The sequence below is a fragment of the Acidovorax sp. FW305-C-20-28 genome, from assembly GCF_058783375.1.
The window spans coordinates 56,058-110,860 of the sequence record NZ_JBYSYM010000010.1 but is presented as its reverse complement, the minus strand read 5'-3'; the positions used below and the strand labels follow the sequence as shown (position 1 = coordinate 110,860).

Genomic DNA, 54,803 nt, shown 5'->3' with positions numbered 1-54,803 from the left:
GGACCCCACCCTGGGGTTCATTCCTGAAATCAGCGGCAACCGCCTGATCGTCTCAGTGCGGCTCATGCGCCAGGAGGCCGATGGCCGGCTGCACTCCTGCACGGAGGATGCCGCGTTCGAACTGACCCTGTGCGCCTGAAGGAGACACCTGCCATGGCCCCCGCCACCAAGCCTGAAGGCCACCGGACCGTCGTCTGCCCCACCTGCGGCGGCGACAGCATCTACAGCCCGGCCAATCCCTACCGCCCCTTCTGCAGCGAGCGTTGCAAGCAGGTGGACCTGGGTGCCTGGGCGAGCGAAGACTTCCGCATGCCCGCCGAAGCCCCTCCCGCCGACGCCCAGTACGGCGACCCCAAACTGCAGCACTGATTCAGGAATTCGACTCCGGGGGTACAAAGGCGATGCCCCGCTCCTCGGACAGCCACTGCAGCACCGGGTACGCGCCCGGCAGCACCGGGCTCACATCCAGGGGCAATTGTTGCCAGGCCATGGCCTGGCCCTCGCGCATCTCGAACTCTCCCGTCCACGCGTGGACCTTGCACCAGTGCAGGCGCACCAGCGCGTGCGGGTAGTCGTGCTCGGTGACCTTCCAGACCTCGGCAGGTCCGATGGTCACCCCCAGCTCTTCGACCAGCTCACGCCGCAGCGCCTGCTCCACGGTCTCGCCCACTTCGAGCTTGCCGCCGGGAAACTCCCAGTAGCCCGCGTAGGGCTTGCCTGGCGGGCGGGTGGACAACAACAGCGCGCCATCGTGGCGCACCAGAATGCCGACGGCCACCTCGGTGTGCTTGCGCGCTGCAGCCACTTCACTTGCTACCGCTTCAACCACCGTTGCGCCCCGCATAGTCACGCGCAAACTGGTAGGCCACACGGCCGCTGCGCGAGCCCCGCTCCAGTGCCCAGATCAGGGCCTGGGGTCGGGCCGCCACGACGTCGTCCGCGGCGACGCCCAGCGAGGCCAACCACTGCGCCACGATGGCCAGGTACTCATCCTGGCTGAACGGATAGAAGCTGACCCACAGGCCAAAGCGCTCCGACAGCGAGATTTTCTCTTCCACCACCTCCCCTGGATGCACCTCGCCGTCCTCGCTGTGCGTGTAGGTCAGGTTCTCGGACATGTACTCGGGCAGCAGATGGCGGCGGTTGCTGGTCGCGTAGATCAGCACATTGGGCGTGGCGGCCGCCACCGATCCATCGAGGATGGACTTGAGCGCCTTGTAGCCCGGTTCGCCCTCTTCGAAGCTCAGGTCGTCGCAGAACACAATGAACTTCTCGGGTCGGCCCGAGACCACGTCCACGATGTCCGGCAGGTCGGTCAGGTCGGCCTTGTCCACCTCGATCAGTCGCAGGCCCTTGGGCGCATAGGCATTGAGGCAGGCCTTGATCAGCGAGGATTTGCCGGTACCGCGTGCACCCGTGAGCAGCACATTGTTGGCAGGCTTGCCTTCCACGAACTGGCGTGTATTGCGCTCGATCTTTTCCTTTTGCCCATCGATCTCCTTGAGTTCGGTGAGGGCCATGGTGGCGACATGGCGCACGGGCTCCAGCGTGCCGTGCCCGCTGCTGCGCTTGCGGTAGCGCCAGGCGATCGAGGCCGTCCAGTCGGGGGCCGAGAGCGGCTGCGGCAGGGCCGCCTCGATGCGGGTGATCAATTGCTCCGCGCGCGCGATCAGGTGTTCCAGTGCTTGGTTCATGGGTCGGTGGCTCGCGATATCAGGAACGGTAGTCCGCGTTGATGGTCACGTATTCGTGGCTGAAGTCGCAGGTCCACACGGTGTCGGCCGCGTTGCCACGGCCCAGCACCACGCGCACGGTGATTTCGCTTTGCTTCATCACGCGCTGGCCATCCTCCTCGCGGTAGGCCGGGTTGCGCCCTCCCTTCACGGCCACGTGCACATCGTCCAGGTACAGGTCGATGCCGGTCTGGTCCAGGTCGTCGATGCCGGCGTAACCGACGGCAGCGAGGATGCGGCCGAGGTTCGGGTCGCTGGCGAAAAAGGCTGTCTTGACCAGGGGCGAATGCGCGATGGCATAGGCCACCTTGCGGCACTCCTCGCCCGTCTTGCCGCCTTCCACGCGCACCGTGATGAACTTGGTGGCGCCTTCGCCATCGCGCACGATGGCCTGGGCCAGCTTCTGCGCCACCTGCATCATGGCGGCCTGCAGCGCCTGGCCTTCCGGGCTCGCCAGGTCGGTGATGGGCGCATGGCCGGCCTTGTTGGTGGCCACGAGCACGAAGGAATCGTTGGTGGAGGTGTCACCGTCGATGGTCACGCGGTTGAACGAACCATCGGCCAGCACGCGCACCAGTTGCTGCACCACCGCGGGCGCCACGCAGGCATCCGTGGCCAGAAAGCCCAGCATGGTCGCCATGTTGGGGCGGATCATGCCCGCCCCCTTGCTGATGCCGGTGATGGACACCGTGGCGCCAGCCACCTGCGCCTGGGCGGAGAAGGCCTTGGGGAGCGTATCGGTGGTCATGATGCCTTCGGCAGCGCGGGCCCAGTGGTCGGCTTTCGCATCGGCAATGGCCGCAGGCAGGCCAGCCTCGATGCGGTCCAGCGGCAGCGGCTCCATGATCACACCGGTGGAAAACGGCAACACCTGCTCGGGCGCCACGTTCAGCAGGCTGGCCAGCGCCGTGCAGGTCGCACGCGCACGCGCCAGGCCGTCGGCGCCGGTGCCGGCATTGGCGTTGCCGGTGTTGATCACCATGGCGCGGATGGCCTGCCCACCCGCCAGATGCTCGCGGCCCACCTGCACGGGCGCGGCGCAAAAGCGGTTCTGCGTGAACACGCCGGCCACGCTGGCGCCTTCGTCCAGCAGAAACACCGTGAGGTCCTTGCGGTTGGCCTTGCGGACACCGGCTTCGGCAACACCAATGCGGACACCGGCAATCGCATGCAGATCGGCGGCAACGGGGGCAAGAAGATGAACGGGCATGGGATAAGTCTCTTTCGGGATAACTGGGCCCGATTATGCGAAAAACCGTGGCGCACCAATGAAACATGGCCCCCACGCTCCACCGCTGCGCGGGTCGCTGCCCCCCAAAGGGGGCCATTTTCATCTTGGGGCGGCCCGGCAATGAAAACACGGGCCGAAGCCCGTGTCTGGATGTAGATCAGCAGCTCAAGCTCAAGCCAGCTTGCCGTGGCATGCCTTGTACTTCTTGCCACTGCCGCAAGGGCAGGGGTCGTTGCGAGCCACCCGCACGCCTTCGGGCAAAGCAGCAGCCTGGGCGCCGCCTTGCTGCTGCAGGCCGGGGGTGGTCTCCGCTTCACCCGTCTCGGTAGGGGCGGTGTAGGTCACGTTGGAGATGGCTTCGGCGCGGCTTTCCATGTCCTGGGCGGCCTGGTCGAGCTGCGCCTGCGACTGGATCTGCACCGTCATCAGCACCTTGGTGACTTCGTTCTTGACTTGGTCGATCAGCTGACGGAACAGCTCGAAGGCTTCGCGCTTGTATTCCTGCTTCGGCTGCTTCTGGGCGTAGCCGCGCAGGTGGATACCCTGGCGCAGATAGTCCAGCGAGCTCAGATGGTCGCGCCAGTTCGAGTCGAAGTTCTGCAGCAGCACCACACGCTCGAACTGCGTGAAGTTCTCGCGGCCCACCTGCTCGACCTTGGCATCGAAGGCTTCCTTGGCGGCTTGCACCACCTTCTCGAGAATTTCATCGTCGGTGATCGCGCTGGAACCTTCCACGATTGACTTCAGGTCGATCTGCACCTGCCACTCGTCGGCCAGCGCCTTCTGCAGTGCGGGAATGTCCCACTGCTCTTCGACCGACTCGGGCGGCACATACTGGTGCACCAGGTCGGTCATGCAGTCGTCGCGCATCGCGGCGATCATGTCCGACAGGTCGGCCGAGTCCAGGATCTCATTGCGCTGCTGGTAGATCACCTTGCGCTGGTCATTGGCCACGTCGTCGTATTCCAGCAATTGCTTGCGGATGTCGAAGTTGCGGGCCTCGACCTTGCGCTGCGCCGATTCGATGCTGCGCGTCACGATGCCGGCCTCGATGGCCTCGCCATCGGGCATCTTCAGGCGGTCCATGATCGCCTTGACGCGGTCACCCGCGAAGATGCGCATCAGCGAGTCGTCCAGGCCCAGGTAGAAGCGCGAGGAGCCTGGGTCACCCTGGCGGCCCGAACGGCCACGCAGCTGGTTGTCGATGCGGCGGGACTCATGCCGCTCGGTGGCGATGATGCGCAGGCCGCCCAGGGCCTTGATCTTCTCGTGGTCCGCAGACCAATCGGCACGCAGTTGGGCGATCTGGGCCGCACGGCCGGCCTCGTCCAGCGACTCGTCGGCCTCGGCGGCCGCGATCAGTTTTTCGATGTTGCCGCCCAGCACGATGTCGGTACCGCGACCGGCCATGTTGGTGGCGATGGTGATCATGCCGGCGCGACCGGCCTGGGCCACGATATCGGCCTCACGGGCGTGCTGCTTGGCGTTGAGCACCTGGTGCGGCAGGCCTTCCTTGTTGAGCAACTGGTCGATGATCTCGGAGTTTTCGATCGAGGTCGTCCCCACCAGCACCGGCTGGCCGCGCTCGTGGCATTCGCGGATGTCCTTGATGGCCGCCTCGTACTTCTCGCGCGTAGTCTTGTACACGCGGTCGAGCTGGTCGTCGCGGCGGCTGGGGCGGTTCGGCGGGATCACCACGGTTTCCAGGCCGTAGATTTCCTGGAATTCGTAGGCTTCGGTATCGGCCGTGCCGGTCATACCGGCCAGCTTGCTGTACAGGCGGAAGTAGTTCTGGAAAGTGATCGAAGCCAGCGTCTGGTTTTCGGCCTGGATGTTCACGCCTTCCTTGGCTTCGACAGCCTGGTGCAGGCCTTCGCTCCAGCGGCGGCCCGACATCAGGCGGCCGGTGAACTCGTCCACGATCACGATCTCGCCGTTCTGCACCACATAGTGCTGGTCGCGGTGGTACAGGTGGTTGGCCCGCAGTGCCGCATACAGGTGGTGCATCAGCGTGATGTTGGCCGGGTCGTAGACCGAGGCCCCCTCGGCGATCAGGCCGTGACTGGCCAGGATGCGTTCCGCGCTTTCATGGCCCTGCTCCGTCAGGAACACCTGGTGGGTCTTCTCGTCGAGCGTGAAGTCGCCGGGCTTGGTCACGCCCTCGCCGGTGCGTGGGTCGGCTTCACCTTCCTGGCGCACCAGCAGCGGCACCACCTTGTTCATGGCGATGTACATGGCCGTGTGGTCTTCGGCCTGGCCGCTGATGATCAGGGGCGTGCGTGCCTCATCGATCAGGATCGAGTCCACCTCGTCGACGATGGCGAAGTTCAGGCCCTGCTGCACGCGGTCCGCGGCCTCGTAGACCATGTTGTCGCGCAGGTAGTCGAAGCCGTATTCGTTGTTCGTACCGTAGGTGATGTCGGCACGGTAGGCGGCCTGCTTTTCCTCGCGCGGCATGTTGGGCAGGTTGATGCCCACGGTCAGGCCCAGGAAGTTGTACAGGCGGCCCATCCAGGTCGCATCGCGGTTGGCCAGGTAGTCGTTCACGGTCACCACGTGCACGCCCTTGTCGGACAGGGCGTTCAGGTACACCGGCAGCGTGGCGGTCAGGGTCTTGCCCTCACCCGTGCGCATTTCGGCAATCTTGCCGTAGTGCAGCGCCATGCCGCCCAGCAGCTGCACGTCGAAGTGGCGCATCTTCATGATGCGCTTGGAGCCCTCGCGCACCACCGCAAACGCTTCGGGCAGGATGTCGTCCAGCGACTCCCCCTTGGCCACCCGGTCCTTGAACTCCTGCGTCTTGGCGCGCAGCGCCTCGTCCGTCAGCTTCTCGTAGTCGGGCTCCATCGCGTTGATGCGGGAGACCGTCTTGCGGTACTGCTTGAGAAGCCGGTCATTGCGGCTGCCGAATAGTTTGGTAAGGAAGTTGGTGGCCATGCGAACAGGACCGCCCCAGCGCTGCAATCAGCGCGCGAGGCGACCGAAACCCCTAAGATGAATTGAGAGATCAGGTGGGTGCGCTGCCCGGGTTTGCAAGGACTGCACGACCCCGGGCGGCGAACGCCGGACCTGCGATTTTACCTGCCTGCCGCAGGCCCGCCGGAAGCCACCACGGCCCCAGCCTTCTGCGGGGCCCCGGCCACCGCGCTGCCTGCGCTGAGAAACTTCTGCGGATCCTGGAAAACCCCTTGCACCAGCACCTCGAAGTGCAGGTGCGGACCGGTGGATCGGCCGGTGGTGCCGACTTCGGCGATCTTCTGCCCGCGCTTGACGATGTCCCCTTGCTTCACCAGGGTACGCGAGGCGTGCGCATAGCGCGTCACCAGTTGGTTGCCATGGTCCACCTCGATCATGTTGCCGTAGGCCGGGTGGTACTCCTGTGTCACGACCACGCCGCCAGCGGCAGCCAGGATGGCGGTGCCGGTATCGGCCTGGAAATCGAGCCCGGTGTGCAGGGCCGACTGCCCCGTGATCGGGTCGATGCGCCAGCCGAACGATGAGCCAGGCAGCTTGCCTGCCACGGGCGCATGCGTGGGCACCATCTTCTTGCGGATATGCTGGTCGAACAGGCGCGACTCCATCACCGTCATCAGGTCCACGCGCTGGTTGGTCAGACGCTCCAGATCATCCAGGGTGGCCTGCAGCTCTTCCATGCTCAGGTTGTGGGCGCTCACCAGCGCGCCGCCACGCCCGTCGCTGCGCAGTTCCGTGGCGGGCATGCCCGCCAGGCCCAGCACACGCTCACCCAGCGATTCGAGCTGCACCATGCGCGCCTGCATCTCGCCCACCCGCTTGGCCATGGCATCGAGGTTGGCCCGCATGAAACGGTCGCGCTCGGCGAATTCGTCCTTCACCACCAGGCGCACCAGGGCGCCGAACACCGGCCAACCCTCGCGTGCACCCTTGAGAAAGACCCAGTGGTACAGGCCGGCGGCCGTGACCATGAGTCCGAGGGAAAGAAGCAGGCCCGCCAATACAAGGCGAACTCCTGACAAGTGAATGGCGCGGCTGCGCGCCAAACGGGCGTCCGTGATAATCAGGTGCACTACGACATCTCCACGCCCACCGGCGCATCCCCATGACCCGCCGCCACTACGCCGTCACCCTGCAGCAAGCCAGCGCGGAATCTCCCACGCTGCACATGCTCACCGCAATGACACGCGACTCCAGCGATCGGCTCAAGGCCATTGAATTGTTGTTACCTGCCGGCCTGCGCCAATCAGTCCAGGCAGGCCCCATCGATGGGAATACCTGGTGCCTGCTGGTCAAGAGCAATGCCGCCGCGGCCAAGATCCGTCAACTGCTGCCTGCATTGCAGGCGCACTTGCGCAGCCGGGGGTGGGAGGTTAACTCCATTCGGCTGAAAGTTCAAACCTGAAAAACAGGCCCAACGACAGTTACTTGCTTGTCAAAAAGCTGCCAAATGGGTATGGCAGAGGGCCCACCGGAGGCCTTCGCAGCGCTATACCCCACACAATGCGCGGATGATTCCATGGTCGGTGGAGACCGAAGGACGAGGGGGGTGGGGATGAAAAGATGGTGCCGGTTGTCGGAATCGAACTGACGACCTACCGCTTACAAGGCGGGTGCTCTACCAACTGAGCTAAACCGGCGAAGGCTGGATTTTATCCTGCAAAAACAGCCCTAAAAATGAACCGAGGGGGTGCGTCCGCCCTATTTCACCCGCTTGAGCGCTGGGCGACTGCCACCACCGGAAGGCGAAGGGCGCGGGGGATTGCCATCTCCACCTTCGGCCCCAGGGGATTCCCCGGGCACCAGATGGACCACGCGGTCATCCGCGGGCGTGGCCGATACCGGCGTGGCCGCGGGCACCTGGGCGAGTTCGGCAGGCACGGAGGCCGGAGGCGGCAGTCCCTGCGGCGAGGCACCCGCAGTCAGGTTGTCCACCGGCGGGGGGAACGCCATGCCCTGGCCGTTCTCCCGTGCATAGATGGCGATCACCCGGCCCACAGGCACCAGGATCTCGCGCGGCTTGCCGCCGAAGCGGGCCTTGAACTCGATGAAATCATTGCCCAGTTGCAGCGCGCTGGTGGCGTCGTAGCTGATGTTGAGCACGATCTCGCCATCGTTCACGTACTCGCGCGGCACCTGCACGGAATCGTCCACCCGCACCGCCACATAGGGGGTGAGCCCGTTGTCCGTGCACCACTCGTAAAGAGCGCGGATCAGGTAGGGGCGTGTGGACGTGGATTCCGTGGCATTCATGGGCTAGGTGCAGGCAGTCAGGGACGGACGATGGCGCAGGCGCATTACTTGCGCATGACCTTTTCGGAAGGCGTCAGCGCTTCGATGTAGGCAGGGCGCGAAAAGATGCGCTCGGCGTACTTGAGCAGCGGGGCTGCATTCTTGCTCAGGTCGATGCCATAGTAGTCCAGGCGCCACAGCAGTGGGGCAATGGCCACATCGAGCATGGAGAAGTTGTCGCCCAGCATGTACTTGTTCTTGAGGAACACGGGGGCCAGCTGCGTCAGGCGGTCACGGATGTGGGCACGCGCCTTTTCCAGCGCCTTCTCGTTGCCCTTGGTCGCGCGCGACTCCAGGATGTTCACGTGCACGAACAGTTCCTTCTCGAAATTGAGCAGGAACAGGCGCACACGGGCACGGTCCACCGGGTCGCCGGGCATCAGCTGCGGGTGCGGGAAGCGCTCGTCAATGTACTCGTTGATGATGTTCGACTCGTACAGGATCAGGTCGCGCTCGACCAGAATGGGCACCTGGCCGTAGGGGTTCATCACGCTGATGTCTTCGGGCTTGTTGTACAGGTCCACATCGCGGATCTCGAAGTCCATGCCTTTTTCGAACAGGACAAAGCGGCAGCGGTGGGAAAAGGGACAGGTCGTTCCCGAGTAAAGCACCATCATGGTGTGAGGCTCCTAAAAATCAAAAGAGTGGGGGCCCGAAGCACCCACTCTGAAAAGACTCAGCCGCACCCCCGCAAAGGGGTGCGGCATATGAATCCGGCGTGTTGGTTACTTGACGTCTTTCCAGAACGCTGCGTTCAGCCTCCAGGCGATCACCGTGAAGACACCCAGGAAGATCAGCACCCAGACACCGACGCGGATGCGGGTGTTCTGTGCAGGCTCGGCCATCCACTGCAGGTAATTCACGAGATCGCCGACATTCTGGTCGAATTGCAGGGGCGACATGGTACCTGGGGTTACTTGCTGCCAGCCCTTGAAGACCTGGGTCTTGTGGCCATGGCTCTCGTGCTCTTCGAAGACCGGGCGGCGGTCGCCCTGCATCTGCCACAGCGCATGCGGCATGCCCACGCTCGGGAAAGCCAGGTTGTTCCAGCCCGTCGCCTTGGTCTCGTCGCGGTAGAAGGTGCGCAGGAAGGTGTACAGGTAATCCGGGCCCGTGCCGCCATGGCCGGCGCGCGAGCGCGCGATCACGGTCAGGTCGGGCGGGTTGGCGCCGAACCATTCCTTGGCCTGCTTGGGATCGATGGACGCCTTCATGGTCTCGCCGACCTTGTCGGTCGCGAACAGCAGGTTGTCCTTGATCTCCTGCTCGCTCAGGCCGATGTCCTTCAGGCGGTTGTAGCGCAAGAACGCCGCCGAATGGCAGCTCAAGCAGTAGTTGACGAAGATCTTGGCGCCATTTTGCAGCGAGGCCAGGTCATTGGTCTTGTTGGGTGCCTTGTCCCAGGCGATGCCACCTTCGGCGGCCTGCGCGCCCGAAACAATGCCCAGGGCTGCGATCAGCGTGAGGATGAGTTTCTTCATTGTTCTTGTCTCCCGCTCAGTGCGCGGCAAAGGTCACACGGTCAGGCACCGGCTTGGGCGTGCCCAGGCGGCTCCACCAGGGCATCAGGATGAAGAAGCCGAAGTAGAACAGGGTACCCACCTGCGAGACGCGCTCGCCGATCGGCGAGGGTGGCTGCACACCCAGGTAACCCAGGATCAGGAAGTTGATCACGAACACGCCATACAGGTACTTGTGCCAGTCGGGACGGTAGCGGATCGACTTGACCGGGCTGTAATCCAGCCAGGGCAGGAAGAACAGGATGATCACGGCACCGCCCATCACCACCACGCCCCAGAACTTGGCGTCGATGGCCAGCATCAGTGCGGCCACCACCAGGGAGGCGACCACGGCACCGGCCTTGATGAAGCTGGGCAGCTTGAGCTTGACCGAAGCCAGCACGGCGCCACCCACCACGCACACGATCAGCACGTACATCATCTCGGTGGTGATGGCGCGCAGCATCGAGTAAAACGGCGTGAAGTACCAGACCGGCGCGATGTGCGCAGGCGTCTTCAGCGGGTCGGCCGGGATGAAGTTGTTGTATTCCAGGAAGTAGCCGCCAAACTCGGGGGCGAAGAACACCACCGCCGTGAAGGCCATCAGGAACACGCAGACACCGAAGATGTCGTGCACCGTGTAGTAGGGGTGGAAGGGCACGCCATCCAGCGGCTTGCCGTTGGCATCCTTGGGCGCCTTGGGGCCCTTGATCTCCACACCATCGGGGTTGTTCGAGCCCACATCGTGCAGCGCCAGCAAGTGCGCCACCACCAGGCCCAGCAGCACCAGCGGCACGGCGATCACGTGGAAGCTGAAGAAGCGGTTCAGCGTGGCGTCGCCCACCACGTAGTCGCCGCGGATCAAGAGGGCCAGGTCCGGGCCGATGAAGGGGATCGCGGCGAACAGGTTCACGATCACCTGGGCACCCCAGTAGGACATCTGGCCCCAGGGCAGCAGGTAGCCCATGAAGGCCTCGGCCATCAGGCACAGGAAGATCGCACAGCCGAACACCCAGACCAGCTCGCGCGGCTTGCGGTAGCTGCCGTACATGAGGCCGCGGAACATGTGCAGGTAGACCACCACGAAGAAGGCCGAGGCCCCGGTGGAGTGCATGTAGCGGATCAGCCAGCCCCAGGGCACATCGCGCATGATGTACTCGACCGACTCGAAGGCCTTGGCCGCGTCGGGCTTGTAGTGCATCACCAGGAAGATGCCGGTGACGATCTGGATCACCAGCACCAGCAGCGACAGCGAGCCGAAGATGTACCAGAAGTTGAAGTTCTTCGGAGCGTAGTACTCCGACATGTGCACTCGGTAGGCGTCGAAGGCCGTCGGGAACCGGTTCTCGAACCAGTTGGTGGTCTTCGCCGCGATCGAGGCGTTGGGGGAGATTTCCTTGAATTCGTGGGCCATTTTTGTGTCTCCCTCAAGCCTTCTTGTCATCGCCGATCAACAGGCGCGTGTCCGACAGGTACATGTGGGGAGGGACCTCCAGGTTGTCCGGCGCCGGCTTGTTCTTGAACACGCGGCCGGCCATGTCGAACGTGGAGCCGTGGCAAGGGCACAGGAAACCGCCCTTCCAGTCGTCGGGCAGCGAAGGCTGGGCGCCGGTCTGGAACTTGTCCGATGGCGAGCACCCCAGGTGCGAGCAGATGCCCACAGCCACGAGGATCTCGGGCTTGATGGAGCGGGCCTCGTTGCGGGCGTATTCGGGCGTGAGCTCCGAAGGCTTGCGCTCGGACTTCGGATCGGCCAGCTGGCCATCGAGCTTGGACAACTCGGCCAGCTGCTCGGGCGTGCGCTTGACGATCCAGACGGGCTTGCCCCGCCATTCCACGGTGACTTTCTCTCCGGGCTTGAGCGCGGAAATATCCACCTCGACGGCAGCACCGGCTGCCTTGGCCCGCTCGGAGGGCTGAAAAGTACTCACGAAAGGAACGGCGGTCGCCACGCCGCCCACCGCACCAGCGCAGCCGGACGCAATCAGCCACGTCCGTTTGCTGGAGTCGATTGGGGTGTCACTCATGGGGGTCCTCGATGTACATCGCTATTGGGGTCAACCGCGAATTGTAGCGGAGTGAAAAGGGTCATTCCACGCGGGCTGTCCGCCTTGACAGAGGGCCGACCTGGGCAATACTCGCCTTCTTGTCTATTATCAAGAGGGGTTATCCATGGGCATTGCACAAGAGTTTCGGGAATTTGCCGTCAAGGGCAATGTGATCGACCTGGCCGTGGGCGTCATCATCGGTGGCGCCTTCGGCAAGATCGTGGATTCGGTGGTTTCCGACCTGATCCTGCCGGTCGTCGGTCTGGTATTCGGCAAACTCGATTTTTCCAATTTGTTCATCGTGCTGGGCAACGTGCCGGCAGGCACGGCCATGACACTCGACGCCTTGAAGAAGGCGGGGGTGCCGGTATTCGCCTATGGCAACTTCATCACCGTCGCGGTGAACTTCTTCATCCTGGCTTTCATCATTTTCGTGATGATCAAGCAGATCAATCGCCTGAAGCGCGAAACACCCCCCGCACCCGCAGCCCCTGCCGCGCCCCCCGAAGACATCGTGCTGCTGCGCGAGATCCGCGACAGCTTGAAGAAATAGTCCCCCCTGAGTCGCTGCGCGCCTTCCCCCAAAGGGGGACGCCCCCAGTGCGGCGGGGCGGCCCTTGCACGGGGGCACTGGCTTGGGGCGCGCCAGTTTCGTAGGCTGCGCGCCTTTGCTGGCGTGCTACACGGACAGTTGGCGCGCCATGCGCACGGCCTCCACCAGGCTGCTCGCGTCGGCGATGCCCTGCCCTGCAATGTCGAAGGCCGTGCCGTGGTCGGGGCTGGTGCGCGTGAGCGGCAGGCCCAGGGTGACATTCACGCCCTTGTCCACGCCCAGGTACTTCACGGGAATCAGGCCCTGGTCGTGGTACATGGCCACCACCACATCGAACTCGCCCGGATGGCCGGGTGCATGGCGCGCGCGCATGAACACCGTGTCGGGCGCGAACGGACCCTGCACGTCCATGCCCTGCACCCGCGCGGCCGCGATGGCCGGTGCAATGACCTGCAGCTCCTCGCTGCCGAAAAGCCCGCCCTCCCCCGCATGGGGATTGAGCCCCGCCACGCCGATGCGCGGTGCACGGCCCAAGGTGCGCAACAGGGCCGCGTGGGTGATGGCCAGCGTCTGTGCCACATTGGCCGGCGTCACGGCCTCGATGGCGTCGCGCAGCGACACATGGATGCTCACCAGCACCGTGCGCAGTTCATCGTTGGCCAACATCATGCGCACCGGCATGGCCGCCAGAGGCACGCCCTGGTGCCGCGCAGCCTCGGCCTGCAGCAGCTCGGTATGGCCCGGGTAATCGACCCCGGCCGCCGACAGCGCCTCCTTGTGCAAGGGTGCCGTCACCAGCGCCGCCACCTCACCGCGCAGGGCAGCCCGGGCCGCCCACACCACGCACTCGGCAGCGGCGCGGCCGGCCTCGGCAGCGATGCGGCCCCAGGGCTGCGGCCCCAGCAATCCCGGCAGCGCCAGCACGGGCATGCAGCGCGGTGGCAGCTCAAGGGCCTCGGCGGGCGATGCGATCTGCGCCACGGGCAGGGATGGCAGCCCGGGGCGTTCGATGCACTGCGCAGCCCTGCGCAGCGTGGCGACGTCACCCACCACGAAACAGCCGTGCAGTTCATCCGGCGCATCGCGAAAGGCCTTGGCAACGATCTCGGGGCCTATGCCGGCCGGATCGCCCTGGGTGATGGCAATGGGGGCGCTCATGCGGGGTTGTCCACCTCGATGAAAAGGTGCTCCACACCGGCCTGCTGCGCTACATGCGCGGCCACGGCGGGCGCGCCATAGCGCTCCGTCGCATGGTGGCCTGCGGCGATGAAGCACACCCCTGTTTCGCGCGCGAGGTGGGCCTGGGGTTCGGAAATCTCGCCCGTGATGAAAGCATCGGCCCCGGCAGCGATGGCCGGCTCGAAGTAGCCCTGCGCCCCGCCCGTGCACCAGGCCACGCGGCGGATGGGCCGCCGCAAGCCCGCCTCGGGCTGGGCCAGCGTCACGGCCCGGCCCAGCGCCGCGGCCACATGGTCGGCCAGGGCCTGGCCATCGGCAAAATCGGCGGGAGCCACGCAGCCCAGTTCCTGCTCGCCAAAGCGCGCATCGGCCGCCAGGCCGAGCACGCGGCCCAGTTGCGCGTTGTTGCCCAGTTCGGGGTGGGCATCAAGCGGCAGGTGGTAGGCAAACAGGTTGATGTCGTGCGCCAGCAGCAGCTGCAGACGCTGCTTCATCCAGCCCACCACGCGGCCGTCCTGCCCACGCCAGAACAGGCCGTGGTGCACGAAGATGGCGTCCGCGCGCGCCGCGACGGCCGCCTCGATCAGCGCGCGGCTGGCGGTCACGCCACTCACGATGCGGGTGATGGTTTCCTTGCCCTCGACCTGCAGGCCATTGGGCCCGTAGTCCTTGAAGCGCGCGGGCTGCAGCAGCCCGTCAAAAAGGGCCAGGAGTTCTTGTCGCTGAATGCTACTCATGCCCCGATTGTGCCAAGACCCTCAGGTTCTGGACGGCTGCCAGCCCTTGGTGGCCAGCGGCCACAGCAGTCCGATGGCCGCGCCCAGCACGCCCATGGCGGCCACATAATGGGCCGGCGCCAGCGGGTCCACCTGCTGCCAGGTGGAAATCAGCACGGGCGTGAGGCCGCCGAACACGGCGTAGGCCATGTTGTAGGCAAAGGACAGGCCGGTGAAGCGCACGGGCGCCGGGAAGGCACGCACGCCCACCACGGGCAGCAGCGAGATGCTGCCAACGAAGAAGCCCACCAGGGCATACGACCCAACCAGCGAAGTGCCGGTGCCCGGCAGGCCCAGGTAGAACAGGTAGGCGGTGGCGGTCATGCCGCCCCAGCCCAGCACCATGGCCGTGCGGGTGCCGGCCTTGTCGGACAGCCAGCCCCAGAACACGCAGCCAATGGTCAGCGTCACCGTGGCCACAGCATTGGCCTTCATGGCAGCTGCGGGCACGATGTGGAACACCTTCTGCAGGTAGGAGGGGGTGAACAGCACCACCACCACCACGGCCGTGGACAGCACCCAGGTCATCAGCGCCACGAGCACGCAGGCTTCGCGGTGGTCGCGCAGGATGGTCTTGAGCGGCAACTCCCGGTCGGCCGCCTTGCGCGCCTGCATCTCGCGGAAGATGGGGGTCTCCTCCAGGAATTTGCGCAGGTACACCGAGACCAGGCCGAACACGCCACCCAGGATGAAGGGGATGCGCCAGGCCCAGTCATGCACCTCGGCCTGGCTGTAGGTGGTGTTGAGCCACACGCCCATAATGGAGCCCAGGAAGATGCCACCGGTGATGCCCGAGGTCAGCGTGCCGATGGCAAAGCCGTAGTTGCGGGCCGGCGCATGCTCGGCCACGAACACCCAGGCGCCCGGCATTTCGCCACCGATGGCCGCCCCCTGCAGCACGCGCATGGCCAAAAGCAGCAGTGGCGCGGCGATGCCGATGGTGGCATAGGTGGGCAGAATGCCGATGACCAGGGTGGGCACGGACATCAGGAAGATGGACAGCGTGAACATCTTCTTGCGGCCCAGCTTGTCGCCATAGTGGGCGATCACGATGCCGCCCAGCGGGCGCGCCAGGTAGCCGGCGGCAAAGATGCCCAGGGTCTGCAGCTGGCGCATCCATTCGGGCATGTCGGCCGGAAAGAACAGCGAGCCGATGACGTTGGCAAAGAAGACGAAAACGACGAAGTCGTAGAACTCCAGCGTCCCGCCCAGTGCGGACAGGCCCAGGGTCTGGTAGTCGCTGCGGTTCAGGGGACGGTGGGGCGTGCCGGCGGACGCGGACGCGCCATCCACCGCGGTGATCGAGGTCATGGGGAAAAGCTCCAGAAATTGCGTGCACAGGACTGCGGGTGCGGCGGCAGCGGTGGCATGCCGCAGGCCATCGTTCGTCGGCAGTTTCCGGATGGGGGAGATTGTCGCGGGCGGCCAGGCGGGTAGCGGGCCACGGGAGAACACAGGCAGCGGGGCAGTCGTGCCACCATTCTAGGGTTTTCCCTAGGATACTGCCGCCGCCATCCGAGAAGCCCCCAGCCGCCAATGTCGAGGCCAGGGGACTGCGCGGCAGCGCTCCATGGACGATGGCGCACAATGGCGTCCCGATTGTCCCCTTGGCCCCCTCCCCATGAAGCGCATCTGGCTGCTGTTTTCCCAGGCTGTGACCGTGTTCGTTGCCGCCTACTTTGTTGTTGCCACCCTGCAGCCCAGCTGGCTGGGGCGTGGCACCGTGCGCTCGGGTGCAGGCATCGCCTTGATCGAAGCCCCCGCCAACACCGCAGCAGCCAGCCAACAACCGGCCGCAGGCAGCTTCAGCGCTGCCGCGCGCAAGGCAGCGCCTGCCGTGGTGAGCATCAACACCAGCAAGGCCGTGCGGCACCCGCGCAGCAACGACCCATGGTTCCAGTTCTTCTTCGGCGACCAGGGCGGCCAGCAGCAGCAGGCCGGCCTGGGCAGCGGCGTGATCATCAGCCCCGATGGCTACATCCTCACCAACAACCACGTGGTGGAAGGCGCCGACGAGATCGAGGTCACGCTCACCGACAGCCGGCGTGCCCGGGCGCGCGTGATCGGCACCGACCCCGAGACCGACCTGGCCATCCTGCGCATCGAGCTCGACAAGCTGCCCGTGATCGTGCTGGGCAACTCGGACACCCTGGATGTGGGCGACCAGGTGCTGGCCATCGGCAACCCCTTCGGCGTGGGCCAGACGGTGACCAGCGGCATCGTCAGTGCCCTGGGCCGCACCCAGCTCGGCATCAACACCTTCGAGAACTTCATCCAGACCGACGCCGCCATCAACCCCGGCAACTCCGGCGGCGCCCTGGTGGACGTCAATGGCAACCTGCTGGGCATCAACACCGCCATCTACTCGCGCTCGGGCGGCAGCATGGGCATCGGTTTCGCGATCCCGGTGTCCACGGCGCGCCTGGTGCTCGACGGCATCGTCAAGGACGGCCAGGTCACGCGCGGCTGGATCGGCGTGGAGCCCAATGAACTCTCACCCGAACTCGCCGAAACCTTCGGCGTGAAGGCCTCCGAAGGCGTGATCATCACCGGCGTGCTGCAGGACGGCCCCGCCGCCCAGGCCGGCATGCGCCCGGGCGACGTGATCGTGAAGGTGGATGGCAAGAACGTGGGCAATGTCTCCGAGCTGCTCAGCGCCGTGGCGGCCCTCAAGCCCGGCACCGCAGCCCCCTTCAACGTGAAGCGGGCCGATGCCCTGGTGGAGCTGAACATCACCCCCGGTGTGCGCCCCCGCCCCCAGCGCAACGTTCGAAGGTAGGCAAGCAGGCTGGCAGCGCCTGGCTTGCGCTCACAGACCATGAAAAAAGCAACTGGCGCGGCGTGCGGCAGTTGCTTTTTTTTGCGCCGCCTTCCGAGGCGGCAGATCCATCGATTGCGAAGCTCAGGATGACGACGATGACGAAGCCGCTTCGTCGGTCTCTTCAGGCGCCTTGGTGTGCTTGATGAAGATCTGCGCCGCCCAGATACCGATCTCGTAGAGGATGCACATGGGCACAGCCAGCGCGAGCTGCGAGACCACGTCCGGGGGCGTCACGACCGCCGCCACGACGAAGGCCGCCACAACGAAGTAGCCGCGAAAGCTCTTGAGTTTTTCCACACTGACGATGCCCATGCGCGCCAGCACCACCACCGCGATCGGCACTTCGAACGCCAGGCCGAAGGCCAGGAACATCGAGAGCACGAAGCTCAGGTAGGCCTCGATGTCAGGCGCGGCCGTGATGCTCTTGGGCGCAAAGCTCTGGATGAAGGCAAACACCTGGCCGAACACGAAGTAGTAGCAAAACGCCACGCCCACGAAAAACAGCAGGGTGCTGGAGATCACCAGCGGCAGCACCAGCTTCTTCTCGTGCGAATACAGGCCCGGCGCCACGAAGGCCCAGACCTGCCACAGCACAAAGGGCAGCGCCAGCAGGAAGGCCGACATCAGCAGGATCTTGAGCGGCACCATGAAGGGCGAGATCACCGAGGTGGCGATCAGCGTGGCCCCCTTGGGCAGGTGCGCCACCAGCGGGGCGGCCAGAAAATCGTACAGCGCGCCAGGGCCGGGAAAGAAGAACAGGATCGCCGCCGCAATGGCGATGGCGACAATGGCCTTGAGCAGGCGGTCGCGCAGCTCCATCAGGTGCTGCACGAACGGCTGCTCGGTACCGGCCAGCTCGTCTTCTTTGGAGGGAGTTTCGGACATGTTGGATTTTCAGAGGGCGTGGGGCGCGCCCATGCCGCGCGCACGGGAAGTGCGGCGCGGCATCGTCAATGGAATTTCTGGGGCCGGTAGCGGGCAACGCGTGCTGCGCCGGACTGCGCCTTGGTACGCACGCCACTGCGCGACTTGTACCACTGGGGCGTGGCTCCGCGCTTGAGCCGCCAGTTCTTGCCCGGGTGCTTGTACGCCGGCACCACCACCGCCGGCTCGAACGGCTCGGGGGTGCTCATGTCCGTGGCAGCCGCCCAGTCCTTCTCGAACTCGCTGGCGCCGGTCTGGATGGACTGCTGCACATCGCGTGCCGCCCCCTCCACCGTGTCCTTCATCTTGCGCAGCTCATCGAGCTCCATGGACCGGTTGACCTCGGCCTTGACGTCGGACACGTAACGCTGCGCCTTGCCCAGCAGGGTGCCCACCGTGCGGGCCACGCGCGGCAGCTTCTCGGGGCCGATGACGATCAGCGCCACGGCGCCGATCAGCGCCATCTTGGACAGGCCAATATCGATCATGAAGCAGGCGTCCGCTCAGCGATCAGCTCTTTTGCTTGGCTTCGACGTCGATGGTGGTCTTGTCGGCCGCCTGGCTGTTGGCCACCTGGCCTGCCGGGGGGTTGACCGCACCGCTGTCCGCAGTGGAGCCGTCCTTCATGCCGTCCTTGAAGCCCTTGACGGCGCCCCCGAGGTCGGAACCCATGTTCTTGAGCTTCTTGGTGCCGAAGACCATGACGACGATCAGCAGCACGATCAGCCAGTGCCAGATGGAAAAAGAGCCCATGGAATATCTCCTAACGTATTGCAATCATTTTAGACCCCGGCCGTGACCGGAGTTCACACACCCTGCTTCGGTGCAGGGGTCTATCGGCGTGGAGCGTCAGTTCGCGTCAGCCTTTGAGCCACGGGCGGGGGCCGCCCATCACATGGATGTGCAGGTGGTGGATCTCCTGCCCGCCTTCAAGCCCCGTGTTTACCACGATGCGAAAACCGCCTTCCGGATAGGGATTGCAGCCTTGCTCCAGGGCCAGCTTGGGTGCCAGCGCCATCATGCGCCCCAGCACACCGGCATGCGCCTCGGTCACCTGCGCCATGGAAGGGACATGCTCCTTCGGAACCATGAGGAAATGCACAGGAGCCCAGGGGTGGATATCGTGGAAGGCAAAGACCTCCTCGTCCTCATAGACCTTCTTCGAAGGAATCTGGCCTGCGATGATTTTGCAGAAAAGGCAGTTCGGGTCGTGCATGGTGAAAAAAGAGGCGGTGGGGTTGCCTTGCGGCACATTCATTCACGCATTGTCGGTGATCTTGATGCTCGGGCGCACACCCACGTCCTTGCGGTGCGCCTTCATCCAGTTCTTGCCGGCCTTGCGCCCCAGCTCGAACAGCTGGCGCACGAAGGAGGTGTCGGCGCGCACCTTGCTGTCGGCTCCGAAGGGCGCGAGCACCGCGCCCCCGTCGATGCGGTGCATGAGCACGTTCTTGTAGCGCCGCGCATCGAGCCTGCCCTCGGCCAGCAGCCGGCGCACGAACTCGATGGCACGCAGCTCGGCCAGCAGGCTGGCATTGAAGGTCACCTCGTTCATGCGCTCCATGATCTCGTGCGCGTTGTCCGGCACGGAAAGATGCTCGATGGGGTTGATCTGCACCAGCAGGATGTCCGAGGTCTCGGTCTGGTAGATCAGCGGGTGCAGCGCCGGGTTGCCCGAGTAGCCGCCGTCCCAGTAGTGCTCGCCATCGATCTCCACGGCCTTGAACACCATGGGCAGGCAGGCCGAGGCCATCACGGCGTCGGCACTCAGGCGCGGGCCCGAGAAGATCTCGCCGCGCCCCGTGCGCACATTGGTGGCGCACACGAACACCTGGGGCACCACGCTCTCGATGCTGGCACGCGCCGAGCACAGCAGGCCGAAATCGACTTCGCGCTCGAGCAACTGGCGCAGCGGGTTGAAGCCCAGCGGATTGGTCTGGTAGGGCGAGAACCACTGGGCCATCATGCCCATCAGCGGGTTGGCCGCCGACAGGGGCGTGCCCCAGGTCAGGCTGCCCAGCGATCCAACGCCCTCCCACAGCCGCGCAAGGGACTCACGCGCCAGGGCGCAGCCAGCGGCACGGGCCTCCACAGGGTCCTTGTGGGCCTGCGCCGCCTGGGCAAAACCATGCGCCAGGGCCACGGCATTCATGGCCCCTGCGCTGGTGCCGCTGATGCCATCGAGCTGCCACTGCCCGTCTTCGAGCAAGGCATCGAGCACGCCCCAGGTCAGCGCGCCGTGCGAGCCCCCGCCCTGCAGCGCCAGGTTCAGGCGCCGCGGTGCGTGGGATTCAGGCATCCACCGCCTGGTTCTTGCTCATGGCCAGCATGCCGCGCACGATGCGGTACAGGAACCACAGCGAGATGAGGCCCCAGGCGATCCAGCCGGGAATGATGAAGAACAGCCACAGGACCGCGGTCACGGCATACAGCACCCCGGCCCAGATCACCGAGCGGATGCGCCAGGAGAAATGGTTTTCCTGCCAGGTACCCATGGCATCGCCGCGCTTGACCAGGTCGATCACCAGGGCAATGATCAGCAGCAAGGCACTGGCCTGCGTGCCTGGCAGCACGGCGCCCAGGGCCACGATCAGGTGCAGCACATAGCTGACCCAGCCGATGTTCTTGAGGCCCTCGGCCTTCTGGTCATTGGTTCGCACGTCGATGATGTCGCTCATGGAGATCCTTCCTCGTGGGCTGCACGCGCAACGGCCTTGCGCAGGGCTTTCTCCTCGATGCCGCTGGTGCCCTCCCGGCGCTCGAGCTCGGTGACCACGTCGGCGGGCGACAGGCCATAGTGGGCCAGCGCGATCATGGAGTGGAACCACAGGTCGGCCACCTCGTAGACCAGCTTGCTGGCGTCGGCGCCATGGTCCACGTCCTTGGCGGCCATGACCACCTCGGTGGCCTCCTCGCCGATCTTCTTGAGAAAGGCATCGGGCCCCTTGTGCAGCAGGCGCGAGACATAGCTCTTCTCGGGGTCGCCCCCGTTGGCGGGCTTGCGGCTCTCGATGACGGCGGCCAGGCGAGCGAGGGAATCGTTGGAGCTCATGGTCTTATTTGTAGATGGATTCGGGGTCTTTCAAGACCGGATCGACGGGAGTCCACGCCCCGTCCTTGAGCACGCTGAAGAAGCAGCTGTGGCGGCCCGTGTGGCAGGCGATGCCGGGCGCATGGCCCAGCTGGGTCACCTTGAGCAGCACCACGTCGTTGTCGCAGTCCAGGCGGATCTCGTGCACCGTCTGCACATGGCCCGATTCCTCGCCCTTGAACCACAGCTTGCCGCGCGAGCGGCTGAAGTACACGGCCCGGCCGAGTTCGGCGGTCTTTTCCAGCGCCTCGCGGTTCATCCAGGCAAACATCAGCACGTCGCCCGTGCCCTGCTCCTGCGCGATCACGGGCACCAGGCCCTGCGCATCCCATTTCACTTCGTTGAGCCAGTTCATGGCCCGGATTGTCGGCGATTTGAATGACCGACCCCAGGCAGGGCATTGGCGGCCCCGAAATGGCCAAAGGCCCGAGCGCCACCTGCAGGGTGCAGGCGGTGCTCGGGCCGGGCAGCGCGGTAGCGCTCAGCGCAGTGTCAGGACGTTGGAATAGCGCCCCGCACGCAGCATCTCGTAGAGCGCGGCCAGGGAATTGACCCCCAGGCCATAGCCCAGGTAGATGTTGCTGCCCGCCAGGGTGCTCAGGTCCATGCCACGGATGTCGAGCACCGGGGCCGACACCGGCAGCGCCCCGGTGTACAGGGCCGCCATGGCGGGAACGAAGCTGGACGTCGCGCCATCGAGCATGAGCAGGCGCCCATCGGGCAGCAGCAGGGCCAGGAAGATGGCGCCGGGCTGGCCCGCGTGGGAGGCCGGCAGGGTGATGCCGGCCTTGGCCGTGAGGTTGTTCAGCGGGCCGCTCTGGGCCGTGCTGAAGGCCGGCTCGGTGCCCGGTGCCGGCGTGCCGGTGCCCGGATTCGTGCCGCCCGGGTTGCCGACGTTGCCCGGGTTGCCGCTGTTGTCCACCCCTGCATTGAGCGCGATGCGCGTGGGCGTGCTCACGACCCCGTTGGCGGTGGTCACGCCATTGCCCAGCACGCCACCATCGGTACGACCCCAGGTGTAGACCGCGCCATCGGGCATGAGCGCCGCCGCGGCGAAGGCGCCCGTGAAGACGTAGGACACCGGGCCCGGCAGGCCCTGCACCCGCACCGGGCCCGCCTTGGCATTGGCCGGCACCGAATCCCATTTGGTGGACACCGTGGTGCCATCGCCCAAAAGACCTCGATCCCCCTGGCCGCAGGCGAACACGGCGCCGGCGCCGTCCACGAACAGCGCAGCACCACCGCCCGCGGCGATCTGGCGCAGGTTGGACAGGTTCTTGATGGTGTAGGGCTGGGCCGCCGTCAGCGCGCTCTCCTGGCCGCAGGTCAGCATGCCGCTGTTGGTATCTCCCCAGGCCAGCGCCTGGCCGTTCTTGATGCCGTAGTACAGGCCAGCCGCGTTGCCCGTGGCAGTGGCGTCGATGAACGACAGCCCGTTGGGCTTGAGGGCCGTCACCCCCAGCGGGTCGGTGGAGGAAGTGACGGCCTGCAGCGGGTTGTCACGGGCGCTGTTGCTGCCCCAGCCGATCAGGCTGCCGTCCTGGCGGCGGCCGATCATCTGCGTGCCGGTCACGGCCAGTTGCACGATGCCGGTGGCACCCGCCACGGGCAGCGGCTGCCCCCGGTGCTGGGGTGCCCCCGGGCCCAGCCCCAGGTTGCCATAGCCATTGTCGTATCCCCAGGCCCAGATCTGGCCATTGCCGTCGGTGGCATAGAGCGAGTAGCCGTTGGTCGCGGCCAGCACCGAGACCATGCCGGAAAGACCCGGCACCTGCACAGGCTCGTAGCGGAACTGCCCGCCCGAGGTGTTGGAGCCGATCAGGCCGTCGGAGACATTGCCCCAGACCCAGACCGTGCCATCGGACTTCACGGCGGCCGACAGCGCGCCGCCGGCGGTCACGGCCACCACATCGTTGCCCAGTGCCGCGATCTTCGCGGGCGCCGGGTTGTTGCGGTCGGCCTGGCCCCGGCCCAACTGTCCGGAGTCGCCGCGCCCCCAGGACGTGACGCTACCGTCGGCGTTGAGCAGCAGCATGTGGTAGTCGCCGATGACGATGTGCGGAATGGCCGCGGCGGCCGGGTGCGAGAGACCGACCAGAGCGCCCGCCAGCACGATGGTTCGAAGAAAAAGGCCAGACATGGAACAACTCCTGCGGTGGATGGGATGCCCTGGATTCTTCCGGCCGGGACGGCAAGCGTCTGTCCCTCGAACGCGGGACAAAACGGTTCAAGTGCAAGCAGCTGTGACAGCGGGCGCCGCGTATCATGAAATGCACCGCCGCGCTTTTCCGAGGCCCGCCCATCCATGTCCGCTTTGCTCTCTGTGCTTGTGATCGAGGACGACCCGCCCTTCCGGCAGCGCCTGTGCGACAGCATTGCCGCCGCGCCCGACCTGCGCCTGGTGGGCGCCGCCGGTGATGCGGCCTCGGGCCTGGCCTTGTTGGCGCGGCACCAGCCCCAGGTGCTGCTGCTGGACCTGGGGCTGCCCGACCTCAACGGCATCGAGGTGATTGCGCGCAGCGCCGATGTCGCACCCCATTGCGAGGTGGTGGTGGTCACCGTGTTCGGCGACGAGGCCCATGTCATGCAGGCGCTGGCGGCCGGCGCCACGGGCTATGTGCTCAAGGACACGCCGGCCCTGGACCTGGCCGAAATGGTGCGCGCCGTGCATGCCGGCGGCAGCCCCATCAGCCCCGTGATCGCGCGGCGCCTGCTGACCCGGCTCGCCCCTGCGGGCCTGTCGCGCCAGCGCCCGCAGGCCAGTGCGCTCGATCCATCGGCCAGCGAAGCCGACGCGGGCCTGCTCAGCGAGCGCGAATGCGAGATGCTCGGCATGGCCGCCAAGGGCTACAGCTACCGCGAGATCGCGCAGATGATGGGCGTAACCCAGCAAACCGTGCTCACCTATGTCAAGCGCAGCTACCGCAAATTGCAGGTGCATTCCCGCGCGGAGGCGGTCTACGAGGCCCGCAAGCGCGGGCTGATGGGCGACTGAAGGCCGCGGCCCCGTGATGCCCGTGGCCCGCCCTTCACGCCCAAGAGCGGCATGCCGGCAGGGCCTGCGCTGGATCGTGGCCGCCAGCCTGGCCCTGGGGTCTGTGCCGGCCCAGGCCGCCGGCACCGAGGCCGGCGACACCATGGCGGTGACACGCGTGGAGCGCTGGGCGCCGGCACCAGGCGCCGAGCCCTCCATCGGCCCGCCTGCAGACGCTGCACCAGGGGACTGGCTGCCGGTGGAACTGCCGCAGGCGGTACAGCGCGACCCGACCACGCGCGCCGCCGTCAACCTGCCTTGGCCCACGGTCTGGTACCGCACCGCATGCCCTGCGCCCGTCGCACAGGAAACCCTGGCCCTGTACCTGCCGCGCGTCAACGGCGGCCCCCTGCAGGTCTGGCTGCGAACCGCACAGGGCACGCGGCAGTTGCTGGACAACAGCCCGGCCTGGCCTTCGCAGTGGAACCAGCCCATCCTGCTGCGCCTGCCCGGTGCCGCCTCCCAATCCCCGGGCCCTTGCCGCCTGTTCCTCGCGCTGCCACCGCGCGCCGATGGCAGCTATGCCCTGAGCCGCCTGTGGATGGGGCCGGAGCCCGAGGTCCAGGCCCTGTGGTCGGCGCGCCAGCGCTGGGTCGTCACCGTGCCCCTGGCAGCCAGCACCACGCTGGTCATGCTGGGTTTGTTCTCGCTGGCCTTCTGGTGGCGCCGCCGCCAGGACACGGCCTACCTGTACTTCGGTCTCGCCTCGCTGGCCTGGTGGTTTCGCAACCTGCACTACGGTATCGAGCTGCCCCAGAACCTCGATGCCCTGCGCTGGTTCTGGTGGGCCACCGATGCCTCGATGACCTGGGTCATGCTGCTGGTCTACCTGTTCTCGCTGCGCTTCGCGACGCGCAGCTTTCCCTCGGTGGAGCGCCTGCTGCTGGGCTTTGCGCTGCTGGTCTCGGCCGTCTCCATGCCGTTCCTGCCCTGGGCGCTGGACACGCCACTGCTGCTGCATGCCGCCAACACGCTGGTGGCGATGGGCGTGACCCTGCTGATCACCTGGTCGGCCTGGCGCGGCAGCCGCGAGTTGCGGGTGCTGGCCGTGGCGCTGTGCATCTGCCTGGTGCTCGGCGTGCACGACCTGGCGTTGCTGCAGCTGCGCATTTCCCCCGAAAGCCTGTACCTCATGCCCTACGCCATGGTGCTGGTGCTGGGCGCTTTTCTGTATGCCGTGAACCGGCGCTACATCGGTGCGCTGGAGCATGCGGAGGGCGCAGCCCAGGTGCTGCAGGACAAGCTGGCGGAGCAGCAGCGCGCGCTGCAGAGCAACTTCGCCCTGCTGGCCGAAGTGGAGGGCGAGCGCGTGCGCCTGGCCGAGCGCCAGCGGCTCACGCGCGACATGCACGATGGCCTGGGTGCCATGCTGGTGTCGTCCCTGGGCCAGATCGAGCAGGGCCGCCTGTCGCAGAGCGAGATGGCCCAGGTGCTGCGCGAGTGCCTGGAAGACCTGCGCCTGACCATCGATTCAATGGAACCCATCGACCAGGACCTGACCACCCTGCTGGCCACCTTGCGCCAGCGCGTGGGCCACCGCCTCGCCCAGGGCGGCATCACCCTGCACTGGCACATGGACGATCTGCCGCCCCTGCCCTGGCTGGACGCCCCGGCCGCACTGCATGTGCTGCGCATCGTGCAGGAGGCGCTGGCCAACGTGGTCAAGCACTCCGGGGCGGCCCATGTCACGCTGTCGGCCACGCGGGATGCGGGACCGGGGGTGTGCGTGCAGATCGAGGACGATGGGCACGGGCTGCAGGCCCGGCCCGAAGGTCACCAGGGCCGCGGACTGGGCCACATCGAGGAGCGCGCGCGCCAGCTCGGCGGCCGTGCGCGCATCTTTCTGGGTGACCGGGGCGGCACCGTGGTGCAGCTGTGGCTGCCGCTGCAAGGCCCGCCCCCGGCAGCAGAGGGCTTCAGGCCTTCGCGCTGGCCGACCGCGTAGGCGTGGTGGCCCACCGCAGCCCGCTCAAGGCATCAAGGCTGGGCGACCGTCAGGAACACCCATTTGCGGTCCCAGTTCTTGCGCCCCAGGTACTTGATGGCCATGGCGTAGCGGCCCGGGGGCAGGAAGTCCTGCGTCAGCGTTTCCTGCTGTGTGACCACGGGCTGGCCGTTGACCCGCACATCCTGGCGCGCCACCATCTCGGGCTCGCTGTCCAGGTCCTGGCCATCGAGCGCGTAGACCGTGACATCGGGCTCTTCCTTTTCTTCGCCCACATGGGGCAGGCCCATGGCGTTGGGGCGCGTGAGCACATCGAGCGCCACCTTGCCATCCACGGGCTCGCGCACGATCCAGTAGACATCGCGCACGTTGTCGTTCAATTCCTTGAGCAGGGTCTTGAGCTTGTCGAACTCGGCCTTGTCGGCAATGACCTGCACGGCCTTGCCGCCGATGGTCGCGTCAAAGCAGCGGCCGATGCGGTCCACGCAGGGCAGGCGGTCGAAATAGCCGCGGGCATAGGAGGGGGCCGGCACCTGCTGCGCAGCGGCTGGCGCTGCAGCAAAGCCGGCGCCCAGCGCCATGGCGGCCGCCAAGGCCAGCGCGCAAGGCTGCCTCACAGGCGCACAGGGATGCCACGCCCTGCCATGTGCTGCTTGGACTGGCCCACGGTGTACTCGCCGTAGTGGAAGATGCTGGCGGCCAGCACCGCGTCGGCGCCACCGAGCTGGATGCCATCGGCCAGGTGGTCGAGGTTGCCCACGCCGCCTGAGGCGATCACGGGCACGCTGACCGCATCGCTCACGGCGCGCGTGAGCGCCAGGTCGAAGCCGGCCTTGGTGCCATCGCGGTCCATGCTGGTCAGCAGGATCTCGCCCGCACCGCGGCGCGCCATCTCGGTGGCCCAGGCCACAGCGTCCAGGCCGGTGTTCTTGCGACCGCCATGGCTGTACACGTCCCAACCGGGGCCCACCGGCTTGCCGTCGGCGCCGGCGCGCTGCGCGTCCTCGTCGGAGCGGCGCTTGGCGTCGATGGCCACCACGATGCACTGCGCGCCATACCTGTCCGATGCGGCATTGATCACGTCGGGGTCGGCGATCGCGGCCGAGTTGAAGCTGGTCTTGTCGGCACCTGCATTGAGCAGGCGGCGCACGTCGGCCACGGTGCGCACGCCACCGCCCACGGTGAGCGGAATGAACACCTGGCTGGCCACGGCTTCGATGATGGGCAGGATCAGGTCACGCCCATCGCTGGTGGCGGTGATATCGAGGAAGGTGAGTTCGTCCGCGCCCTGCGCGTTGTAGCGCGCGGCGATCTCGACCGGGTCGCCCGCGTCGCGCAGCTCGACGAAGTTGACGCCCTTGACCACGCGGCCTCCGGTCACGTCCAGGCAGGGGATGATGCGTTTGGCAAGCATGTGGTCAACGGCCCCGCAGGGGCTTATCCATTCAGTTCGTCGGCGCGCGCCTGGGCGGCGGTGAAATCGAGGTCGCCGCTGTAGATGGCGCGGCCGCAGATGACGCCCTCGACGCCCTCGCCCTCGACCGCGCACAGCTGCTCGATGTCGGCCATGTTGGACAGGCCGCCCGAGGCGATCACAGGAATGCTCAGCGACTGCGCGAGCTTGACGGTGGCGTCGATGTTGATGCCCGAGAGCATGCCGTCGCGGCCGATGTCGGTGTAGATGATGGACTCGACGCCCCAGTCCTCGAACTTCTTGGCCAGGTCGACCACCTCGTGGCCGGTGAGCTTGCTCCAGCCGTCGGTCGCAACCTTGCCGTCCTTGGCGTCCAGGCCGACGATGATGTGGCCGCCGAAGGCGCTGCAGGCGTCCTTGAGGAAACCAGGGTTCTTCACGGCCGCGGTGCCGATGATCACGTAGCGCAGGCCGCCATCGATGTATTTCTCGATGGTGTCCAGGTCACGGATGCCGCCACCGAGCTGCACCGGGATGTCCTCGCCCACTTCCTTGAGGATGGACTTGATGGCGCTGAAGTTCTTGGGCACGCCGGCAAAGGCGCCATTCAGGTCCACCAGGTGCAGGCGGCGCGCGCCGGCCTCCAGCCACTTGCGCGCCATGGCGGCAGGGTCTTCACCGAAGGTGGTGGATTGGTCCATATCGCCTTGCTTGAGGCGTACGCAGTGGCCGTCCTTGAGGTCGATGGCGGGGATGAGCAGCATGGTGGGTTCGGGTGGAAAAGGGCGAGGCAGGGCTCGGCCCGAACAGGGTGGTTGGAGGTTTCAGGGATTCCAGTGGAGGAAATTGCGGTACAGCGCCAGGCCGTGCTCCGCACTTTTCTCGGGGTGGAACTGCGTGGCAAAAATATTATCGCGTGCAATCGCCGCGGCGAATACACCGCCGTAGTCGGTCTCGCCCGCGCAATGGGCCGCGTTCTGCGGGCGCGCGTAGAAACTGTGCACAAAGTAAAAGTAGCTGCCATCGGGCACGCCGGCCCAGACGGGATGAACGGCACCCGCGTGCGCCACCTGGCGCACCTGGTTCCAGCCCATCTGCGGCACCTTGAAGCGGCTGCCATCGGGCTGGGTGCGACCGGCCAGGTCGAACTTGCGCACCTCGCCGGGAATCAGCGACAGGCCGGGGGTATCGCCCTCGGCGCTGTGGTCCAGCAGCATCTGCATGCCCACGCAGACGCCGAACATCGGCTTTTGCGCCGCGGCCTCCAGCACGGACTCCTGCAGGCCCGAATCGCGCAGCTCACGCATGCAGTCGGGCATGGCGCCCTGCCCCGGCAGCACGATGCGTTGGGCGGCGCGCACGTCTTCGGGGCGCGAGGTGACGACCACGGTCCAGCCGGAGCCTTGCGCGGCGGCCTGCACGGCCTGCGACACCGAGCGCAGGTTGCCCATGCCGTAATCAACCACGGCGACGGTTTTTGCTTCCATATTCATAGCTGTCAACGCAGGGGACAAAAGCGATGCTGGCCTTTTTTCCTGGCGGGAGAGAGGATCAGAGACTGCCCTTGGTGGACGGAATCGTTCCGGCCGCTCGCGGGTCGCGCGTGAGCGCTGCGCGCAGCGCGCGGGCAAAGGCCTTGAACACCGTCTCGCACTGGTGGTGCGCGTTGATGCCCTTGAGGTTGTCGATGTGCAGGGTCACGCCCGCATGGTTCACGAAGCCCTGGAAGAACTCGTAGGTCAGCTGGGTGTCGAAACCGCCGATGCTGCCGGCCGTGAACGGGATGTGCAGGTGCAGGCCCGGGCGGCCCGAGAAGTCGACCACGACGCGGCTCAGGGCCTCGTCCAGCGGCACGTAGGCGTGGCCGTAGCGGGTGATGCCCTTCTTGTCGCCCACGGCGCGCGCGAAGGCCTGGCCCAGGGTGATGCCCACGTCTTCCACCGTGTGGTGGCCATCGATGTGCAGGTCGCCATCGCAGTCGATCTCCAGGTCGATCAGGCCATGGCGCGCGATCTGGTCGAGCATGTGGTCGAAGAAGCCGATGCCGGTGTGCAGCTTGGCCTGGCCGGTGCCGTCGAGATTGAGGCGCACGGTGATGTGCGTCTCGGCGGTGTTGCGGCTCACCTCGGCGGTGCGATCGGCCGAGGGGTCGGCCGGTGCGGAGGGTACGAGAGCAGAAGAAGTCATAGGGAGGCTTGGAGTGCGGCAAGCATCTGCGCGTTGTCGTCGGCATTGCCCACGGTGAGGCGCAGGCAGTTCGCCAGCAATGGGTGCATTGTAGAAACGTTCTTGACCAGGACCTTGCGCTTTTTCATGCCCTCGTAGACTGTGGCGGAATCCGCCACACGCACGAGCACCATGTTGGCCTCGCTGTCCCAGCACTTTTCGATGCCTGGCATGGCTTTGAGCGCCTGCACCAGGACCGTGCGCTGGGCGCGCAACTCGGCGGCCTGGTCGGCGAACACGTCGGCATGCTCCAGCGCGAACAGCGCGGCCTCGCAGTTGAGCACGCTCACGTTGTAGGGCGGGCGCACCTTGTCGATCTCGGCCACCACGGCGGCCGGGCCGATGAGGTAGCCCAGGCGCACGCCGGCCAGGCCGAATTTGCTGAGCGTGCGCATGAGCAGCACGTGGGCATTGCGCTCAGGCTCGGCGCGCATGCGGTCGATGAAGGTGCGGCTGGCAAAGGGCTGGTAGGCCTCGTCCATCACCACGAAGCCGCCCACCGCGCCCACCGCGTCGACGATGCGCTGCACGGCACCCTCGTCCCACAGCGTGGCCGTGGGGTTGTTGGGGTAGGCGATGTAGGTGATGGCCGGGCGGTGCTGGGCAATGGCAGCCAGCATGGCGGGCTCATCGAGCTCGAAATCGGGCGTGAGCGGCACGCTGACGAAGTCCAGGCCCTGCAGTTGCGCGGAGAGCGGGTACATCACGAAGCCGGGCATGGGCGCGAGCATGGTGGCGCGCGCGCCGGGCTGGGCGCAAGCCAGGGCCAAGAGGGTGATGAGCTCGTCCGAGCCGTTGCCCAGCACGATGCCGTGCCCCTCGGGCAGGCCGGCGTACTTGGCCAGGGCGGCCTTGAGGTCGTTCAGGCGCTCGCCGGGGTAGCGGTTGAGTGCGAGTGCACCCAGGCGCTGGCCCAGGGCCGCCTGCAGGTGGGCCGGCAGGCGGAAGGGGTTTTCCATGGCATCCATCTTGAGCATGCCCGTGGAGGGCTGCACACCGTAGGCGTGCATGGCGCGCACGTCGGCACGGATGCGGTTGAGGGCGGCGGAAAGGCTTGCAGTCGTGGTCATTCGGCGGTGTCCAGTTCGTTGGGGGCTACAAGGAAAGGATTGATGCAGCGCACGGCGTCCAGCACCTGGTCGTGCGGCAATGCCTCGGTCAGCAGGTAGCGGCAGCCCTGCTGGTGGGCGGAGGAGACGATGAGCGCGTCCCAGTAGCCCAGGCGGTAGCGGTCCTGCAGGTCCCAGGCGCCATCGACCGTGTAGGCATCGAGGTGCGGCGGCAGCCACACGCGCAGGCGGCGCACCTGGGCGCGCACCAGCTGCACGGTGCGCGGGCCATCGAAGCGTTGAATGGCCTGGTTGTACAGCTCGTTGAGCACCTGGGAGCTGATGCGCCCGCTGCGTGTCTGCCAGCAGAACGTGAGCCATTCGCGCGCCCGGGCCTGGCGCGCAGAGTCGCGCTCGTCGACGCTGGCCAGCAGCAGCTCGGTGTCGACGAAGAGGGGGGTGGTGCCGCTGCTCATCGCCGGAACAAAGTCTCGCGCGGCACATAGGGGCCGCTGGACGCACCCCAGCTCTCAAAGCCCAAGGCTTCGCGCATGGCCTGGGCGTAAGCGTCTTCCTGGCGCATCTTCTCGGCCAACCATTCGCCCAGCAGGCGCGAGACGCTGCTGCCGCGCTTGGCCGCTTCCACGCGCACCCATTCGGCGACGCTGTCGTCCATGGTGATGGTGACGTTCTTCATACGGCAAATAATACACGAACTTCGTGCTTCACGAAGTTCGTGTGATTTTCAGGCCGCTTTGCGCCCTGCTCCCTCCAGCACCCGGCAGGCCATGTCGCCCACCGTGCGCAAGGCCTCCAGGTGGGCCGGGGTCCAGTCACTGCCCACGCCGATGCGCAGGCAGTTGCGAAAGCGCCCGCTGGCGCTGAACACCGTGCCCGGGGCGACGAGGATGTTCTTTGCCAGGCAGGCTTCGTGCAACTGCACCGAATCGAGTGCGCGCGGCAGCTCCACCCACAGCAGCATGCCGCCCGGCGGATCGCTGACCCGCGTGCCCGGCGGGAAATGCGCGCCAATGATGGCCCGCACCTCGTCGAGCCGGGCCGCGGCCGCCGCACGCAGCTGGCGCATGGCGGCAGCATGGCCGCTCTGGTTGATGAGGTCGGCCAGCGCCAGCTCCAGAACGGCCGACTGGCCGCCGGCCTGCATGTCCTTGATGCTGCGCAGTTGCTCGGTCCAGCGCCCGGCCTCGACCCAGCCCAGGCGCAGGCCGGGCGCCAGGGTCTTGGAGAAGGAATCGCAGAGCATCACATGGCCCGTGGTGTCGTAGGACTTGACGGTGCGGCGCATCTCGTCGGATTCGGCCAGGTCGTTGTAGATCGCATCCTCGATGACGGCCATGCCATGGCGCGAGGCCATCTGCGCCAAGCGCCGGCGCTCGGGCTGGGGCATGCAGCTGCCCAGGGGGTTGCTCAGCGTGGGCACGACCATCAGCGCCTTGACGGGCTGGGTGTCCAGGGCCAGCTGCAGGGCATCGAGCGAGATGCCGTGGCGCGGGTGCGTGGGGATCTCCAGCGCCTTGAGGTGCAGGCCCTGCAGCACTTCGAGAAAAGAGAAGTGTGTGGGTGATTCGAGCGCCACCACATCGCCCGGCTGGGTGGCGGCGCGCAGGCACAGGGCGATGCTGTCCATACAGCCGCCGGTGACCAGGATGTTCTCAGGGTCCAGACTGCAGCCCAGGGCCACGGCGTAACGCGCCAGGGCACGCCGCGCCTCCGGGTGGCCTGCAGAGGTGGGATAGGTGCACAGCAGCTGGCGGTTGCGTTGCACGGCGCGCACCACGGCGCGGCGCACGCGGTCGGGGTTGAGCATGTCGGGCCCGGGCGTGCCGCTGCTGAAGGACACCATGTCCACCGGCTGGGCGCGGCCCATGATGCGCTGGCCCAGCCAGTCCACCGAGACTTCGCGCGGGCGGCGCAGCGGGCGCGGGATGGTGGGCTCGGGCAGGTTCAGAGGGCGCGCCGCGACAAAGAAGCCCGAGCGCGGGCGCGCCGTGATCAGGCGCGCGTCCTCCAGCCAGTGGTAGGCCTGCACCACGGTGCTCTGCGCCACACCGCGCTGGCGTGCCAACTCGCGCACCGAAGGCATCTTCTCGCCGCGCGCGAGCGTGCCGTTGCGCACCAGTTCGGCCAGCTGGGCCGCGATCTGCAGGTACAGGGGCGTGGTCTCTTGGGCGTCCATGGTGCCATTCTGTACTGCCCCACCGCAGAGCAGGCAATACAGATGAGCGCCATTCCGTACAACACAGACCCCTGCGGCCGCACATCTGTACTGCTTCAGCTGGGCACGGGCTGTGGCTGGCGAGCCAGCCGGGGCCGGCGCACAGTACAAGGCATGAACACCCTGCCTACCCCCTGCCCCCGCCCACCGACCACCGTCCAGCTGCCACGACCCGAAGCCCTGGCCTTGCGGTGGAACCGCCAACCCTTGCCACCGCCCCAGGCCGTGCAGACGCTCGAATTCCGCGCGGGCGAGACCGCCCTGCTGGAAGTGGAGCAAGGCCGTGTCTGGGTGACCTGCGACGGCCTGCTGGAAGACTACTTCCTGCAGGCCGGCCAGCGCCTGTCGTTCACCGGCCCGGTGCGGCTGCGCGTGAGCGCCGAAGGCCAGCGCCCTGCCTTGCTGAACTGGGCATTGCACCGCGCACAGCCCGGTGCCAGCCGCCCGGCGGCCGTTCCGGCCACCGGCGGCATGCAGTTGCGCGCCGCCTGACGCCGGCGGGGGCTCAGCCCCGTGCAGGCGGCACGGGCGTGAGCCGCAGCTCGGCCGCCCGCGCGTGGGCCTGCAGGCCTTCGCCGTAGGCCAGCTCCGCCGCCACCGTGCCGAGCACCTGGGCGCCGGCCGCGCTCACTTCGATGAGGCTACTGCGCTTCTGAAAGTCGTACACCCCGAGCGGCGAGCTGAAGCGTGCCGTGCCGCTGGTGGGCAGCACGTGGTTGGGGCCGGCACAGTAGTCGCCCAGGCTTTCGCTGGTGTAGGCCCCGAGGAAGATGGCGCCCGCGTGGCGCAGCAGCGGCTCCCAGCGGTGGGGATCGGTGCTGCTGACCTCCAGGTGCTCGGGGGCGATGCGGTTGCTGATGGCGCAGGCCTCTTCCATGCTGCGGGTGTGGATCAGCGCGCCACGGCCGTTCAGGCTCTTGGCGATGATCTCGGCGCGCGGCATGGCGGGAAGCAGGCGGTCGATGGCCTGCTGCACGGCGTCGAGGTAGGCAGCATCGGGGCACAGCAGGATGCTCTGGGCCAGCTCGTCGTGCTCGGCCTGCGAGAACAGGTCCATGGCCACCCAGTCGGCCGGGGTGCTGCCATCGGCCAGCACCAGAATTTCGCTGGGGCCGGCGATCATGTCGATGCCCACGGTGCCGAACACGCGCTTCTTGGCGCTGGCCACATAGGCATTGCCCGGGCCGGTGATCTTGTCGACCTTGGGCACGGTGGCCGTACCGTAGGCCAGGGCCGCAACCGCCTGCGCACCGCCGATGGTGAAGGCGCGCGTGACACCGGCCACATAGGCCGCGGCCAGCACCAGTTCGTTGCGCTCGCCCTTGGTGGACGCCAGTTGCGCGCCCGACCCGCCGGTCGCCACGCTGCCGCGCACGGGCGTGGGCACGACCATGATGATCTCCTGCACGCCGGCCACGTGGGCGGGGATGGCGTTCATGAGCAGGCTCGACGGGTAGGCGGCCTTGCCGCCAGGCACGTAGATGCCCACGCGGTCCAGCGGCGTGACCTTCTGGCCCAGCAGGGTGCCGTCCTCGTCGCGGTAGCTCCAGCTCTCGCCCGAGGCCTTCTTCTGCGCTTCGTGGTAGCTGCGCACGCGCCGGGCGGCGGCCTGCAGTGCGTCGCGCTGCGCGGCGGGAATGGCATCGAAGGCGGCCTTGAAATCGGCCTGGGTGAGCTCCAGCGCGGCCATGTCGGGTGCGGCCAGGCCATCGAAGCGGGCCGTGTAGTCGAGCACCGCGGCGTCACCGCGGGCCTGCACGTCGGCCAGGATGTCGGCCACGCGCTGCTCGATGGCCGCGTCCGTGTCGGCGGACCAATGCAGGCGATCGTGGAAGGCGGCTTCGAAATCGGCGCTGTCGGTACGGAGGCGGACGGGCTGGGCTTGCATGGCGTTTTCTTGTCGCAGTGGGAAAGGAATCAGGTCAGGCGCGGGCCGCGGTGGCCGAAGCAAACGCATCGATGATGCTGCGCAGCGGCGCCTGCTTGAGCTTGAGCGCGGCCTGGTTGACCACGAGGTAGGAACTGATGTCCATGATGCGCTCGACCTCGACCAGATTGTTGGCACGCAGGGTGTTGCCGGTGGAGACCAGGTCGACGATGGCGTCGGACAGGCCGATCAGTGGCGCCAGCTCCATGCTGCCGTAGAGCTTGACCATGTCCACGTGCACGCCCTTGGTGGCGAAGAAGTCGCGCGCGATGGAGGTGTACTTGGTGGCCACCTTCAGGCGCGAGCCCTGCTTGACGGCGCGCTCGTAGTCGAAATCGTTGCGCACGGCCACGCTCACGCGGCACTTGGCGATCTGCAAGTCCAGCGGCTGGTACAGGCCCTGGCCGCCATGCTCGATCAGGGTGTCCTTGCCGGTCACGCCGATGTCGGCGCCGCCGTATTCCACATAGGTGGGCACATCGGTGGCGCGCACCAGCACCACGCGCACGTCGGGGCGGTTGGTGGGCAGGATGAGCTTGCGCGACTTCTCGGGGTCTTCGAGCACCTCGATGCCGGCAGCGGCCAGCAGCGGCAATGTTTCGTCGAAGATGCGGCCCTTGGACAGGGCGAGGGTGATCATGGTCATGGGGTTCTCTCTTAGGACACGCGCTCGATGTCGGCGCCGATGCCGCGCAGCTTGGCTTCCATGCAGTCGTAGCCGCGGTCCAGGTGGTAGATGCGGTCCACCACGGTCTCGCCGTCGGCCACCAGGCCGGCGATCACGAGGCTGGCCGAGGCGCGCAGGTCGGTGGCCATGACGGTCGCGCCCGACAGGGGCGGGTCCACGGCCTCAGCGTTGCCCAGGCCTTCGATCACGGCGACCTTGCCGTCGGTCTGGATGCGGGCGCCCAGGCGCACCAGTTCATCCACGTGCATGAAGCGGTTCTCGAAGATGGTCTCGGTCACCGTGGAAGTGCCCTGCGCCACGCAGTTGAGCGCCATGAACTGGGCCTGCATGTCGGTGGGAAAGCCCGGGTATTCGGTGGTGCGGAAACCTTGGGCGCGCAGTTGGCCGGCTCCGGGGCTCTGGATGCGGATGCCGCCGTCCTCTGCTTGCACCTGCGCGCCCGCCTCGCGCAGCTTCTCGATCACCGCGTCCAGGTGGTCGGCGCGGCCATGGCGCAGCAGCACGTCGCCGCCGGTGGCGGCCACGGCGCACAGGAAGGTGCCGGCCTCGATGCGGTCGGCCACCACGCGGTGCGTGCAGCCGGACAGGCGTTCCACGCCCTGGATGCGGATGCGGCTGGTGCCGTGGCCTTCGATCTTCGCGCCCATGGCGATCAGCATCTCGGCCAGGTCGACGATCTCGGGCTCCTGAGCGGCGTTCTCCAGCACGGTCTCGCCCTCGGCCAGCGCGGCGGCCATGAGGAAGTTCTCGGTACCGGTGACGGTGACCATGTCGGTGGTGATGCGCGCGCCCTTCAGGCGCGTGGCGCCCGCAGGGAGCTTGGCGATCATGTAGCCGTGCTCGACGACGATCTCGGCGCTCATGGTCGCCAGGCCCTTGATGTGCTGGTCCACCGGGCGCGAGCCGATGGCGCAGCCCCCGGGCAGGGACACGGTGGCCTCGCCGAAACGCGCCAGCAGCGGCCCCAGGGCCAGCACCGAGGCGCGCATGGTCTTGACCAGCTCGTACGGGGCCTCGGGGGTGTTCAACCCGCTGGCGTCGATGCGCACGGTGCCGTCGGCACTGCGCTCGGCCGCCACACCCATGTTGCGGATCAGGGTGAGCATGGTGCTCACATCCTGCAGCTGGGGCACGTTGAGCAGGGTGACCGGCTCGGCCGTGAGCAACGCGGCGCACAGTTCGGGCAGGGCGGCGTTCTTGGCGCCGGAGACCAGCACCTCGCCCTGCAGGGTGCGGCCGCCACGGATGAGGAGTTTGTCCATCACGAAACCTGGAGGAAAAGGGGGTTGGGGATGCTGCGTCCGCTCAGCGCGGCTGCGCCGCCCATTCGGCGGGCGTGAAGGTCTTCATGGACAGGGCGTGCACCTCGTCCGTCTGCATGCGCGTGCCCAGCGTGGCGTACACGCGCTGGTGGCGCTGGATCAGGCGCTTGCCTTCGAATTCGGCCGAAACGATGGTCGCATACCAGTGGCGGCCATCGCCCTGCAGGTCGATATGCTCGCAGGCCAGGCCGGCGGCGATGAGGTCTTGGAGTTGGTCGGCGGTCATGGTGGGTGGAACGGGGGGTGCGCATCCGGGCGGGACGCTAGCGTAACGCGAACCGCCTGCGGGCGGTTCACTATCGGTCAATGGCGGATCTTGTAGCCCGTGCGCAGCAGGTGCACGGCCAGCCAGCTGACGGCCAGCCAGGCCAGGCCGACAATGCCCAGGCTGAGCCAGGGCGAGGTGTCGCTCTGGCCGAAGAAGCCGTAGCGGAAGCCGTCGATCATGTAGAAGAACGGGTTCAGGTGGCTCACGGTCTGCCAGAACGGGGGCAGCGACTGGATGGAGTAGAACACGCCCGACAAGAAGGTCATGGGCACGATCACGAAGTTCTGGAACGCCGCCATCTGGTCGAACTTGTCGGCCCAGAGCCCGGCGATCAGCCCCAGCGTGGCCAGCAGCGCGGCCCCCAGGAAGGCAAAGGCCAGGATCCACAGCGGCGCAGCGAACTCGGGCCGCGCAAAGGCGATGGTGACGACGAACACCCCCAGGCCCACGACCAGGCCGCGCACGATGGAAGAACCCACGTAAGCCACGAACCAGGCCCAGTGCGACAGGGGCGTGAGCAGCACGAACACCAGGCTGCCCATGATCTTGCTCTGGATCAGGCTCGACGAGCTGTTGGCGAAGGCGTTCTGCAGCACGCTCATCATCACCAGGCCAGGCACCAGGAAGGCGGTGTAGCTGATGCGGTCATAGACCTTCACATGGTCTTCGAGCACATGGCCGAAGATCAGCAGGTAGAGCACGGCGGTGAGCACCGGCGCGGCCACGGTCTGGAAGCTGACCTTCCAGAAGCGCAGCACTTCCTTGTAGAACAACGTTTGCCAACCGGTCATGCGGGCACCTCCACGGCGGCCGCGGCAGGCGCAGGCGGCGGATGGGACGAGGACGTACCGGCCATCACCTGCAGGAACACATCCTCCAGGTCGGGGCGGCGGATCTCCATGTCATGCACCTCGACACCGGCCAGGCGCAGCGCGGACAGATGCTCCTCGATCTCGCGGGCGTCGTGCGCCGGCAATTGCACAATGCGGCCGGTGACGCGCGCCAGGCGCGCCAGGGCGGGCGGCAGGTCCACATCGGCCTTGAACTGCAGCACATTGCCCGAGGCGGCCTTGAGCAGCTCGCTGGTCTCGGCCAGGGCCACGACCTGGCCGGTCTTGAGCATGGCGATGCGGTTGCACAGGGCCTCGGCTTCCTCGAGGTAGTGCGTGGTGAGCAGCACGGTATGGCCCTCCTTGTTCAGGCGGGCGATGAACTGCCACAGGGTCTGGCGCAGCTCCACATCCACCCCGGCGGTGGGCTCGTCGAGCACGATGATGGGCGGCTTGTGCACCAGCGCCTGGGCCACGAGCACGCGGCGCTTCATGCCGCCCGAGAGCTGGCGCATGTTGGAATTGGCCTTGTCCGTGAGGCCCAGGTGGTGCAGCAACTCGTCGATCCAGGCGTCGTTGTTCTTGACGCCGAAATAGCCGGACTGGATGCGCAGCGCCTCGCGCACATTGAAGAAGGGGTCGAAGACCAGTTCCTGCGGCACCACGCCGAGCTTGCGCCGCGCCTCGGCGAAATTCGCCTGTACGTCGCTGCCCTGCACCAGCACGCGGCCGCTGCTGGGCCGCGCCAGGCCGGCGAGGATGCTGATGAGGGTGGTCTTGCCGGCACCGTTGGGGCCGAGCAGCCCGAAGAACTCCCCCTCCTCGATGTCCAGGTGGACCTGGTTGAGTGCCTGGAACGGGCCTTTGGGGGTGTCAAAGGTCTTGGAGACGGCTTGGAATGAGACTGCGGGCATGAAGCCCCTGATTTTAAGGCCTGGTGCACAAACCTGCTGTGCCAGTCCCGGGAGCCCCCGCGGAACCGGTCAGGCAGCGGGCAGCAGGTCGGCCACGCCGTACAGGCCGGCCATGCTGGTCAGGGCGGCCGGCAGCCCCTGCACGGCGAAGGTCTTGCGGTCCGAGAGCGCCTCGCGCCGGCACTCGAGCAGCACCGCCAGCGCCGAGGTGTCGAACACCGCCAACGCCTGGGCATCCACGACCACGTTCGGCTCCTTGTGCACCTTGAGGCCCTGCAGCAGCATGCGCAGGCACGCCGGTGCCTGGCGATGGGTCAGCTCCTGCGGAAGCACCAGCATGGGCATGGAGGCAGGTCCAGCGTCAGCCCTTGGTGCCGGCATTGGACTTGTTGCGCGCCTCGAGCGAGGCGATCAGGCCATCGACGCCCTTGGCATTGATTTCCTGGGCGAACTGGCCCTTGTAGGTTTCCACCAGCCAGACGCCGAGCACGTTGAGGTTGTAGATCTTCCAGCCGGCGCCATCGCCCGGGGTCTTCTCCAGGCGGTAGTCGAGCTGGATCGGGTCGCCCCGGCCCACGATCTCGGTGCGCACCAGAACGTCCTTGTCGGCCGGGTCGGCGCGCAGAGGCTTGACCTGGATGGTCTGGTCATTCACCTGGGCCAGCGCCCCGGCGTAGGTGCGCACCAGCAGGATCTTGAACTCCTCCTGCAGGCGCTTTTGCTGCTCGGGCGTGGCCTGGCGCCAGCCGGGGCCCACGGCGGCCGCGGTCATGCGGCGGAAGTTCACATTGGGCATGACCGTCTTGTCCACCAGCGCGATCACCTTGGAGATATCGCCACCCTGGATGGACTTGTCGGCTTTCACCGTGTTGAGCACGTCGGAGGACAGGCGCTTGATCAGGGCATCGGGCGCTTCGTCGGCAGCAGCGGCCGACAGCGGCAGGCCCAGGGAGGTCACGGCCGCCAGGGCCAGGGCTGCGGATCCCAGGAGTCGTCGGTTCATCATCATCGTCGTCATATCGTCTACTTTCAGGGGAGCGGGCAGGCACCCTCGATTTCATTGTGGGCGCTCCATACCCGCCATGTGCTTCTGCCCGGTAGCGGATTGCAAGCAAGTGCAACACCCGCAGGGCGATCAGCGGGTCTTGGCATCGGCCGGTGGCGGCTCCTCGGGCAGCACACCGTCCTTGGCGTCGCGCTCGCTGTCGTCCTTGTCCTTGTCGTAGGGCGCCGAGCCGGCCTGGCTGCGCACCTGGAGGAACACATCGCGCGTGAAGCTGTACTTGTCCAGGGCCGCGCTGTCGAGCACCGAACCGGCGCGCAGCAGGTTGGCACGCGCGTCCACTGCGCGCAGGACGTACAGGGAATTGCGGGCCGAGGTCGGATCCACATAGCGCACCGGGTTGCCCACCATGTCGACCGGCAGGGCAAAGGTGTCACGCACCGTGGACGGCCCCAGCAGGGGCAGCACCAGGTAGGGGCCGGTTTCCACGCCCCAGCGGCCCAGCGTCAGCCCGAAATCCTGGCGGTAGCGATCGATGCCGATCTCGCTGGCCACATCCAGCACACCGCCCAGGCCGAGGAAGGTGTTCACGTTGACGCGCATGAAGCTGGAGGCAGCCCCTTCGAGCCGGAACTGCAGCACATTGTTCACGAAGGACCAGACATCGGTCAGGTTGGCGAAGAAATTGCTCACCCCGGTGCGCACGGGCGCGGGCGTGACTTCCTTGTAAGCCGTGGCCACAGGCTTGAGCACCATGGCATCGACCTGTTCGTTGAATTGGGTGACACCGCGGTTGTAAGGCTCCAGCGGGTCGCGCGGATCGGTGCGGGGGCCGCTGGCGCAGCCGACCAAGAGCACCAGTCCCACCATCGCGGCCAAGGCACGTCCTGCGCGCAGGAGCCCCCCAGCGCCATGTCCCTCATCGCGGGCCGTACCCGCTTGCGTCCTGTTCGTCATTTTTTGCTACCACCTGCCCCTGCGGGCTTACTGCCGTCTTCGGCTTTGCTATAGAGAAATTGTCCAATCAGATTTTCCAGCACCACCGCCGACTGCGTGGCGGTGACGGTGTCACCGGGAGCGAGGTTCTTCTCGTCGCCACCCGCTTCGATGCCGATGTACTGCTCACCCAGCAGCCCGCTGGTGAGGATCTTGAGCGAGCTGTCCTTGGGAAACGCATAGCGGTCCTGCATGGCCAGCGTGACGCGCGCCTGGAAGGTCTTGTCGTCGAAGGCGATGGACTCCACACGCCCCACCACCACGCCGGCGCTGCGCACGGCGGCCTGGGGCTTGAGACCCCCGATGTTGTCGAAGCGCGCGATGAGTTGGTAGCCACGCTGGAAATTGAGGCTCAGCAGGTTGGCCGACTGCAGGGCCAGGAACACCAGCGCCGCGATGCCCAGCATCACGAACAGGCCTACCCAGACATCATTTTTGGAGCGTTGCATGGTTGCGATCTCTTTGCTTACTTCTTAGATGCTGAACATCATGGCGGTGAGGAGGAAGTCGAGCGCCAGCACCGCCAGCGAAGCCATCACCACCGTGCGCGTGGTGGCGCGCGACACGCCCTCGGGCGTGGGCTTGGCGGCATAGCCCTGCAGCAGGGCCACGAAGGTCACGGTGACGCCAAAGACGATGCTCTTGATAACGCCGTTGCCCACGTCGCGGAACACATCGACACCGCCCTGCATCTGGCTCCAGAAGGCGCCTGGGTCGATGCCGATGAGCACCACGCCAACCACCCAGCCGCCGATCACGCCCACGGCACTGAACACGGCGGCCAGCAAGGGCATGGTGATGACCCCGGCCCAGAAGCGCGGCGCCAGGATGCGGCGCACAGGATCCACGGCCATCATCTCCATGGCGGTGAGCTGCTCGCCCGCACGCATGAGGCCAATCTCTGCCGTGAGCGAGGTGCCCGCCCGGCCGGCGAACAACAGGGCCGTGACCACCGGGCCGAGCTCACGCACCAGCGACAGGGCCACCAGCATGCCCAGGGCCTCGGACGAGCCGTAGCGCTGCAGCGTGTAGTAGCCCTGCAGTCCGAGCACGAAACCCACGAACAGGCCCGACACCGCAATGATGGCGAGCGAATAATTGCCCAGGAAGTGCACCTGATCGCGCACCAGCGAGGGCCGCAGGAAGGTGGCACCGAACAGCCGCACCAGGCGCACGAACAGATGGGCCGCGGCGCCGATATCCGCCAGTTGGCTGCGCACGGCCAGGCCCACGTCGGACGGTTTGTACCAGCTCACAGGCCTATCCCCCCTGCAGGGCCGAAGTCCTGCTCGGCCGTCGGGCCCGGGTAGTGGAAAGGCACGGGACCGGTGGGCAGTGCATGCACGAACTGGTGCACCAGCGGGTCCTTGCTGGCGCGCACCTCGTCGGGCGTGCCCTGTGCGGCCACCACGCCCTCGCCCAGAATGATCACATGGTCAGCCAGGCGGAAGGTTTCCTCCAGGTCGTGCGAGACGATGATGCTGGTGAGCCCCATGGCATCGTTGAGCTGGCGGATGAGCTGGGCCGCCGTGCCCAGCGAGATGGGGTCGAGCCCGGCAAAGGGCTCGTCGTACATGACGAGTTCGGGGTCGAGCGCGATGGCACGGGCCAGCGCCACGCGCCGTGCCATGCCGCCCGAGATCTGGCTGGGCATGAGGTCGCGCGCGCCGCGCAGACCCACGGCATGGAGCTTCATGAGCACCACGTCGCGCACCAATTCTTCGGGCAGGTCGGTGTGCTCACGCAGCGGAAAGGCCACGTTCTCGAACACGTCGAGGTCGGTGAACAGGGCGCCGAACTGGAACAGCATGCCCATGCGCCGGCGCGCCTTGTACAGGGCGGCCGCATCCATCTGACCGACATTCTGGCCATCGAACAGCACCTCGCCCTGCTGGGCCTGCTGCTGGCCGCCAATGAGGCGCAGCACCGTGGTCTTGCCGCCGCCCGAGGCACCCATGAGGGCCGTGACCTTGCCACGCGGTACCGCCAGTGAGACGTCGCGCAGGATGGCACGCTCACCGTAGGAGAAAGTGACATTGCGCAGTTCGGCAAAAGGGGACGGCTCGGGCATGCGGAAGGTGAGGCGGTCGGTCAAAGGTGGTGACAGGGAGTCCGGACGATTGTCGGCGCGCGCGGAAATTCCCGCGCGTGAGACAGCAGCGATGGTAGCCGAATCCACAAACATACATACATGCATGTTTGCATTTTCCAGATACGAGACAGGCGATGCCCGACACCCAAGTGTCTGGCATTCCCGGATGGACAGTGCATCCAATTGTGCCTATGTCTGGCACAACGCGTGCGGAGTGGATTTTCCACCACGGTGCCCGCTCCGAAAACGAAAAACGGCGCCACCCGGGCGCCGCTTTGGAGGACCAGCCCCGCAACCGTCGCTCAGCGCGGCAGATCCGAGTAGCCCATCAGGAACTCGTCCACCGCGCGGGCGGCCTGGCGGCCCTCGCGGATGGCCCAGACCACCAGGGACTGGCCGCGGCGGATGTCGCCGGCGGCGAACACCTTGGGCGCGTTGGTGGCATAGCCGCCATCGAATTCGGTGGTGGCGCGGGCGTTGCCGCGCGCATCCTTCTCGACGCCGAAGGCTTCGAGCACGGCAGCAACGGGGCTCACAAAGCCCATGGCCAGCAGCACGAGGTCGGCCTTGAGCACCTTTTCGGAGCCCGGGACTTCGACCATCTTGCCGTCCTTCCATTCCACGCGCACGGTCTTGAGGCCGGTGACCTTGCCCTTTTCGCCGATGAACTCCTTGGTGGAGATGGCGAATTCGCGCTCGCAGCCTTCTTCGTGGCTGGAGCTGGTGCGCAGCTTGATCGGCCAGTAGGGCCAGGTCATGGGGCGGTTCTCGACCTCGGGCGGCTGGGGCATCAGCTCGAACTGGGTGACGCTGACGGCGCCATGGCGGTTGCTGGTGCCCACGCAGTCGCTGCCGGTGTCGCCGCCGCCGATCACGATGACATGCTTGCCGTCGGCGCGCAGCTGGTTCTTGAGCTTGTCGCCGGCATTGACCTTGTTTTGCTGGGGCAGGAACTCCATGGCGAAGTGGATGCCATCGAGATCGCGGCCGGGCACGGGCAGGTCACGGCTCTGCTCGGCGCCGCCGGTCAGCAGCACGGCGTCGAATTCGGCCTGCAACTGCTCGGGGGTGACGGTCTCCTTGGCCCAGTTGGTGACCTTGGAACCCTTGCCCAGGCCGTCCTTGGCCGCGCCGACGAAGACGCTGGTGCGGATGGTGACGCCTTCGGCCTTGAGCTGCTCGGCGCGGCGGTCGATGTGCGACTTCTCCATCTTGAAGTCGGGGATGCCGTAGCGCAGCAGGCCGCCGATGCGGTCGTTCTTCTCGAACAGGGTCACGTCGTGGCCGACGCGCGCCAGTTGCTGGGCGGCGGCCATGCCGGCCGGGCCAGAGCCCACCACGGCGACCTTCTTGCCGGTCTTGTGCTTGGAAGGCAAGGCCTTGACCCAGCCCTCTTCCCAGGCGCGGTCGATGATCGCGTGCTCGATGGACTTGATGCCCACGGCGTCGTCGTTCACGTTGAGCACGCAGGCGGCCTCGCAGGGCGCGGGGCAGATGCGGCCGGTGAACTCGGGGAAGTTGTTGGTGCTGTGCAGCACGGCGATGGCGCTCTTCCAGTCGGCCTGGTAGACCAGGTCGTTGAAGTCCGGAATGATGTTGTTCACCGGGCAGCCGTTGTTGCAAAACGGCGTGCCGCAGTCCATGCAGCGCGCGCCCTGCACCTTGGCCTGGGACTCATCGAGCCCGATGACGAATTCCTTGTAATGCTTCAGGCGCTCGCCGACGGGCTTGTAGCCCTCCTCGATGCGCTCGTACTCCATGAAGCCAGTGGTCTTTCCCATGATTGCGTGTCCTTGTCTATGAATGCTGTGCGGGTGTTCGGTGGGGCCGCGCCTTACTTGGCGGGCACGGCCACGTTCTTGGCAGCCGGGGCCACCGCGGGGGTGGCAGGCTCCTCGAGCACCTTGCGTTCATAAATCTCGGCCAGCGCGCGCTTGTACTCGGTCGGGAAGACCTTGACGAACTTGCTGCGCGATGCCGCCCAGTTGTCAAGCAGTTCGCGCGCGCGCTTGCTGCCCGTCCAGCGGTTGTGGTCTTCCAGCAGCTTCTTGAGCTGGGCTTCGTCGGTCTGGCCGTTGTGCCAGATGGAGCGGGGAACGGTGGCCTCCTGCTCGGACGAGGGGAGAATGCGTTCCAGCGTGACCATGGACATGTTGCAGCGCGTGTCGAACTGGCCGTCTTCGTCGTAGACGTAGGCGACGCCGCCGCTCATGCCAGCGGCGAAGTTGCGGCCGGTCTTGCCCAGCACCATCACGGTGCCGCCGGTCATGTATTCGCAGCCATGGTCGCCCGTGCCTTCGACAACCGCCGTGGCGCCCGACAGGCGCACGGCAAAGCGCTCGCCGGCCACGCCACTGAAGAAAGCTTCACCGGTGGTGGCACCATACATCACGGTATTGCCCACGATGGTGTTGCGCACGGAGTCGCCACGGAAGTCGATGCTGGGGCGCACGATGACGCGGCCACCCGACAGGCCCTTGCCGGTGTAGTCGTTGGCGTCGCCGATCAGGTACAGCGTGATGCCGCGCGTGAGGAAGGCGCCGAAGGACTGGCCGCCCGTGCCTTCGAGCTGGATGCGAATGGTGTCGTCCGGCAGGCCTTCGGGGTGGGCGCGCGTCACGGCACCCGAGAGCATGGCGCCCACAGAGCGGTTGACGTTGCGCGCCACTTCGATGAACTGCACGCGCTCGCCCTTGTCGATGGCGGGGCGGCTGCGCTCGATGAGCTTGCGGTCCAGCGTGTGCTCGATGTTGTGGTCTTGCACGTCCACGTGGAAGCGAGGCACGTCGGCGGGCACGTTGGGCTGGGCGAACAGGCGGCCGAAATCGAGGCCGCGCGCCTTCCAGTGGGCGATGCCGGAGCGCATGTCGAGCAGGTCGGAACGGCCGATCAGGTCGTCGAACTTGCGGATACCCAACTGGGCCATGATCTGGCGCACTTCTTCGGCGATGAAGAAGAAGTAGTTGACCACGTGCTCGGGCTTGCCCGAGAACTTGGCACGCAGGGCCGGGTCCTGCGTGGCCACGCCCACGGGGCAGGTGTTCAGGTGGCACTTGCGCATCATGATGCAGCCTTCGACGACCAGGGGCGCCGTGGCAAAGCCGAATTCGTCGGCGCCGAGCAGCGCGCCGATGGCGACGTCGCGGCCGGTCTTCATCTGGCCGTCGGCCTGCACACGCACACGGCCGCGCAAGCGGTTGAGCACCAGGGTCTGCTGGGTTTCGGCCAGGCCGATTTCCCAGGGACCGCCCGCATGCTTGATGGACGACCAGGGCGATGCGCCCGTGCCGCCATCGTGGCCGGCGATCACGAGGTGGTCGCTCTTGCACTTGGTGACGCCGGCAGCGATGGTGCCCACGCCGACTTCGGACACCAGCTTGGTGCTGATGCTGGCGTGCGGTGCCACGTTCTTCAGGTCGTGGATGAGCTGGGCCAGGTCTTCGATGGAGTAGATGTCATGGTGCGGCGGGGGCGAGATCAGGCCCACACCGGGCACGCTGTGGCGCAGCTTGCCAATGTAGTTGGAGACCTTGCCGCCAGGCAGTTGGCCGCCTTCGCCGGGCTTGGCGCCCTGGGCCATCTTGATCTGGATCTGGTCGGCCGAGGACAGGTACTCGGCCGTGACACCGAAGCGGCCCGAGGCCACCTGCTTGATGCGGCTGCGCAGGGAGTCGCCATCCTGCAGGGGCAGGTCGACCTCGACGTTTTCGGCGCCGATCACGCTCTTGAGGGTGTCGCCCTGCTTGATCGGGATGCCCTTGAGTTCGTTGCGGTAGCGTGCAGCGTCCTCGCCGCCTTCGCCGGTGTTGCTCTTGCCGCCGATGCGGTTCATGGCCACGGCCAGGGTGGCATGGGCTTCGGTGGAGATGGAGCCCAGCGACATGGCGCCGGTGGCGAAGCGCTTGACGATTTCCTTGGCGGGCTCGACCTCGTCCACGGGAATGGCCTTGGCGGGGTCGATCTTGAACTCGAACAGACCGCGCAGCGTCATGTGGCGCTTGCTCTGGTCGTTGATGATCTGCGCGTATTCCTTGTACGTGTTCCAGCTGTTGGCACGCGTGGAGTGCTGCAGCTTGGCGATGGCGTCGGGGCTCCACATGTGCTCTTCGCCACGGGTGCGCCAGGCGTACTCGCCGCCGGCGTCCAGCATGGTTTCGAGCACGGGGTCATCACCGAAGGCGGCCTTGTGCATGCGGATGGCTTCCTCGGCGATCTCGAACACGCCGATGCCTTCCACGCGGCTGGCGGTGCCGGTGAAGTACTTGCCCACGGTGTCGGTGTTCAGGCCGATGGCCTCGAACAGCTGAGCGCCGCAGTAGCTCATGTAGGTGCTCACGCCCATCTTGGACATGATCTTGGACAGGCCCTTGCCGATGGCCTTGACGTAGTTGTAGATGGCCTTGTCCGGCGACAGGTCGCCGGGCATGTCCTTGTGCATCTCGGTCAGGGTTTCCATCGCGAGGTAGGGGTGCACGGCTTCGGCGCCGTAACCGCCCAGCACGGCAAAGTGGTGCACTTCGCGCGCGGTGCCGGTTTCGACCACCAGGCCGGCCGTGGTGCGCAGGCCTTCACGCACCAGGTGCTGGTGGATGGCCGACAGGGCCAGCAGCGCAGGAATGGCCACCTGCGTGGCACTCACGGCGCGATCGCTGATGATCAGGATGTTGGCGCCGCCCTTGATGGCGTCGACGGCCTGTGCGCACAGCGATGCCAACTTGGCTTCCACACCCTCGCGGCCCCAGTCCAGCGGGTAGGTGATGTCGATGGTGGCGCTCTTGAACTTGCCCTGCGTGTACTTCTCGATGTGGCGCAGCTTGGCCATGTCGGCGAAGTCGAGCACGGGCTGGCTCACTTCGAGCCGCATCGGCGGGTTGACCTGGTTGATGTCCAGCAGGTTGGGCTTGGGGCCGATGAAGCTGTTGAGCGACATCACGATGGCTTCGCGGATCGGGTCGATCGGCGGGTTGGTCACCTGAGCGAACAGCTGCTTGAAGTAGTTGAACAGAGGCTTGTTCTTGCCCGAGAGCACGGCCAGTGGGCTGTCGTTGCCCATGGAGCCGATGCCCTCTTCGCCGTTCTTGGCCATGGGGGCCATCAGGAACTTGATGTCTTCCTGCGTGTAGCCGAAGGCCTGCTGGCGGTCGAGCAGCGGCAGCGTGGCGGTCTGGGCCACGGGCGCATCGGCGACAGCATCGATGCTGTCGAGCTTGATGCGCAGGTTCTCGATCCACTGCTTGTAAGGCTTGGTGTTGACGACGTTGGCCTTGAGCTCCTCGTCGTCGATCATGCGGCCCTGCTCCAGGTCGATCAGGAACATCTTGCCGGGCTGCAGGCGCCACTTGCGCACGATCTTGTTCTCGGGGATGGGCAGCACGCCCGATTCCGAGGCCATGACGACCAGGTCGTCATCGGTGATGCAGTAGCGCGAGGGGCGCAGGCCGTTGCGGTCCAGCGTGGCGCCGATCTGGCGGCCATCGGTGAAGACGATGGAAGCCGGGCCGTCCCAGGGCTCCATCATCGCGGCGTGGTATTCATAGAAGGCGCGGCGGCGCTCGTCCATGGTGGTGTGCTGCTCCCACGGCTCGGGGATCATCATCATCACGGCCTGGCTGATGGGGTAGCCGGCCATGGTCAGCAGTTCGAGGCAGTTGTCGAACGTGGCGGTGTCGGATTGGTCGGCGAAGCTGATGGGGTAAAGCTTCTTCAGGTCGGCCGCCAGCACGGGCGAGGCCATCACGCCTTCGCGTGCCTTCATCCAGTTGTAGTTGCCCTTGACGGTGTTGATTTCGCCGTTGTGTGCGACGTAGCGGTAAGGGTGGGCCAGCGGCCACTCGGGGAAGGTGTTGGTGGAGAAGCGCTGGTGCACCAGGCCGATGGCCGAGACGCAGCGTTCGTCCTGCAGGTCCATGTAATAGGTGCCCACCTGGTCGGCCAGCAGCAGGCCCTTGTAGACCACGGTGCGGCTGGACATGCTGGGAACGTAGTATTCCTTGCTGTGCTTGAGCTTGAGGTTCTGGATGGCGGCGCTGGCCGTCTTGCGGATCACATACAGCTTGCGCTCCAGCGCGTCCTGCACGATCACGTCGTTGCCGCGGCCGATGAAGACCTGGCGCAGGATGGGCTCCTTCTTGCGCACGGTGGGCGACATGGGCATATCGACGTTCACCGGCACATCGCGCCAGCCGAGCAGCACCTGGCCTTCGGCCTTGATGGCGCGCTCCATCTCCTGCTCGCAGGCCAGGCGGGAAGCGTGTTCCTTGGGCAGGAAGATCATGCCCACGCCGTACTCGCCAGCGGCGGGCAGCGTAACGCCCTGCTTGGCCATCTCTTCACGGTACAGCGCATCGGGGATCTGGATCAGAATGCCCGCGCCGTCGCCCATGAGCTTGTCGGCACCCACGGCGCCACGGTGGTCGATGTTCTCCAGGATCTTCAAGGCCTGCGTCACGATGTCGTGGCGCTTGACGCCCTTGATGTGGGCCACGAAACCGAGGCCGCAGGCGTCGTGTTCGTTGCCCGATGAATACAAACCGTGTTGTTGCAGATGCTGGATCTCGGCAGCCGTCGTCATGGCGCACTCCTCATGAATTTTCGCAGGGAACGCAAGATTAGTGCATTGCAACATGCAAGGCAAGCATATTAATTAGGGTCAGATTCTGAATAAATTAACCAACTGAAAAAGTCGGATTTAATTGGGGACACATTAAATTGACGCGCACTACTGCCTGAAGAGCCAACTGTCGGCTCAGGCTGGAGGCTCATCCGATGGCACGGGCATCGGCGGCCGGCCCGGTTTGGCCTTGCTCACGCGGCGCGGCGTGAGCTTCTGCAGCTCGGCCACGAAATCCGGTTCGCCCAGTGCCCAGCCGCTCAACGCCGATTGCGTGAGTGCGTCGAGTTGCTTCTCGCCCAAGCCCGACTGCACCAGTGCGGCATAGGCCGCCTCACGCGCAAACGGTGTGTTGCCCAGCGCCCAATACAGCGCATGGGTGGTGAGCAGCCGATCGCTGCGCAAGCCCAGCCAGTGGGCGTGGCTGGACCAGGGGTAATCCACCGCGCGCACCGCCATGCCGGCGCGCACGGGGTTCAGGTCGATGTAGGCCATGCAGGCCAGCAGGTAACGCTCCGCCTCTATCACGGTGGAGCGGTAGCGCCCTTCCCACAAGGTACCGGTGCGGCCGTGGCGGCCATTGAAGTAGCGCACGTAGCTGCGGCCGATGGACTGCATCATCTGCGGCAGGCCGTCGGCCGTGGACGGCGTGGCCAGCAGGTGGAAGTGGTTGTCCATGAACACGTAGGCATGCACAGCCACCTCGAACTTGCGAGAGTGCTCGTGGAGCAAGGCCAGCATGGCCTCGAAGTCGGCCCGGTCCACAAAGATGGCCTGGCGGTTGTTGCCCCGCTGGATGACGTGGTGCGGGTAGCCGGGCAGGGTCAGGCGGGGCAAGCGGGCCATGGGTGTTGCGTGGAGGCGAGAAGCAAAAGGACATGATAAACCTGTCCCTCATTTCTCCCGCAGGGCTTGCAGCACACGGCACACAACGCCTTGCGCGCTGGAGAAGATGCTGGCGGTGGACTACACCGCGGCGTCTGCGTTGTCTGCGGTCTCTGCCTGCAGGCCAAAGCGCGCGGCCATCGCCTGCTCCAGCCCCATCTCGCGCAGGATGGCGCACAGGCGCTCGGCCGCGCTGCGCTTCTTCTGGCCGGTGTAACGCGCAATGATGAGCTCGTTCTTCATGCTGTGCTCCCAGCCTACGAGCTCCGTCACGGTGACCTGGTAGCCGCTGGCCTCCAGGTACAGGCAGCGCAGCACGTTGGTGACCTGGCTGCCCAGCTCGCGCGTGTGCAAGGGGTGGCGCCACAGCTCGGCCAGTGGCGTGCGGGCCAGCTGCAATGCCTTGCCCTGGCGCAGGCAGGCGGCCATCTCGGCCTGGCAGCAGGGCACCAGGACCATGGCGCGGGCGCGTTTTTGCAGGCCGAAGGCGATGGCATCGTCCGTCGCCGTGTCACAGGCATGCAAGGCCGTGACCACATCGATCTGTGCGGGCAACTCCGCGGCATCGGCCGATTCGGCCACCGACAGATTGAGGAAGGACATGCGGGCAAAGCCCAGCTGCCCTGCCAAGGCACGGGAGCGCTCCACCAGCTCGCCACGCGTCTCGATGCCGTAGATATGGCCCTGACCCAGCGCCTTGAAGTACAGGTCGTAAAGAATGAAGCCCAGGTAGGACTTGCCGGCACCGTGGTCCGCCAGACTGGGGGCATGGCCATCGGTGGACAGCTCGGCCAGCAGTGGCTCGATGAAGTTGAACAGGTGGTAGACCTGCTTGAGCTTGCGCCGTGAGTCCTGATTGATACGACCTTCGCGCGTGAGGATGTGCAGCTCCTTGAGCAGCTCCAGCGACTGGCCGGGGCGCAGGTCCAGTTGGTCGGCAGGCGACGGGGCCGGCGCCTTGGCCGCCTGCTTGCCGGCCGCCTTGGGGTTGCGGGGCGCGTTCATGCGGCACCTCCGCCAGCCTTCGCATGGGAGCAACCCGGCCCGACGCCGAGCGCCTGCCAGCCCTCCATGCCCAGCTTTTCCAGCACCTCGATGTTGCGCTCGTAGATCGTCTCGGCTTCGGGGAACACTTCCACGGCGCGGTCGATGCTGTCCTCGCGCAGCAGGTGCAGCGTGGGGTACGGGGAGCGGTTGGTGCAGTTGCTCACCTCATCCACCTCCGTCCCCGCGAACTGGAACTGGGGGTGGAAGCTGGCGATCTGCAGCGTGCCGTCGAGCTCCAGTGCTTCGAGCAGGTCTTCCGCCTCGCCCAGAAAGTCATTGAAATCCAGAAAATCGGCCAGCAGCGGGGTGGGCACGACGAGCAGCGTGGTGTCGCGCACATCGGCCGCGATGTCGGCCAGCGCCAGCAATTCGGCCCGAAGTTCGTCCAGCAGCTGAGCGCGGTCCGTGGCATCACTCACCGCGTAGTGGACCTGGCCCTTGGCGTGCACGCCCTTGGCAAAGGGGCACAGGTTGAGGCCAATGACGGCGCGCTCCAGCCACTGCACGGTGTCGCGGACAGCGGGCAGGGAGGCGACGGGCGTGGGGTGCTGGGAATTCATGCAAAGGTGCGGCTGGCGCACAAGGGAAAGGGGCCCAATTTTAGCGGCTGCCCCGCCAGCGCGCCCCGCCCCACCCGACGCCGCGGGGTCAGTCGAGCAGGCGCAGGCCTGTCAACCGCTGGTGCTCGCGCACGGCAAACCGGTCGGTCATCCCAGCGATGAAATCGGCAATGGCGCGCGCTTTCACCGCCATGTCCCCGGCAGTGGCCTGCTGCGCAAACGCTGGCTTCATCTCGTGCGGCGACTGCAGGTAGGCCGCGAAAAGGTCGCGCACGACCTGCTTGGCACGGCCCGTGGTCTCCATCACCTGGGCATGGCGGTACAGGTTCTTGAAAAGAAAGCGCTTGAGCACCACCGACTGTTCGCGCATGGGTTCGCTGAAGCACACCAGCGGAGCCGACAGGCGCACGGCATCAGCACTGGCGGGTGCGGCCTGCGCCAGGGCGGCCGAGGTCGCGTCGATCACGTCGTAGACCTGCGCACTCAACATAAGGCGGATCGCCTCATAGAGCAGGCGCCGGTGCGTGGCCACCTCGTTCAGGTGGGGATGCGCCGCCTGGGCCGCATGGCGGTACTGGTCGAAAAGGGGAACCTCGCGCAACTGGTCGAGGGTGATGAGACCCGAGCGCACACCGTCATCGATGTCGTGCGCGTTGTAGGCGATCTCGTCGGCCAGGTTGCACAGCTGGGCTTCCAGGCTGGGCTGCTCACGGCGCAGAAAGCGCCCGCCCACCCCACCGGGCTCCGCCTCCTCGATCTGCTGCGCATGGACCTTCGAGCAATGCTTGAGAATGCCTTCGCGCGTCTCGAAGGTCAGATTCAGGCCGTCGAAATGCGGGTAGCGCTCTTCGAGCCGGTCGACGACCCGCAGGCTTTGCAGGTTGTGCTCGAAGCCGCCATGGTCGGCCATGCATTCGTGCAGCGCATCCTGGCCCGCATGGCCGAAGGGGGTGTGGCCCAGGTCATGGGCCAGTGAGATGGCCTCGACCAGGTCCTCGTCGATGCGCAGCGAGCGCGCAATGGAACGCCCGAGCTGGGCCACTTCCAGCGAGTGGGTCAGGCGGGTGCGAAAAAGATCCCCCTCGTGGTTCAGGAAGACCTGGGTCTTGTAGACCAGGCGCCGAAACGCCGTGGAATGCACGATGCGGTCCCGGTCGCGCTGGTATTCCGAACGGGTGGGTGCGGGTGTTTCAGGATGGCGCCGCCCCCGGCTTGATGCCGGGTGGCTGGCGTAGGCGGCAAGGTCGGATCTGGGCTTCAACAACAGGCTCGCGGGGGTTGGTCTTCAACAGATGAACCCCATTGTGGCCGGGAATGGCGACCGGCGCTTGGCAAGGCCGTGGCTGAGACGAACACCAACGCCCGCCCCCCGCTCAACGCGAAGCCTCGTCTGCTACGCGCAGCAGGCGTCGATTACTTCGCGCACCAGCGCGTCGGGCGCGGCACGGACGATGGCCTTTCCAGGACCGTCAATGAGCACGAAGCGGATCTCCCCCGCTTCGGACTTCTTGTCGATGCGCATGAGCTCCAGATAGCGGCCGGCATTGTCGGAAGCATCAATCACCGGCCCCTTGATGGGCAGCCCAGCACGTTCGATGAGGGTCACCAGGCGCCGCACAAAGGCATCATCCACAAGACCCAGGCGGCGCGACAGCTCAGCGGCCATCACCATGCCCGCACCCACGCCTTCACCGTGCAACCACACGCCATAGCCCATGCCGGCTTCGATGGCATGGCCAAAGGTGTGGCCAAAATTCAGGATGGCGCGCAGACCTCCCTCGCGCTCGTCCTGCCCCACCACCCAGGCCTTGATCTCGCAGCTGCGGCGCACGGCATGTGCGAGCGCCGCGCGATCGCGGGCGCGCAAAGCGTCCATGGAGGCATCCAGCCAGTCCATGAATTCCATGTCGGCAATGGGCCCGTACTTGATCACCTCCGCCAGGCCGGCACTCATCTCCCGGGCACTCAGGGTATCGAGCGTGGCCAGGTCGCACACCACCAGGCGTGGCTGGTAGAACGCGCCCACCATGTTCTTGCCCAGCGGGTGGTTGATGGCGGTCTTGCCCCCGACCGACGAGTCCACCTGCGCCAGCAGGGTGGTGGGGATCTGCACGAAGGGGACGCCCCGCATGTAGGTCGCAGCGGCAAAACCGGTCATGTCGCCAACGACACCACCACCCAGCGCAAACAGCACTGCCTTGCGGTCACAACCATGGGTGAGCAAGGCATCGAAGATGAGCTGCAGTGTCTCCCATCCCTTGAATTCTTCGCCATCGGGCAATTGCACGGTGTGCACGACCGGGTAGCGCTTGCGCAGCGCCTCCACGACCAGGGTCTCGTACAGCGGACCGACTGTGTCATTGGTGACGACAAGGGCCGACGTGCCGCCAGGCAGCTCCAGGCCCTCCTTCAGGTGGGCAAGGAGGCCGGCACCGATTTCGATGCCGTAGCTCCGATCGCCCAGGTCAATGGAGACTGTGTGGGAGGCGGCGTCAACGGAGGGTGCAGGGCGAGAAGCGGGGAGCAGATCGGCGGTTTCAGACATAGGCCCCTAGTTTACGCAGAATGCCACTGCGATCACTGAGCACCCGACGAGGTGAAGCTATTCCAAATTGCCCTAAAAAAGAAAGAACCCCG

Annotated in this window: 58 protein-coding genes and 1 tRNA gene (1 of these 59 only partly in view); 8 read left to right on the top strand and 51 right to left on the bottom strand. The window is 66.4% G+C overall.

Annotated elements, in window-relative coordinates; genetic code table 11:
* On the top strand, nt 1-139 hold the 3' end of the coding sequence (gene zapD / locus AC3WOH_RS13740; protein WP_492229871.1) for a cell division protein ZapD. It extends 617 nt beyond the left edge of the window; the window shows 139 of its 756 coding nt (coding positions 618-756); its start codon lies off the left edge, out of view; the stop codon is at nt 137-139.
* Nucleotides 140-153: 14 nt separating this feature from the next.
* The gene (locus tag AC3WOH_RS13735) at nt 154-369 is read left to right on the top strand and encodes a DNA gyrase inhibitor YacG (RefSeq protein WP_184859817.1); all 216 of its coding nucleotides are present in this window, start codon (nt 154-156) and stop codon (nt 367-369) included.
* A 1-nt stretch (nt 370) separates the two neighbouring features.
* Here AC3WOH_RS13735 and AC3WOH_RS13730 read toward each other — a convergent pair whose 3' ends face one another.
* From AC3WOH_RS13730 to AC3WOH_RS13710, 5 genes are all read right to left on the bottom strand, one after another.
* Nucleotides 371-844, bottom strand: a complete 474-nt coding sequence (locus AC3WOH_RS13730; protein WP_492229870.1) for an NUDIX domain-containing protein — start codon at nt 842-844, stop codon at nt 371-373.
* Nucleotides 822-1,694: an ATP-binding protein gene (locus tag AC3WOH_RS13725; RefSeq protein ID WP_492229869.1), complete on the bottom strand. Its 873-nt coding sequence runs from the start codon at nt 1,692-1,694 to the stop codon at nt 822-824. The genes AC3WOH_RS13730 and AC3WOH_RS13725 overlap by 23 nt, the downstream gene beginning before the upstream one ends.
* 19 nt (nt 1,695-1,713) lie before the next feature.
* The gene (gene argJ, locus AC3WOH_RS13720; protein ID WP_492229868.1) at nt 1,714-2,943 is read right to left on the bottom strand and encodes a bifunctional glutamate N-acetyltransferase/amino-acid acetyltransferase ArgJ; all 1,230 of its coding nucleotides are present in this window, start codon (nt 2,941-2,943) and stop codon (nt 1,714-1,716) included.
* Between the two features lie 192 nt (nt 2,944-3,135).
* A complete protein-coding gene (gene secA / locus AC3WOH_RS13715; RefSeq protein ID WP_492229867.1) occupies nt 3,136-5,901 on the bottom strand; it encodes a preprotein translocase subunit SecA in 2,766 nt (921 codons plus the stop codon).
* Nucleotides 5,902-6,041: 140 nt separating this feature from the next.
* Complete coding sequence (locus AC3WOH_RS13710; protein WP_492229866.1) at nt 6,042-7,010, bottom strand: M23 family metallopeptidase; 969 nt, start codon at nt 7,008-7,010, stop codon at nt 6,042-6,044.
* Between the two features lie 32 nt (nt 7,011-7,042).
* Between AC3WOH_RS13710 and AC3WOH_RS13705 the strand changes: the two genes are divergently transcribed.
* Complete coding sequence (locus AC3WOH_RS13705; RefSeq protein WP_492229865.1) at nt 7,043-7,342, top strand: hypothetical protein; 300 nt, start codon at nt 7,043-7,045, stop codon at nt 7,340-7,342.
* Nucleotides 7,343-7,501: 159 nt separating this feature from the next.
* On the opposite strand, the gene AC3WOH_RS13700 is transcribed toward AC3WOH_RS13705, so the two are convergent.
* From AC3WOH_RS13700 to petA, 6 genes are all read right to left on the bottom strand, one after another.
* Nucleotides 7,502-7,577, bottom strand: a tRNA-Thr gene (locus AC3WOH_RS13700).
* A 61-nt stretch (nt 7,578-7,638) separates the two neighbouring features.
* Nucleotides 7,639-8,190, bottom strand: a complete 552-nt coding sequence (locus AC3WOH_RS13695) for a ClpXP protease specificity-enhancing factor (RefSeq protein WP_492229864.1) — start codon at nt 8,188-8,190, stop codon at nt 7,639-7,641.
* A 44-nt stretch (nt 8,191-8,234) separates the two neighbouring features.
* Complete coding sequence (locus tag AC3WOH_RS13690; RefSeq protein ID WP_007854512.1) at nt 8,235-8,846, bottom strand: glutathione S-transferase N-terminal domain-containing protein; 612 nt, start codon at nt 8,844-8,846, stop codon at nt 8,235-8,237.
* A 108-nt stretch (nt 8,847-8,954) separates the two neighbouring features.
* The gene (locus tag AC3WOH_RS13685) at nt 8,955-9,710 is read right to left on the bottom strand and encodes a cytochrome c1 (protein ID WP_492229863.1); all 756 of its coding nucleotides are present in this window, start codon (nt 9,708-9,710) and stop codon (nt 8,955-8,957) included.
* A 16-nt stretch (nt 9,711-9,726) separates the two neighbouring features.
* Nucleotides 9,727-11,142, bottom strand: coding sequence for a cytochrome b (locus tag AC3WOH_RS13680; protein ID WP_492229862.1), 1,416 nt, complete (start codon nt 11,140-11,142; stop codon nt 9,727-9,729).
* A gap of 13 nt (nt 11,143-11,155) precedes the next feature.
* Nucleotides 11,156-11,755 (bottom strand): ubiquinol-cytochrome c reductase iron-sulfur subunit, encoded by a 600-nt coding sequence (gene petA / locus AC3WOH_RS13675; protein WP_492229861.1) that lies wholly within the window; start codon nt 11,753-11,755, stop codon nt 11,156-11,158.
* 145 nt (nt 11,756-11,900) lie between these two features.
* Between petA and mscL the strand changes: the two genes are divergently transcribed.
* Nucleotides 11,901-12,329, top strand: coding sequence for a large conductance mechanosensitive channel protein MscL (gene mscL, locus AC3WOH_RS13670; RefSeq protein WP_492229860.1), 429 nt, complete (start codon nt 11,901-11,903; stop codon nt 12,327-12,329).
* Nucleotides 12,330-12,455: 126 nt separating this feature from the next.
* On the opposite strand, the gene pdxA is transcribed toward mscL, so the two are convergent.
* Genes pdxA through AC3WOH_RS13655 form a run of 3 tightly spaced genes read right to left on the bottom strand, consistent with a single transcriptional unit; the run spans nt 12,456 to nt 15,595 of the window.
* Complete coding sequence (gene pdxA / locus AC3WOH_RS13665; protein WP_492229859.1) at nt 12,456-13,487, bottom strand: 4-hydroxythreonine-4-phosphate dehydrogenase PdxA; 1,032 nt, start codon at nt 13,485-13,487, stop codon at nt 12,456-12,458.
* A complete protein-coding gene (locus AC3WOH_RS13660) occupies nt 13,484-14,245 on the bottom strand; it encodes a Nif3-like dinuclear metal center hexameric protein (protein WP_492229858.1) in 762 nt (253 codons plus the stop codon). The genes pdxA and AC3WOH_RS13660 overlap by 4 nt, the downstream gene beginning before the upstream one ends.
* Nucleotides 14,246-14,266: 21 nt before the next feature.
* Nucleotides 14,267-15,595: an MFS transporter gene (locus tag AC3WOH_RS13655; protein ID WP_492229857.1), complete on the bottom strand. Its 1,329-nt coding sequence runs from the start codon at nt 15,593-15,595 to the stop codon at nt 14,267-14,269.
* A 310-nt stretch (nt 15,596-15,905) separates the two neighbouring features.
* Between AC3WOH_RS13655 and AC3WOH_RS13650 the strand changes: the two genes are divergently transcribed.
* Nucleotides 15,906-17,063 carry a S1C family serine protease gene (locus AC3WOH_RS13650; protein ID WP_492229856.1) on the top strand — a complete coding sequence of 386 codons (1,158 nt, stop codon included), beginning with the start codon at nt 15,906-15,908 and terminating at the stop codon, nt 17,061-17,063.
* Nucleotides 17,064-17,186: 123 nt separating this feature from the next.
* Here the strand turns inward: AC3WOH_RS13650 and tatC are convergent, their stop codons facing one another.
* The 9 genes from tatC to AC3WOH_RS13605 form a co-directional block, all read right to left on the bottom strand.
* The gene (tatC, locus tag AC3WOH_RS13645) at nt 17,187-17,990 is read right to left on the bottom strand and encodes a twin-arginine translocase subunit TatC (RefSeq protein WP_492229855.1); all 804 of its coding nucleotides are present in this window, start codon (nt 17,988-17,990) and stop codon (nt 17,187-17,189) included.
* 65 nt (nt 17,991-18,055) lie between these two features.
* The gene (tatB, locus tag AC3WOH_RS13640) at nt 18,056-18,517 is read right to left on the bottom strand and encodes a Sec-independent protein translocase protein TatB (RefSeq protein WP_184859785.1); all 462 of its coding nucleotides are present in this window, start codon (nt 18,515-18,517) and stop codon (nt 18,056-18,058) included.
* A 22-nt stretch (nt 18,518-18,539) separates the two neighbouring features.
* Nucleotides 18,540-18,782, bottom strand: coding sequence for a Sec-independent protein translocase subunit TatA (gene tatA, locus AC3WOH_RS13635; RefSeq protein ID WP_184859783.1), 243 nt, complete (start codon nt 18,780-18,782; stop codon nt 18,540-18,542).
* Nucleotides 18,783-18,888: 106 nt separating this feature from the next.
* Entirely contained in the window at nt 18,889-19,245 is a 357-nt protein-coding gene (locus AC3WOH_RS13630) for a histidine triad nucleotide-binding protein (protein ID WP_492229941.1), read from the bottom strand.
* Between the two features lie 42 nt (nt 19,246-19,287).
* Nucleotides 19,288-20,328, bottom strand: a complete 1,041-nt coding sequence (locus AC3WOH_RS13625; RefSeq protein WP_492229854.1) for a patatin-like phospholipase family protein — start codon at nt 20,326-20,328, stop codon at nt 19,288-19,290.
* On the bottom strand, nt 20,321-20,707 hold the full coding sequence (locus tag AC3WOH_RS13620; protein ID WP_492229853.1) for a DUF4870 family protein: 387 nt from the start codon (nt 20,705-20,707) through the stop codon (nt 20,321-20,323). Before AC3WOH_RS13620 ends, AC3WOH_RS13625 begins: the two co-directional genes overlap by 8 nt.
* Nucleotides 20,704-21,081 carry a phosphoribosyl-ATP diphosphatase gene (locus AC3WOH_RS13615; RefSeq protein WP_492229852.1) on the bottom strand — a complete coding sequence of 126 codons (378 nt, stop codon included), beginning with the start codon at nt 21,079-21,081 and terminating at the stop codon, nt 20,704-20,706. The genes AC3WOH_RS13620 and AC3WOH_RS13615 overlap by 4 nt, the downstream gene beginning before the upstream one ends.
* A gap of 4 nt (nt 21,082-21,085) precedes the next feature.
* Entirely contained in the window at nt 21,086-21,484 is a 399-nt protein-coding gene (gene hisI / locus AC3WOH_RS13610; protein WP_184860008.1) for a phosphoribosyl-AMP cyclohydrolase, read from the bottom strand.
* Between the two features lie 117 nt (nt 21,485-21,601).
* Entirely contained in the window at nt 21,602-23,260 is a 1,659-nt protein-coding gene (locus AC3WOH_RS13605; RefSeq protein ID WP_492229851.1) for an RCC1 domain-containing protein, read from the bottom strand.
* Between the two features lie 165 nt (nt 23,261-23,425).
* On the opposite strand from AC3WOH_RS13605, the gene AC3WOH_RS13600 reads away from it, so the two are divergent.
* Both AC3WOH_RS13600 and AC3WOH_RS13595 read left to right on the top strand, forming a co-directional pair.
* Nucleotides 23,426-24,115 (top strand): response regulator, encoded by a 690-nt coding sequence (locus tag AC3WOH_RS13600; RefSeq protein WP_184859773.1) that lies wholly within the window; start codon nt 23,426-23,428, stop codon nt 24,113-24,115.
* 16 nt (nt 24,116-24,131) lie between these two features.
* Complete coding sequence (locus AC3WOH_RS13595) at nt 24,132-26,099, top strand: sensor histidine kinase (protein WP_492229940.1); 1,968 nt, start codon at nt 24,132-24,134, stop codon at nt 26,097-26,099.
* Between the two features lie 32 nt (nt 26,100-26,131).
* Here AC3WOH_RS13595 and AC3WOH_RS13590 read toward each other — a convergent pair whose 3' ends face one another.
* Genes AC3WOH_RS13590 through AC3WOH_RS13550 form a run of 9 tightly spaced genes read right to left on the bottom strand, consistent with a single transcriptional unit; the run spans nt 26,132 to nt 32,985 of the window.
* Nucleotides 26,132-26,716 (bottom strand): hypothetical protein, encoded by a 585-nt coding sequence (locus AC3WOH_RS13590; RefSeq protein WP_492229850.1) that lies wholly within the window; start codon nt 26,714-26,716, stop codon nt 26,132-26,134.
* Complete coding sequence (gene hisF, locus AC3WOH_RS13585) at nt 26,713-27,513, bottom strand: imidazole glycerol phosphate synthase subunit HisF (protein ID WP_492229849.1); 801 nt, start codon at nt 27,511-27,513, stop codon at nt 26,713-26,715. The genes AC3WOH_RS13590 and hisF overlap by 4 nt, the downstream gene beginning before the upstream one ends.
* 23 nt (nt 27,514-27,536) lie before the next feature.
* Nucleotides 27,537-28,277 carry a 1-(5-phosphoribosyl)-5-[(5-phosphoribosylamino)methylideneamino]imidazole-4-carboxamide isomerase gene (gene hisA / locus AC3WOH_RS13580; protein WP_492229848.1) on the bottom strand — a complete coding sequence of 247 codons (741 nt, stop codon included), beginning with the start codon at nt 28,275-28,277 and terminating at the stop codon, nt 27,537-27,539.
* Nucleotides 28,278-28,337: 60 nt separating this feature from the next.
* Nucleotides 28,338-29,006, bottom strand: coding sequence for an imidazole glycerol phosphate synthase subunit HisH (gene hisH, locus AC3WOH_RS13575; protein ID WP_492229847.1), 669 nt, complete (start codon nt 29,004-29,006; stop codon nt 28,338-28,340).
* Between the two features lie 58 nt (nt 29,007-29,064).
* Entirely contained in the window at nt 29,065-29,700 is a 636-nt protein-coding gene (gene hisB / locus AC3WOH_RS13570; RefSeq protein WP_184859763.1) for an imidazoleglycerol-phosphate dehydratase HisB, read from the bottom strand.
* Entirely contained in the window at nt 29,697-30,809 is a 1,113-nt protein-coding gene (gene hisC / locus AC3WOH_RS13565; RefSeq protein ID WP_492229846.1) for a histidinol-phosphate transaminase, read from the bottom strand. The genes hisB and hisC overlap by 4 nt, the downstream gene beginning before the upstream one ends.
* Nucleotides 30,806-31,264 carry a PIN domain-containing protein gene (locus tag AC3WOH_RS13560; RefSeq protein WP_492229845.1) on the bottom strand — a complete coding sequence of 153 codons (459 nt, stop codon included), beginning with the start codon at nt 31,262-31,264 and terminating at the stop codon, nt 30,806-30,808. Before AC3WOH_RS13560 ends, hisC begins: the two co-directional genes overlap by 4 nt.
* The gene (locus AC3WOH_RS13555; protein WP_492229844.1) at nt 31,261-31,485 is read right to left on the bottom strand and encodes a CopG family transcriptional regulator; all 225 of its coding nucleotides are present in this window, start codon (nt 31,483-31,485) and stop codon (nt 31,261-31,263) included. The genes AC3WOH_RS13560 and AC3WOH_RS13555 overlap by 4 nt, the downstream gene beginning before the upstream one ends.
* 48 nt (nt 31,486-31,533) lie before the next feature.
* The gene (locus tag AC3WOH_RS13550; RefSeq protein ID WP_492229843.1) at nt 31,534-32,985 is read right to left on the bottom strand and encodes an aminotransferase-like domain-containing protein; all 1,452 of its coding nucleotides are present in this window, start codon (nt 32,983-32,985) and stop codon (nt 31,534-31,536) included.
* Nucleotides 32,986-33,138: 153 nt separating this feature from the next.
* Here AC3WOH_RS13550 and AC3WOH_RS13545 point away from each other — a divergent pair, with 153 nt between their 5' ends.
* Entirely contained in the window at nt 33,139-33,516 is a 378-nt protein-coding gene (locus tag AC3WOH_RS13545; protein WP_184859753.1) for a DUF2917 domain-containing protein, read from the top strand.
* Nucleotides 33,517-33,529: 13 nt separating this feature from the next.
* Here AC3WOH_RS13545 and hisD read toward each other — a convergent pair whose 3' ends face one another.
* The 19 genes from hisD to aroB all read right to left on the bottom strand — a co-directional run bounded on the left by hisD (nt 33,530) and on the right by aroB (nt 54,711).
* On the bottom strand, nt 33,530-34,912 hold the full coding sequence (gene hisD / locus AC3WOH_RS13540; RefSeq protein WP_492229842.1) for a histidinol dehydrogenase: 1,383 nt from the start codon (nt 34,910-34,912) through the stop codon (nt 33,530-33,532).
* A gap of 34 nt (nt 34,913-34,946) precedes the next feature.
* Nucleotides 34,947-35,591, bottom strand: coding sequence for an ATP phosphoribosyltransferase (hisG, locus tag AC3WOH_RS13535; protein ID WP_492229939.1), 645 nt, complete (start codon nt 35,589-35,591; stop codon nt 34,947-34,949).
* Between the two features lie 17 nt (nt 35,592-35,608).
* Nucleotides 35,609-36,901, bottom strand: a complete 1,293-nt coding sequence (murA, locus tag AC3WOH_RS13530) for a UDP-N-acetylglucosamine 1-carboxyvinyltransferase (RefSeq protein WP_492229841.1) — start codon at nt 36,899-36,901, stop codon at nt 35,609-35,611.
* A 43-nt stretch (nt 36,902-36,944) separates the two neighbouring features.
* Nucleotides 36,945-37,187 carry a BolA family protein gene (locus tag AC3WOH_RS13525; RefSeq protein ID WP_057265178.1) on the bottom strand — a complete coding sequence of 81 codons (243 nt, stop codon included), beginning with the start codon at nt 37,185-37,187 and terminating at the stop codon, nt 36,945-36,947.
* Nucleotides 37,188-37,264: 77 nt separating this feature from the next.
* On the bottom strand, nt 37,265-38,020 hold the full coding sequence (locus AC3WOH_RS13520) for an ABC transporter permease (protein WP_492229840.1): 756 nt from the start codon (nt 38,018-38,020) through the stop codon (nt 37,265-37,267).
* Nucleotides 38,017-38,973: an ABC transporter ATP-binding protein gene (locus tag AC3WOH_RS13515; protein ID WP_184859743.1), complete on the bottom strand. Its 957-nt coding sequence runs from the start codon at nt 38,971-38,973 to the stop codon at nt 38,017-38,019. Before AC3WOH_RS13515 ends, AC3WOH_RS13520 begins: the two co-directional genes overlap by 4 nt.
* Before the next feature lie 69 nt (nt 38,974-39,042).
* A complete protein-coding gene (locus AC3WOH_RS13510; protein WP_492229938.1) occupies nt 39,043-39,312 on the bottom strand; it encodes an STAS domain-containing protein in 270 nt (89 codons plus the stop codon).
* 22 nt (nt 39,313-39,334) lie between these two features.
* Nucleotides 39,335-39,982, bottom strand: coding sequence for an MlaC/ttg2D family ABC transporter substrate-binding protein (locus AC3WOH_RS13505; protein WP_492229937.1), 648 nt, complete (start codon nt 39,980-39,982; stop codon nt 39,335-39,337).
* Nucleotides 39,983-40,108: 126 nt separating this feature from the next.
* Nucleotides 40,109-40,933 (bottom strand): MlaA family lipoprotein, encoded by an 825-nt coding sequence (locus AC3WOH_RS13500; RefSeq protein ID WP_492229839.1) that lies wholly within the window; start codon nt 40,931-40,933, stop codon nt 40,109-40,111.
* Nucleotides 40,930-41,421 (bottom strand): outer membrane lipid asymmetry maintenance protein MlaD, encoded by a 492-nt coding sequence (mlaD, locus tag AC3WOH_RS13495; protein ID WP_184859739.1) that lies wholly within the window; start codon nt 41,419-41,421, stop codon nt 40,930-40,932. Before mlaD ends, AC3WOH_RS13500 begins: the two co-directional genes overlap by 4 nt.
* 24 nt (nt 41,422-41,445) lie before the next feature.
* Nucleotides 41,446-42,228: a lipid asymmetry maintenance ABC transporter permease subunit MlaE gene (gene mlaE, locus AC3WOH_RS13490; RefSeq protein WP_184859737.1), complete on the bottom strand. Its 783-nt coding sequence runs from the start codon at nt 42,226-42,228 to the stop codon at nt 41,446-41,448.
* A complete protein-coding gene (locus tag AC3WOH_RS13485) occupies nt 42,225-43,043 on the bottom strand; it encodes an ABC transporter ATP-binding protein (protein ID WP_492229936.1) in 819 nt (272 codons plus the stop codon). Before AC3WOH_RS13485 ends, mlaE begins: the two co-directional genes overlap by 4 nt.
* Before the next feature lie 323 nt (nt 43,044-43,366).
* Nucleotides 43,367-44,845: a glutamate synthase subunit beta gene (locus AC3WOH_RS13480; RefSeq protein WP_492229838.1), complete on the bottom strand. Its 1,479-nt coding sequence runs from the start codon at nt 44,843-44,845 to the stop codon at nt 43,367-43,369.
* Between the two features lie 53 nt (nt 44,846-44,898).
* Nucleotides 44,899-49,635, bottom strand: a complete 4,737-nt coding sequence (locus AC3WOH_RS13475) for a glutamate synthase-related protein (RefSeq protein ID WP_492229837.1) — start codon at nt 49,633-49,635, stop codon at nt 44,899-44,901.
* A 174-nt stretch (nt 49,636-49,809) separates the two neighbouring features.
* Nucleotides 49,810-50,520, bottom strand: coding sequence for a transposase (locus tag AC3WOH_RS13470; RefSeq protein WP_492229836.1), 711 nt, complete (start codon nt 50,518-50,520; stop codon nt 49,810-49,812).
* Nucleotides 50,521-50,640: 120 nt separating this feature from the next.
* On the bottom strand, nt 50,641-51,564 hold the full coding sequence (locus tag AC3WOH_RS13465) for a class I SAM-dependent methyltransferase (protein WP_492229835.1): 924 nt from the start codon (nt 51,562-51,564) through the stop codon (nt 50,641-50,643).
* Complete coding sequence (locus AC3WOH_RS13460) at nt 51,561-52,166, bottom strand: DUF1415 domain-containing protein (RefSeq protein WP_492229834.1); 606 nt, start codon at nt 52,164-52,166, stop codon at nt 51,561-51,563. Before AC3WOH_RS13460 ends, AC3WOH_RS13465 begins: the two co-directional genes overlap by 4 nt.
* Nucleotides 52,167-52,254: 88 nt before the next feature.
* Nucleotides 52,255-53,427: a deoxyguanosinetriphosphate triphosphohydrolase gene (locus tag AC3WOH_RS13455; RefSeq protein WP_492229833.1), complete on the bottom strand. Its 1,173-nt coding sequence runs from the start codon at nt 53,425-53,427 to the stop codon at nt 52,255-52,257.
* Nucleotides 53,428-53,559: 132 nt separating this feature from the next.
* Entirely contained in the window at nt 53,560-54,711 is a 1,152-nt protein-coding gene (gene aroB, locus AC3WOH_RS13450) for a 3-dehydroquinate synthase (RefSeq protein ID WP_492229832.1), read from the bottom strand.
* Nucleotides 54,712-54,803: the final 92 nt, after the last annotated feature.

Coding starts and splice junctions, on each gene's coding strand:
- AC3WOH_RS13735 (WP_184859817.1), top strand. CDS start 154: ATGGCCCCCGCCACCAAGCCTGAAGGCCACCGGACCGTCGTCTGCCCC.
- AC3WOH_RS13730 (WP_492229870.1), bottom strand. CDS start 844: ATGCGGGGCGCAACGGTGGTTGAAGCGGTAGCAAGTGAAGTGGCTGCA.
- AC3WOH_RS13725 (WP_492229869.1), bottom strand. CDS start 1,694: ATGAACCAAGCACTGGAACACCTGATCGCGCGCGCGGAGCAATTGATC.
- argJ (WP_492229868.1), bottom strand. CDS start 2,943: ATGCCCGTTCATCTTCTTGCCCCCGTTGCCGCCGATCTGCATGCGATT.
- secA (WP_492229867.1), bottom strand. CDS start 5,901: ATGGCCACCAACTTCCTTACCAAACTATTCGGCAGCCGCAATGACCGG.
- AC3WOH_RS13705 (WP_492229865.1), top strand. CDS start 7,043: ATGACCCGCCGCCACTACGCCGTCACCCTGCAGCAAGCCAGCGCGGAA.
- AC3WOH_RS13695 (WP_492229864.1), bottom strand. CDS start 8,190: ATGAATGCCACGGAATCCACGTCCACACGCCCCTACCTGATCCGCGCT.
- AC3WOH_RS13690 (WP_007854512.1), bottom strand. CDS start 8,846: ATGATGGTGCTTTACTCGGGAACGACCTGTCCCTTTTCCCACCGCTGC.
- AC3WOH_RS13685 (WP_492229863.1), bottom strand. CDS start 9,710: ATGAAGAAACTCATCCTCACGCTGATCGCAGCCCTGGGCATTGTTTCG.
- AC3WOH_RS13680 (WP_492229862.1), bottom strand. CDS start 11,142: ATGGCCCACGAATTCAAGGAAATCTCCCCCAACGCCTCGATCGCGGCG.
- petA (WP_492229861.1), bottom strand. CDS start 11,755: ATGAGTGACACCCCAATCGACTCCAGCAAACGGACGTGGCTGATTGCG.
- mscL (WP_492229860.1), top strand. CDS start 11,901: ATGGGCATTGCACAAGAGTTTCGGGAATTTGCCGTCAAGGGCAATGTG.
- pdxA (WP_492229859.1), bottom strand. CDS start 13,487: ATGAGCGCCCCCATTGCCATCACCCAGGGCGATCCGGCCGGCATAGGC.
- AC3WOH_RS13660 (WP_492229858.1), bottom strand. CDS start 14,245: ATGAGTAGCATTCAGCGACAAGAACTCCTGGCCCTTTTTGACGGGCTG.
- AC3WOH_RS13655 (WP_492229857.1), bottom strand. CDS start 15,595: ATGACCTCGATCACCGCGGTGGATGGCGCGTCCGCGTCCGCCGGCACG.
- AC3WOH_RS13650 (WP_492229856.1), top strand. CDS start 15,906: ATGAAGCGCATCTGGCTGCTGTTTTCCCAGGCTGTGACCGTGTTCGTT.
- tatC (WP_492229855.1), bottom strand. CDS start 17,990: ATGTCCGAAACTCCCTCCAAAGAAGACGAGCTGGCCGGTACCGAGCAG.
- tatB (WP_184859785.1), bottom strand. CDS start 18,517: ATGATCGATATTGGCCTGTCCAAGATGGCGCTGATCGGCGCCGTGGCG.
- tatA (WP_184859783.1), bottom strand. CDS start 18,782: ATGGGCTCTTTTTCCATCTGGCACTGGCTGATCGTGCTGCTGATCGTC.
- AC3WOH_RS13630 (WP_492229941.1), bottom strand. CDS start 19,245: ATGCACGACCCGAACTGCCTTTTCTGCAAAATCATCGCAGGCCAGATT.
- AC3WOH_RS13625 (WP_492229854.1), bottom strand. CDS start 20,328: ATGCCTGAATCCCACGCACCGCGGCGCCTGAACCTGGCGCTGCAGGGC.
- AC3WOH_RS13620 (WP_492229853.1), bottom strand. CDS start 20,707: ATGAGCGACATCATCGACGTGCGAACCAATGACCAGAAGGCCGAGGGC.
- AC3WOH_RS13615 (WP_492229852.1), bottom strand. CDS start 21,081: ATGAGCTCCAACGATTCCCTCGCTCGCCTGGCCGCCGTCATCGAGAGC.
- AC3WOH_RS13605 (WP_492229851.1), bottom strand. CDS start 23,260: ATGTCTGGCCTTTTTCTTCGAACCATCGTGCTGGCGGGCGCTCTGGTC.
- AC3WOH_RS13600 (WP_184859773.1), top strand. CDS start 23,426: ATGTCCGCTTTGCTCTCTGTGCTTGTGATCGAGGACGACCCGCCCTTC.
- AC3WOH_RS13595 (WP_492229940.1), top strand. CDS start 24,132: ATGCCCGTGGCCCGCCCTTCACGCCCAAGAGCGGCATGCCGGCAGGGC.
- hisF (WP_492229849.1), bottom strand. CDS start 27,513: ATGCTTGCCAAACGCATCATCCCCTGCCTGGACGTGACCGGAGGCCGC.
- hisA (WP_492229848.1), bottom strand. CDS start 28,277: ATGCTGCTCATCCCCGCCATCGACCTCAAGGACGGCCACTGCGTACGC.
- hisH (WP_492229847.1), bottom strand. CDS start 29,006: ATGAATATGGAAGCAAAAACCGTCGCCGTGGTTGATTACGGCATGGGC.
- hisB (WP_184859763.1), bottom strand. CDS start 29,700: ATGACTTCTTCTGCTCTCGTACCCTCCGCACCGGCCGACCCCTCGGCC.
- hisC (WP_492229846.1), bottom strand. CDS start 30,809: ATGACCACGACTGCAAGCCTTTCCGCCGCCCTCAACCGCATCCGTGCC.
- AC3WOH_RS13560 (WP_492229845.1), bottom strand. CDS start 31,264: ATGAGCAGCGGCACCACCCCCCTCTTCGTCGACACCGAGCTGCTGCTG.
- AC3WOH_RS13555 (WP_492229844.1), bottom strand. CDS start 31,485: ATGAAGAACGTCACCATCACCATGGACGACAGCGTCGCCGAATGGGTG.
- AC3WOH_RS13550 (WP_492229843.1), bottom strand. CDS start 32,985: ATGGACGCCCAAGAGACCACGCCCCTGTACCTGCAGATCGCGGCCCAG.
- AC3WOH_RS13545 (WP_184859753.1), top strand. CDS start 33,139: ATGAACACCCTGCCTACCCCCTGCCCCCGCCCACCGACCACCGTCCAG.
- hisD (WP_492229842.1), bottom strand. CDS start 34,912: ATGCAAGCCCAGCCCGTCCGCCTCCGTACCGACAGCGCCGATTTCGAA.
- hisG (WP_492229939.1), bottom strand. CDS start 35,591: ATGATCACCCTCGCCCTGTCCAAGGGCCGCATCTTCGACGAAACATTG.
- murA (WP_492229841.1), bottom strand. CDS start 36,901: ATGGACAAACTCCTCATCCGTGGCGGCCGCACCCTGCAGGGCGAGGTG.
- AC3WOH_RS13525 (WP_057265178.1), bottom strand. CDS start 37,187: ATGACCGCCGACCAACTCCAAGACCTCATCGCCGCCGGCCTGGCCTGC.
- AC3WOH_RS13520 (WP_492229840.1), bottom strand. CDS start 38,020: ATGACCGGTTGGCAAACGTTGTTCTACAAGGAAGTGCTGCGCTTCTGG.
- AC3WOH_RS13515 (WP_184859743.1), bottom strand. CDS start 38,973: ATGCCCGCAGTCTCATTCCAAGCCGTCTCCAAGACCTTTGACACCCCC.
- AC3WOH_RS13510 (WP_492229938.1), bottom strand. CDS start 39,312: ATGCTGGTGCTTCCGCAGGAGCTGACCCATCGCCAGGCACCGGCGTGC.
- AC3WOH_RS13505 (WP_492229937.1), bottom strand. CDS start 39,982: ATGATGATGAACCGACGACTCCTGGGATCCGCAGCCCTGGCCCTGGCG.
- AC3WOH_RS13500 (WP_492229839.1), bottom strand. CDS start 40,933: ATGACGAACAGGACGCAAGCGGGTACGGCCCGCGATGAGGGACATGGC.
- mlaD (WP_184859739.1), bottom strand. CDS start 41,421: ATGCAACGCTCCAAAAATGATGTCTGGGTAGGCCTGTTCGTGATGCTG.
- AC3WOH_RS13485 (WP_492229936.1), bottom strand. CDS start 43,043: ATGCCCGAGCCGTCCCCTTTTGCCGAACTGCGCAATGTCACTTTCTCC.
- AC3WOH_RS13480 (WP_492229838.1), bottom strand. CDS start 44,845: ATGGGAAAGACCACTGGCTTCATGGAGTACGAGCGCATCGAGGAGGGC.
- AC3WOH_RS13475 (WP_492229837.1), bottom strand. CDS start 49,635: ATGACGACGGCTGCCGAGATCCAGCATCTGCAACAACACGGTTTGTAT.
- AC3WOH_RS13470 (WP_492229836.1), bottom strand. CDS start 50,520: ATGGCCCGCTTGCCCCGCCTGACCCTGCCCGGCTACCCGCACCACGTC.
- AC3WOH_RS13465 (WP_492229835.1), bottom strand. CDS start 51,564: ATGAACGCGCCCCGCAACCCCAAGGCGGCCGGCAAGCAGGCGGCCAAG.
- AC3WOH_RS13460 (WP_492229834.1), bottom strand. CDS start 52,166: ATGAATTCCCAGCACCCCACGCCCGTCGCCTCCCTGCCCGCTGTCCGC.
- aroB (WP_492229832.1), bottom strand. CDS start 54,711: ATGTCTGAAACCGCCGATCTGCTCCCCGCTTCTCGCCCTGCACCCTCC.